Origin of the sequence: Nonomuraea antimicrobica (genome assembly GCF_039536965.1) — a bacterium.
GTDB classification, from domain to species: Bacteria; Actinomycetota; Actinomycetes; order Streptosporangiales; family Streptosporangiaceae; genus Nonomuraea; species Nonomuraea antimicrobica.
The window spans coordinates 112,609-169,375 of the sequence record NZ_BAAAZP010000049.1; the positions used below are offsets into that span (position 1 = coordinate 112,609).

50 protein-coding genes and 4 pseudogenes (1 of these 54 cut by a window edge) are annotated in these 56,767 nt (G+C 69.4%); 23 read left to right on the forward strand and 31 right to left on the reverse strand.

The window, feature by feature from the left end; translation table 11 throughout:
• Positions 1-196 precede the first annotated feature (196 nt).
• Positions 197-2,653 (forward strand): fibronectin type III domain-containing protein, encoded by a 2,457-nt coding sequence (locus ABD844_RS13735; RefSeq protein WP_344876721.1) that lies wholly within the window; start codon positions 197-199, stop codon positions 2,651-2,653.
• 330 nt (positions 2,654-2,983) lie between these two features.
• On the opposite strand, the gene ABD844_RS13740 is transcribed toward ABD844_RS13735, so the two are convergent.
• Positions 2,984-5,476 carry a DEAD/DEAH box helicase gene (locus ABD844_RS13740; RefSeq protein ID WP_344876724.1) on the reverse strand — a complete coding sequence of 831 codons (2,493 nt, stop codon included), beginning with the start codon at positions 5,474-5,476 and terminating at the stop codon, positions 2,984-2,986.
• Positions 5,477-5,885: 409 nt separating this feature from the next.
• Between ABD844_RS13740 and ABD844_RS13745 the strand changes: the two genes are divergently transcribed.
• The 3 genes from ABD844_RS13745 (at position 5,886) to ABD844_RS13755 (ending at position 8,000) form a co-directional block, all read left to right on the forward strand.
• A complete protein-coding gene (locus ABD844_RS13745) occupies positions 5,886-6,236 on the forward strand; it encodes an STAS domain-containing protein (protein ID WP_043629845.1) in 351 nt (116 codons plus the stop codon).
• Position 6,237: 1 nt separating this feature from the next.
• Positions 6,238-6,660 carry an ATP-binding protein gene (locus ABD844_RS13750; protein WP_344876726.1) on the forward strand — a complete coding sequence of 141 codons (423 nt, stop codon included), beginning with the start codon at positions 6,238-6,240 and terminating at the stop codon, positions 6,658-6,660.
• Between the two features lie 593 nt (positions 6,661-7,253).
• Positions 7,254-8,000, forward strand: a complete 747-nt coding sequence (locus ABD844_RS13755) for a YbaB/EbfC family nucleoid-associated protein (RefSeq protein ID WP_344876728.1) — start codon at positions 7,254-7,256, stop codon at positions 7,998-8,000.
• Positions 8,001-8,406: 406 nt separating this feature from the next.
• Here ABD844_RS13755 and ABD844_RS13760 read toward each other — a convergent pair whose 3' ends face one another.
• A complete protein-coding gene (locus ABD844_RS13760) occupies positions 8,407-10,260 on the reverse strand; it encodes a LysM peptidoglycan-binding domain-containing protein (protein ID WP_344876730.1) in 1,854 nt (617 codons plus the stop codon).
• Positions 10,261-11,400: 1,140 nt separating this feature from the next.
• Between ABD844_RS13760 and ABD844_RS13765 the strand changes: the two genes are divergently transcribed.
• On the forward strand, positions 11,401-13,716 hold the full coding sequence (locus ABD844_RS13765) for a sodium-translocating pyrophosphatase (protein WP_344876732.1): 2,316 nt from the start codon (positions 11,401-11,403) through the stop codon (positions 13,714-13,716).
• Positions 13,717-14,001: 285 nt separating this feature from the next.
• Positions 14,002-14,481 (forward strand): SixA phosphatase family protein, encoded by a 480-nt coding sequence (locus ABD844_RS13770; protein WP_344876734.1) that lies wholly within the window; start codon positions 14,002-14,004, stop codon positions 14,479-14,481.
• On the opposite strand, the gene serB is transcribed toward ABD844_RS13770, so the two are convergent.
• From serB to ABD844_RS13790, 4 genes are all read right to left on the reverse strand, one after another.
• Positions 14,482-15,702: a phosphoserine phosphatase SerB gene (serB, locus tag ABD844_RS13775; protein ID WP_344876736.1), complete on the reverse strand. Its 1,221-nt coding sequence runs from the start codon at positions 15,700-15,702 to the stop codon at positions 14,482-14,484. It lies immediately after the preceding gene.
• A gap of 78 nt (positions 15,703-15,780) precedes the next feature.
• Entirely contained in the window at positions 15,781-16,338 is a 558-nt protein-coding gene (locus ABD844_RS13780) for a hypothetical protein (protein ID WP_344876738.1), read from the reverse strand.
• 102 nt (positions 16,339-16,440) lie between these two features.
• The gene (locus tag ABD844_RS13785; protein ID WP_344876740.1) at positions 16,441-17,448 is read right to left on the reverse strand and encodes an S-adenosylmethionine:tRNA ribosyltransferase-isomerase; all 1,008 of its coding nucleotides are present in this window, start codon (positions 17,446-17,448) and stop codon (positions 16,441-16,443) included.
• A complete protein-coding gene (locus ABD844_RS13790; RefSeq protein ID WP_344876742.1) occupies positions 17,445-18,101 on the reverse strand; it encodes an SDR family oxidoreductase in 657 nt (218 codons plus the stop codon). Before ABD844_RS13790 ends, ABD844_RS13785 begins: the two co-directional genes overlap by 4 nt.
• Positions 18,102-18,194: 93 nt before the next feature.
• On the opposite strand from ABD844_RS13790, the gene ABD844_RS13795 reads away from it, so the two are divergent.
• Positions 18,195-19,322: a GAF domain-containing sensor histidine kinase gene (locus ABD844_RS13795; protein WP_344876744.1), complete on the forward strand. Its 1,128-nt coding sequence runs from the start codon at positions 18,195-18,197 to the stop codon at positions 19,320-19,322.
• On the forward strand, positions 19,319-19,939 hold the full coding sequence (locus ABD844_RS13800) for a response regulator (protein WP_344876746.1): 621 nt from the start codon (positions 19,319-19,321) through the stop codon (positions 19,937-19,939). Before ABD844_RS13795 ends, ABD844_RS13800 begins: the two co-directional genes overlap by 4 nt.
• A 16-nt stretch (positions 19,940-19,955) precedes the next feature.
• On the opposite strand, the gene ABD844_RS13805 is transcribed toward ABD844_RS13800, so the two are convergent.
• A complete protein-coding gene (locus tag ABD844_RS13805; RefSeq protein WP_344876748.1) occupies positions 19,956-20,366 on the reverse strand; it encodes a hypothetical protein in 411 nt (136 codons plus the stop codon).
• A 27-nt stretch (positions 20,367-20,393) separates the two neighbouring features.
• Here ABD844_RS13805 and ABD844_RS13810 point away from each other — a divergent pair, with 27 nt between their 5' ends.
• A complete protein-coding gene (locus ABD844_RS13810) occupies positions 20,394-21,635 on the forward strand; it encodes a WD40 repeat domain-containing protein (protein WP_344876750.1) in 1,242 nt (413 codons plus the stop codon).
• 9 nt (positions 21,636-21,644) lie between these two features.
• Here the strand turns inward: ABD844_RS13810 and ABD844_RS13815 are convergent, their stop codons facing one another.
• The gene (locus ABD844_RS13815) at positions 21,645-22,361 is read right to left on the reverse strand and encodes a hypothetical protein (protein WP_344876752.1); all 717 of its coding nucleotides are present in this window, start codon (positions 22,359-22,361) and stop codon (positions 21,645-21,647) included.
• Between the two features lie 68 nt (positions 22,362-22,429).
• Between ABD844_RS13815 and ABD844_RS13820 the strand changes: the two genes are divergently transcribed.
• The 4 genes from ABD844_RS13820 to ABD844_RS13835 all read left to right on the forward strand — a co-directional run bounded on the left by ABD844_RS13820 (position 22,430) and on the right by ABD844_RS13835 (position 25,344).
• Positions 22,430-23,218: an ABC transporter ATP-binding protein gene (locus ABD844_RS13820; RefSeq protein ID WP_344876754.1), complete on the forward strand. Its 789-nt coding sequence runs from the start codon at positions 22,430-22,432 to the stop codon at positions 23,216-23,218.
• Between the two features lie 106 nt (positions 23,219-23,324).
• A complete protein-coding gene (locus ABD844_RS13825) occupies positions 23,325-24,248 on the forward strand; it encodes an SPFH domain-containing protein (protein ID WP_344876756.1) in 924 nt (307 codons plus the stop codon).
• Positions 24,249-24,325: 77 nt separating this feature from the next.
• Entirely contained in the window at positions 24,326-25,081 is a 756-nt protein-coding gene (locus tag ABD844_RS13830) for a sulfite exporter TauE/SafE family protein (protein ID WP_344876758.1), read from the forward strand.
• A 23-nt stretch (positions 25,082-25,104) separates the two neighbouring features.
• A complete protein-coding gene (locus ABD844_RS13835) occupies positions 25,105-25,344 on the forward strand; it encodes a hypothetical protein (RefSeq protein WP_344876760.1) in 240 nt (79 codons plus the stop codon).
• Between the two features lie 36 nt (positions 25,345-25,380).
• Here ABD844_RS13835 and ABD844_RS13840 read toward each other — a convergent pair whose 3' ends face one another.
• The 5 genes from ABD844_RS13840 to ABD844_RS13860 form a co-directional block, all read right to left on the reverse strand.
• Positions 25,381-26,205 (reverse strand): NAD(P)H-binding protein, encoded by an 825-nt coding sequence (locus ABD844_RS13840; RefSeq protein ID WP_344876761.1) that lies wholly within the window; start codon positions 26,203-26,205, stop codon positions 25,381-25,383.
• A 29-nt stretch (positions 26,206-26,234) separates the two neighbouring features.
• The gene (locus ABD844_RS13845) at positions 26,235-27,113 is read right to left on the reverse strand and encodes a Rieske 2Fe-2S domain-containing protein (RefSeq protein WP_344876763.1); all 879 of its coding nucleotides are present in this window, start codon (positions 27,111-27,113) and stop codon (positions 26,235-26,237) included.
• A 63-nt stretch (positions 27,114-27,176) separates the two neighbouring features.
• Entirely contained in the window at positions 27,177-27,788 is a 612-nt protein-coding gene (locus ABD844_RS13850) for an HD domain-containing protein (RefSeq protein WP_344876765.1), read from the reverse strand.
• Positions 27,789-28,012: 224 nt separating this feature from the next.
• The gene (locus tag ABD844_RS13855; RefSeq protein WP_344876767.1) at positions 28,013-28,660 is read right to left on the reverse strand and encodes a hypothetical protein; all 648 of its coding nucleotides are present in this window, start codon (positions 28,658-28,660) and stop codon (positions 28,013-28,015) included.
• Between the two features lies 1 nt (position 28,661).
• Positions 28,662-28,793 (reverse strand): hypothetical protein, encoded by a 132-nt coding sequence (locus ABD844_RS13860; RefSeq protein WP_344876769.1) that lies wholly within the window; start codon positions 28,791-28,793, stop codon positions 28,662-28,664.
• Positions 28,794-29,520: 727 nt separating this feature from the next.
• Between ABD844_RS13860 and ABD844_RS13865 the strand changes: the two genes are divergently transcribed.
• Positions 29,521-30,384 (forward strand): helix-turn-helix domain-containing protein, encoded by an 864-nt coding sequence (locus ABD844_RS13865; RefSeq protein ID WP_344876771.1) that lies wholly within the window; start codon positions 29,521-29,523, stop codon positions 30,382-30,384.
• A 55-nt stretch (positions 30,385-30,439) separates the two neighbouring features.
• Positions 30,440-30,664, forward strand: coding sequence for a DUF397 domain-containing protein (locus tag ABD844_RS13870; protein ID WP_344876773.1), 225 nt, complete (start codon positions 30,440-30,442; stop codon positions 30,662-30,664).
• Positions 30,665-30,995: 331 nt separating this feature from the next.
• Here the strand turns inward: ABD844_RS13870 and ABD844_RS13875 are convergent, their stop codons facing one another.
• Together ABD844_RS13875 and ABD844_RS13880 are read right to left on the reverse strand one after the other, a co-directional pair.
• The gene (locus tag ABD844_RS13875; protein WP_344876775.1) at positions 30,996-32,444 is read right to left on the reverse strand and encodes a catalase; all 1,449 of its coding nucleotides are present in this window, start codon (positions 32,442-32,444) and stop codon (positions 30,996-30,998) included.
• 101 nt (positions 32,445-32,545) lie between these two features.
• Positions 32,546-33,961, reverse strand: coding sequence for an MFS transporter (locus tag ABD844_RS13880; protein ID WP_344876777.1), 1,416 nt, complete (start codon positions 33,959-33,961; stop codon positions 32,546-32,548).
• Between the two features lie 108 nt (positions 33,962-34,069).
• Between ABD844_RS13880 and ABD844_RS13885 the strand changes: the two genes are divergently transcribed.
• From ABD844_RS13885 to ABD844_RS13900, 4 genes are read left to right on the forward strand one after another with little or no spacing between them, the layout of a single operon-like run.
• Positions 34,070-34,891: a helix-turn-helix transcriptional regulator gene (locus ABD844_RS13885; RefSeq protein ID WP_344876779.1), complete on the forward strand. Its 822-nt coding sequence runs from the start codon at positions 34,070-34,072 to the stop codon at positions 34,889-34,891.
• Between the two features lie 58 nt (positions 34,892-34,949).
• Positions 34,950-36,041, forward strand: a complete 1,092-nt coding sequence (locus ABD844_RS13890; protein ID WP_344876780.1) for a CapA family protein — start codon at positions 34,950-34,952, stop codon at positions 36,039-36,041.
• Positions 36,042-36,083: 42 nt separating this feature from the next.
• Positions 36,084-37,610, forward strand: a complete 1,527-nt coding sequence (locus ABD844_RS13895; protein WP_344876782.1) for an SDR family NAD(P)-dependent oxidoreductase — start codon at positions 36,084-36,086, stop codon at positions 37,608-37,610.
• 29 nt (positions 37,611-37,639) lie between these two features.
• Positions 37,640-38,296: a TetR/AcrR family transcriptional regulator gene (locus ABD844_RS13900; protein WP_344876783.1), complete on the forward strand. Its 657-nt coding sequence runs from the start codon at positions 37,640-37,642 to the stop codon at positions 38,294-38,296.
• 169 nt (positions 38,297-38,465) lie between these two features.
• On the opposite strand, the gene ABD844_RS13905 is transcribed toward ABD844_RS13900, so the two are convergent.
• The 4 genes and pseudogenes from ABD844_RS13905 to ABD844_RS13920 all read right to left on the reverse strand — a co-directional run bounded on the left by ABD844_RS13905 (position 38,466) and on the right by ABD844_RS13920 (position 40,790).
• A complete protein-coding gene (locus ABD844_RS13905; protein ID WP_344876785.1) occupies positions 38,466-38,624 on the reverse strand; it encodes a hypothetical protein in 159 nt (52 codons plus the stop codon).
• Positions 38,625-38,909: 285 nt separating this feature from the next.
• Positions 38,910-39,716 (reverse strand): NmrA family NAD(P)-binding protein, encoded by an 807-nt coding sequence (locus ABD844_RS13910; protein WP_344876787.1) that lies wholly within the window; start codon positions 39,714-39,716, stop codon positions 38,910-38,912.
• 77 nt (positions 39,717-39,793) lie between these two features.
• Positions 39,794-40,110 (reverse strand): annotated as a pseudogene (locus ABD844_RS13915) (IS30 family transposase); the annotation flags it as partial.
• A 362-nt stretch (positions 40,111-40,472) separates the two neighbouring features.
• The gene (locus tag ABD844_RS13920) at positions 40,473-40,790 is read right to left on the reverse strand and encodes a hypothetical protein (protein ID WP_344876789.1); all 318 of its coding nucleotides are present in this window, start codon (positions 40,788-40,790) and stop codon (positions 40,473-40,475) included.
• 172 nt (positions 40,791-40,962) lie between these two features.
• Between ABD844_RS13920 and ABD844_RS13925 the strand changes: the two genes are divergently transcribed.
• Positions 40,963-41,493, forward strand: a complete 531-nt coding sequence (locus tag ABD844_RS13925; RefSeq protein WP_344876791.1) for a tetratricopeptide repeat protein — start codon at positions 40,963-40,965, stop codon at positions 41,491-41,493.
• 309 nt (positions 41,494-41,802) lie between these two features.
• On the opposite strand, the gene ABD844_RS13930 is transcribed toward ABD844_RS13925, so the two are convergent.
• The 8 genes and pseudogenes from ABD844_RS13930 to tnpA form a co-directional block, all read right to left on the reverse strand.
• Positions 41,803-42,501 (reverse strand): hypothetical protein, encoded by a 699-nt coding sequence (locus ABD844_RS13930; RefSeq protein WP_344876793.1) that lies wholly within the window; start codon positions 42,499-42,501, stop codon positions 41,803-41,805.
• Between the two features lie 256 nt (positions 42,502-42,757).
• Entirely contained in the window at positions 42,758-45,331 is a 2,574-nt protein-coding gene (gene clpB / locus ABD844_RS13935) for an ATP-dependent chaperone ClpB (RefSeq protein ID WP_344876795.1), read from the reverse strand.
• A 32-nt stretch (positions 45,332-45,363) separates the two neighbouring features.
• Positions 45,364-45,687: pseudogene (locus ABD844_RS13940) on the reverse strand (heat shock protein transcriptional repressor HspR); the annotation flags it as partial.
• Between the two features lie 4 nt (positions 45,688-45,691).
• Positions 45,692-46,870 carry a molecular chaperone DnaJ gene (dnaJ, locus tag ABD844_RS13945; RefSeq protein WP_344876797.1) on the reverse strand — a complete coding sequence of 393 codons (1,179 nt, stop codon included), beginning with the start codon at positions 46,868-46,870 and terminating at the stop codon, positions 45,692-45,694.
• A 21-nt stretch (positions 46,871-46,891) separates the two neighbouring features.
• Complete coding sequence (grpE, locus tag ABD844_RS13950) at positions 46,892-47,488, reverse strand: nucleotide exchange factor GrpE (protein ID WP_344876799.1); 597 nt, start codon at positions 47,486-47,488, stop codon at positions 46,892-46,894.
• Entirely contained in the window at positions 47,488-49,362 is a 1,875-nt protein-coding gene (dnaK, locus tag ABD844_RS13955; RefSeq protein WP_344876801.1) for a molecular chaperone DnaK, read from the reverse strand. The genes grpE and dnaK overlap by 1 nt, the downstream gene beginning before the upstream one ends.
• A gap of 427 nt (positions 49,363-49,789) precedes the next feature.
• Positions 49,790-50,236 carry a hypothetical protein gene (locus tag ABD844_RS13960; protein WP_344876803.1) on the reverse strand — a complete coding sequence of 149 codons (447 nt, stop codon included), beginning with the start codon at positions 50,234-50,236 and terminating at the stop codon, positions 49,790-49,792.
• A gap of 150 nt (positions 50,237-50,386) precedes the next feature.
• The gene (tnpA, locus tag ABD844_RS13965; RefSeq protein WP_344876805.1) at positions 50,387-50,815 is read right to left on the reverse strand and encodes an IS200/IS605 family transposase; all 429 of its coding nucleotides are present in this window, start codon (positions 50,813-50,815) and stop codon (positions 50,387-50,389) included.
• A 25-nt stretch (positions 50,816-50,840) separates the two neighbouring features.
• On the opposite strand from tnpA, the gene ABD844_RS13970 reads away from it, so the two are divergent.
• The 3 genes and pseudogenes from ABD844_RS13970 to proC all read left to right on the forward strand — a co-directional run.
• On the forward strand, positions 50,841-51,809 hold the full coding sequence (locus ABD844_RS13970; protein ID WP_425568554.1) for an RNA-guided endonuclease InsQ/TnpB family protein: 969 nt from the start codon (positions 50,841-50,843) through the stop codon (positions 51,807-51,809).
• Positions 51,810-51,899: 90 nt separating this feature from the next.
• Positions 51,900-52,781 (forward strand): proline dehydrogenase family protein, encoded by an 882-nt coding sequence (locus tag ABD844_RS13975; protein WP_344876809.1) that lies wholly within the window; start codon positions 51,900-51,902, stop codon positions 52,779-52,781.
• Positions 52,782-52,851: 70 nt separating this feature from the next.
• Positions 52,852-53,664 (forward strand): annotated as a pseudogene (gene proC, locus ABD844_RS13980) (pyrroline-5-carboxylate reductase); the annotation flags it as partial.
• Between the two features lie 63 nt (positions 53,665-53,727).
• Here proC and ABD844_RS13985 read toward each other — a convergent pair.
• The 4 genes and pseudogenes from ABD844_RS13985 to ABD844_RS14000 form a co-directional block, all read right to left on the reverse strand.
• Positions 53,728-54,468 carry an ABC transporter permease gene (locus ABD844_RS13985; RefSeq protein ID WP_344876811.1) on the reverse strand — a complete coding sequence of 247 codons (741 nt, stop codon included), beginning with the start codon at positions 54,466-54,468 and terminating at the stop codon, positions 53,728-53,730.
• Positions 54,465-55,355, reverse strand: coding sequence for an ABC transporter ATP-binding protein (locus ABD844_RS13990; protein WP_344876813.1), 891 nt, complete (start codon positions 55,353-55,355; stop codon positions 54,465-54,467). The genes ABD844_RS13985 and ABD844_RS13990 overlap by 4 nt, the downstream gene beginning before the upstream one ends.
• Positions 55,356-55,436: 81 nt before the next feature.
• A complete protein-coding gene (locus tag ABD844_RS13995; protein ID WP_344877066.1) occupies positions 55,437-56,087 on the reverse strand; it encodes a response regulator in 651 nt (216 codons plus the stop codon).
• Between the two features lie 51 nt (positions 56,088-56,138).
• Positions 56,139-56,767: pseudogene (locus ABD844_RS14000) on the reverse strand (sensor histidine kinase); its annotated part runs 457 nt beyond the window's last position; the annotation flags it as partial.

Consider the following 56,767-nt stretch of genomic DNA (forward strand, 5'->3'; position numbering starts at 1 on the left):
TCAGGCAAGAGGTGAGACTGGTCAGGCTGATCAGGCAGGCGGTGAGACTGGTCAGGTTGGTCAGGCAAGCTCTTCGGGGCAGAGCGGTGCTGGCGCCGCCTCCCTGGCCGGGTCTTGGTCTTCGTGGCAGGGCGGCGGCGACTTCGCCCAGATCGGGTCTCAGAGGCAGGTCGGCTATCTGGGGCGGGCGGAGGTCATGCGACTGGGCGAGTTCTCCGGCAGGACGGTCGTGCAGGGCAGTTCGGTGGGCTCCGCGACGGCGGTCGAGCTGGGCGGCTTAGATGGGCAGATCACCTCACCCTCCGACGGGGAAGTAGTTTCGAGCTCGTCCGTGACGGTTTCCGCGCGTTCGGAGCTGCTGCAGTTGAAAGCTGCCCTGTACGTCGATGGGCCCTCCACGTCCAGCCAGAAGGTCGCTGGGGGAGGGGCCGGCCAGACGCTCTCCGGTACGTTCTACGCTGACAGCGCCCCCAACGGCACCTTCACCGTGACCCTCAAGGGAGAGCTCACCGGCACCACGTACGCGAGCAGCACGTTCAAGCTGCGCCGCCCACCCGCAGCGCCGGGCAGCGTGAACGCGAGCAGGCAGGGCACCCAGAAGGTGCTCCTGACCTGGAACAAGGGGTCCGAGCCCGACCTGCAGTCGTACGAGGTCTCCAACGCCCAGACCGGCGTCGTCGGCAGGTTGCCCGCCGACAGCGCGTGCTCGGGCTCGTCGTGCAAGGCCGTGCTCGCTGTGCCGTCCAAGGTGGCGGGGCAGAAGGTGGGGTTCACGGTCAAGGCGTTCAGGGGTGACGGCGACGGGGGATCGATCGGTTCGGCCGATTCGGCTGCCGCGTCCATCACCTTCCCTGCCCCGCCCTCGGCCCAGCCCAAGAAGACCCCGACCGACAGCGAACGTACCTCCAAGGGCAGCGATCCCAAGCGCGTCGAGGCGCTCCCCACGCTGCCTGCCAAGAAGCAGAGCCAGTCTTCGAGCAAACCGACGACACGCAACCCGACGACCACGAAGCTCCCCGACCTGCCCGACGTCGAGCCGAGCGGCAACCTTCCGATTCCCACGGCAGACGCCCAGGGCGAGAACGGCGGCCTGGCCTCAGCAGATGCGAAGGACGGCGCGAACTCCACTCCCGTGCAGAGCGACGGGGTCAAGGCTCAATCGAACGAGTCCTTCATCGGAAACATCGGACAGTACGGTCTGTATGTCGCGGGTGGCATCCTCTTGCTGCTGCTCGGGGCACACGTAGGTGCCTGGGCCCGACGGCGTACCCTCTCCGCAGGCGGCGCAGGCGGCTCCATGGGCGTGGCCGCAAATTCGGGACCTGGCGGTGATGCCGGTACGCCGACCGCAGGTGTGCGGGACGGCACGACGACGCACGGCGTGCGGATCAGGCGCGGGGACGGCAGCATCGTGTCGGCGAATGCCGCGTCTCGACGGCCTGCAGTCATTCTGGCCGTCGCCAAGACTCGCATGCCTGAGCAGCCACCTGTGGCGCGGCAGGCGAGGGCTGAGTTGGGGGCGGACTTCGAGCCGCCGCTCGGCGATCGGCGGCAGTCGAGGCGGGAGGAAGAGGACCTGGGTTCGCTGGATCAGCGGCCAGGACGGGACGACGACTCGTCGACTCGTGAAGGGGGCCAGCGATCTGGCCGGGCAGCGGATTCGTCGCTCAGCGCTTGGAGCGAGCTTCCCAGCCCGGCGGCCAGTTCTTCGCACAGTGGTGCTTCTGGGCGGCAGTCGTCCTCGGATGCCGAGCCGCTGCCAGGCGCGGGAGAGGCGTCGGCACACCTGGTCGACCGGCTGTCGGGTGAGGGCTTGGGAGCCGAGGGTCCTGCGAAGGCGTCGGCTCGGGTGGAAGAGCTGCCGTTACGCGAGGACCGGCAAGCGGATGGGCGGCTGTCGCGTCGGGACCCTTGTTCGGACGAGGGGTTGCCGCGCGAGGTGTCCCAGGCGGAAGAGTGGTCGTTGCGCGAGGACTGGCATGTGGGTGAGCGGTCGTTGCGTGACGATCCGCGCATGGAGGAGCCCTTGTTGCGTCGGGACTCTTGCGTCGACGAGCACCAGTCGGGTGAGGACCCGCTGGTGGAAGAGCGGGTGTCGGGCCGCGAGCTTCAGATGGATGATCACTGGTCGAGTGATGAGTCGCACAGAGATGAGCGGCCATCGCCTCAGGGCTCTCACATGGACGAGCAGACTGACGAGGGACTGGCGCGTCCGGACTCGCGGGAGTGTGGCCCTAACGAGGTGCCGGGGTGGCGGGTGATCGCGGAGCTGCGGTCCGGTCCGTGGGAGCTGTCCGAAAGCGCGGGAGGGCGGGCGGGGGATTCGGCCCTCGGCGCGTCTGATGGGCGGGGTGCCTCGCAAGGCTCGGTTCATCTCGCTCTGCCGAGTTCGGCGACGATGGACGTCCCTGAGGGTCCTTCAACTTCTGCGGTCCCGCCCGCCATTCGTCTTGAGGAACGCTGGGACGACCGTTGTTGGTGTCGGGTCTCTATGTCGGACACGGCCTACGGGATTTATGCTGAGAGATTGTTAAATGGCGAGCTGGGTAAATCCGTGGCAACAGGTTCAAGCGTCGGCGATTCGGCAACTTGCGTCGTCGCGCAATGGACTTCAGGCTGGGCTCACCAGGTTTGGCCGGGGTGCAGGCCGTGAGGTGGGAGGGTAGAGCGAGGCTGGTCAAGGCGCAGGGCGAGGCTGGTCAAGGTGCAGGGCGGGGCTCGGTGAGCGTGGGGCAGGGCTCGGTGAGGTGCGGGCCACGGCTAAAGCGAGGTGCTGGTCGGGTGCTGGCCGGGCCAGGCGAGGTGTTGGCCAGGGCTGGGTAGGGCTGGGTAGGGCGCTGGTCGGGGCTGAGGGGCTATTGCCGATTATTCGCCACGCGGTATCGCGCAGGCTCGAAATCGCTGCCGTTGCTGCATTGTCTGCTTGTGGAAAGCTGGGTCGGTTGCTTTCCGGATTGAGAATGTGCTTGGGTTCGGGGGTTTATTAGGGGATCAGGAGTGTGCTGAGGAGGCGGATGGCGCCGCGTTTGTCCAAGGGCTCGTTGCCGTTGCCGCATTTCGGGGATTGGATGCAGGAAGGGCAGCCTCGTTCGCATTCACAGGACATGATCGCCTCGCGGGTGGCCGTCAGCCAGTCCGTGGCGCGGGCGTAGCCGCGTTCGGCGAAACCGGCTCCGCCCTCGTGACCGTCGTACACGAAGACGGTGAGCAGGCCCGTGTCGGCGTGCAGTTCCGTGGAGACACCGCCGATGTCCCAGCGGTCGCAGGTGGCGAAGAGGGGGAGCAGGCCGATGGAGGCGTGTTCGGCGGCGTGGGCGGCGCCGCCGAGGTCGATGCCCGCCTCGGCGAGCGGTGCGACGGCTGAGGCGGGCAGGGTCCACCAGACGGCACGGGTGCGGAGGGTGCGAGGCGGTAGCTCCAGGGGTTCGTCGCCAAGCATTTCGCCTGAGTGGAGGCGTCTCTTCAGGTAGGAGACGACTTGGCGGGTCACTTCCACTTCGCCGAAGTGCAGCGTGCCCGGGCCCAGAGGGTGGGAGCGCTCGGTGGCGAGGATGGAGATGTCGGTGATGTCCCGGGCGAACGTCGTGTAGTCCGGGTTGGCGCTCGATACCAGGGCGACTCCGGCATCCAGGTCGAGGAGGTCCACCAGGAAGGTCTCGCCCTGGTGGAGGTAGATCGCGCCGGTGTGGACGGTGGTGTGGGCCGAGGGCTCGTCCACGCTGCCCAGGAGGCGGCCCGTGGACGACTCCACGACCTGGATCGGGGTCCCCCCGCCGCCTCGGATGTCGGCGAGGTCGGTGGCGCGTTCGCGTCTGGTCCAGAACCAGCCCGCGGGGCGCTTTCTGAGCAGGCCCTGCGTCACGAGGTCCGCGAGGACGTTGGAGGTGGTGGGGCCGAAGATCGGCAGGTCGTCCTCGGTCAGCGGGATCTCGGCGGCGGCGGCGCAGAGGTGGGGGCCCAGGACGTACGGATTGTCGGGGTCGAGGACGATCGCCTCGACGGGCCGGCCGAACAGGGCGTCGGGGTGGTGCACGAGGTAGGTGTCCAATGGGTCGTCCCGGGCGATCAGGACGGCGAGCGCGTCCTGGCCGTCACGGCCCGCGCGGCCCGCCTGCTGCCAGAGGGAGGCGCGGGTGCCCGGCCAACCGGCGATCAGTACGGCGTCCAGACCCGAGACGTCGACTCCCAGTTCGAGGGCGTTCGTGGTGGCCAGGCCCATGATGGTGCCGGCGCGGAGTGCCTTCTCGAGGAGCCTGCGGTCTTCCGCGAGGTAGCCGGCCCGATAGGCGGCGATCTTGTTGGGGAGATCGGTCAGGTCGGGATCTGGGAGGTCCGGAAGCGCCCAGGTGAGGGAGGAGGAGATCGAGGAACTCGGAGTAGGAGTATCTGAGGACTTTGGGGTGCTTGGGGTGTTTGGGGGGCTTGGTGTGGCGGTGGAGGCGGCGATGGGAGTGGACGCGGGAGTGGATGGGGGCGTGGCTGGCCTGGGTGTGGGGTGGGGGCTGGGGGTTAGCCAAGGGCGCGGTGGAGTCGGAGCCGAGGCGGTGTGGGGTGTTGGAGTCGCCTCTGGGGTGGTGGCGTCCTGAGGTGGTGAGTTTGGGGTGTTCTGAGGGGCGGGAGTGTGGGCGCTCGGCGGTGGTGGGGTCGAGATGTCGTGGGGTGTGGCGGGGAGAGCGGTTGGAGGGGGTGAAGCCGGGGGGTTCCAGGGGGAGCCGGAGATGGGGAAGGGGGGTGTGATGGAGAAGGCGACGTCGGCGAGTTTGGCGCGGGCGGAGAGGGCGACCGTTTCGGCTCCCCGGCGGGAACGGACGAAGGCCAGCGTGCGTACGTCGGCCAGGACGAGGTCCGCGAGCAGGTCCGCCGCCTCCGCCGTGGCCGTACGCCGCACGGGAGCCCCTCCCTCGCCCCGTAGCTCCGTCAGAGGCGGCTCCCACAGCGCGATGGTGGTCGAACCCTTGGGCGACGCGTCCACGGTCACCTCGTCCATCTCAAGCCCCGTCAGCCTCATCGCGAACACGCCCGGCTCGCTGGCCGTCGCCGAGGCGAGCATGAACGTGGGGCTGGAGTTGTAGCGGGCGCAGGCGCGGCGCAGGCGGCGCAGGATCTGGGCCACGTGCGAGCCGAAGACGCCGCGGTAGCCGTGGCACTCGTCCACGACGACCAAGCGCAGCCGGCGGAAGAACGACGACCACTGCGCATGGCGGGGGAGGATGCCCCGGTGGAGCATGTCGGGATTCGTCAGGACGTAGTTGGCGTGCTGGCGTACCCAGGTGCGTTCCTCGAACGGGGTGTCGCCGTCGAAGCTGGCCGCGCGCACCTGCGTGATGCGGAGTTCGCGCAGGCCGCGGAGTTGGTCGGCGGCCAGGGCCTTGGTCGGTGTCAGGTACAGGACCGTGCCGCCGTCGAGACAGGAGGCGATCGCCGGGGTGAGGTACGCCAGCGACTTCCCCGAGGCCGTGCCCGTGGAGATGATCACGTTTCGGCCACGGAATGCCAGGTCGGCGGCTTCGTACTGGTGAGGCCAGAGCCCTGTCACCCCGCGGTTCGCCAAGCGCGTAACAAGCACGTCAGGGGTCCACTTGGGCCATTGGACTTGACCCGCCTGACGTGCTGGAACATGCTCCACATGGGTGACACGCTCGTGACGTGCGGGAACGCCAAGCAGGTGGCGGAGGAGTGGACCTGCCTGTTCTGGGGAGTATCCGGAGGAAGTCACTGTTTCCAGTCTTGCATCCGTGGGCAAAGTCGCCGGGAATCGTGATTTCGTATAGACACAAGCCAGGCGCGTGGTTGAATGCCGCGCGTCAGGGTCGGACAGTCTGGAGCCGCTCTCCAGATTGCCAGGCCCACAAGAGTACTTTCGCAGGCGAGGCGCTGGAGGATCTGTGGATCTGAAGTTGGATCACCGCACCGAAGACCGACTCACCATCGTGGAGGTCGAGGGTGAGATCGATGTCTACACGGCGCCGAGATTGCGTGAGCTCCTCATCGACCTGGTCAACAAGGGCAACTTCCACCTTCTTGTCAACATGGAGAAGGTCGACTTCCTCGACTCCACGGGCCTCGGTGTCCTGGTCGGGGGGCTCAAGCGGGTTCGCGCGCATGACGGGTCGTTGGAACTGGTCTGCACGCAGGAGCGCATCCTCAAGATCTTCCGGATCACCGGTCTGACCAAGGTCTTCGGGATCTACGCTTCGGTAGACGAGGCCAAGGAAGCTCACGGCAAAGACAAGTAGCATGGCTACCGTCGAGCTGACGTTCAGCGCACTCCCCGCGCACGTGCGGACCGCCCGGCTGGTTGCGACGGCGATCGCCCGGCGCACCGGCGTGGACGAGTCCTTGCTGGACGAAGTCAGGCTCGCCGTGGGTGAGGCGTGCTCCCGGGCAGTCGAGGCGCATCGAGCACACTGTCCGGGCGAGCCCATCCGCATCGAGCTGCGTGATGACTCCGGGCGTTTCGAGGTCACGGTCAGCGACCAGGCCCCCAGCGATGAGATCAAGCTGGAGCAGCCGCTTGACCTGGGCATGCTCTCTGACTCGTTCATGTCAGGCTTCGGCATCGCGGTGATCGAAGGTCTGGCCGATGACGTCGAGGTCCTGCCCAGCCCCAAGGGGACGAAGATCCGGATGAGCTGGCCCGCCACCGTCAACGTGGGCTGAGCCCGATTCATACCTCGCCCTCTGTGCTGGGTGCCGCGCCTTTCGGTGCCCAGCGAACGAGCCGGCCTTCCCTTCGGTACGGCTGAGTCGGCCTCTGGAAAGGCTGAGTCGGCCGTTCCCACCATGCCAGGCGCACGGGATGCGGTCGTGGCGGGCTGAGCTTGGTCCGCTTTGACGGACACCGTCGGTGTGGTGGTCAGGCGGGCGTCGCCTGTTCTGCCAGGGCTGAGGACTTCCCGGGGATACGCCCCGCTGCGCGACGCGTGGCGGGGTGCCGCCGTATCGGGCCCCGCCCGGGTGACACCTGATAGGGCATCGGCGTTAGGGTCCCGGGCGGCACTCCGGGCGGTGCGCAGGGGCGCTGTCGCGCTGGCGGGCGGTGGTTGTGCGGGCTTGGCTGCGGCCTGCCCGGTGAAGCCAACTGGTGGTGGCTCTTCCGGCTACTTCCCCGTCCTGGTGGGTGCGTTGGCGTGCCCGGGAAGTTCATGGCCGGGTAGCGGAGAGTTCAGTTTCCGGATGTCTGGGACGGGGTGTTACGGATGGTTCTAAACTTGAGGTGAACGGAACGTATACCGCTGGGGTGCCGAATGCCGATGTCCTTCGAGTCGGATGACGATCGCGAAATACTGGCCGCGATCCGAGGCGGGGTCGCCCGAATGGTGCAGAAGCCCTTAGCGGCACAGGCTCGGATGCGCGAGGTCGTCGGCGTCGGCCGGAGTGACGACGGGCTGGTGACGGCGAAGGCCGATCCCGACGGCGCGATCTTTTCGCTCGCCCTCGATCCGCGCGTGATGCGACACGACGCCGATCGCCTCTCGGGCGATGTGACCGCGGCGGTCAAAGCGGCACAACAGGACTCATGGCAACAGATCCAGCAGATCCTGAGCGGTGTCTCCCTGCCCGCGGTCACGTCGCAGTCGCTCGGTGAGAGCCTGGCGCACGACGGGGACGGACCGACGGTGAACGCGATTCTCCGCCGTGTCCAGGACATGTACAGCTCTGTCGACGGTGTGGACCGCGAAGAGCGGGGGATGCACGATTTCATCGAGAAGGAGTACGACGCGCTGGAGGGGGCGGTCGGCACCGGCGCGAGCGCGTCAGAGCGTGTCACGGCAACCACCGACGCGCAGGGACGGGTTACCGAGATAACCGTCGAGCCCCGTGCCATGCGGTTGGAGAGTCACGTGCTGGCGGATGAGGTGTTGGCGGCTGTCCGCGGCGCCCGGCGTGACGCCCTGTCGAAGGTGGAGGAGAAGGTGTTCGACGCCTTCCCCGATCTCGATCCGGCGGCCGACACCGACCTTCCATTTCAGGACAGCACTCGGGAAAAACGCCGCTGACCCGCTGGCCTGCCGGCTCGCTGGCCTGCTGACCCGGCTGGCCTGCTGACCCGCTGAACTGCTGGCCCGCTTTCGCCGGGTCGCGGTAGGTGCCTCGTCCGCGCTCCCGGGCCGCATTGGCCGCCGCGTTCGCGGCGCCGCTGGTGTCGTTGGGTCGTCGCTGGGGTTCGGAACTCGAAACCAGAACGTCTCTCGGACGGACCTCCGGTGGAAGGCGTCGGCGACGCGTTCGGCCCGTTGGCCGTGGGCGGTATCGGTGTCGAACGCCAGGTCACCCGCCCCGCCGACGCGCGGCTCCACCGCACGGAGCGTTCGGAATGGGCGTTCGGAATGGGTGCCAGGAATGAGGACGGCGCCTCACGCGTATTTCTTGGTGAGGCGCCGTTCCGCGTTCCCTGGCGGGGTTTCATCTGCTTTTCTCGAGCTGCGGGATCATCAGCCTCGCGCCGGGTGCCAGCTCGCCGCTGTCGATTCCGTCGAGTTGCCAGTTGGCCTGCCTGAGGAGCGACGCGTAACTTCCGTCGCCGTACTCCCGCTCGGCGATCTCCCACAGCGTTTCGCCGGATCGCACCGTGTGCGTGGTGGCGCCCACCGGCTCCGTGGCGTTGGAGTGCGGCTGCTGAGGCTCGGGACTCTGATCCCAGTTCTGGTAGTTGGGGATCGTGAGTTCGGGGGTCTCGCTCTGCCCACGTGGGACCAAGGTGTAGTTGATCGTCCCTGGGAGGAGACCGAGGATCCGGCCCTTCCAGAAGGGGTCCAGGTTCAGGAAGCCGTTGACCGGAGCGATCTGCCTTGCCCGGTAGGTGAGGCTGTTCTTCGGGGCCCAGATCTTCGTACCGTCCTTGAGCGTCATCTGAGCGAGGTTGGTCGCCTGGGGGGTTGTTGCGTAGCGGACGTTCGTCGCCGACATCTTTCGAGCCGGGTCGGCGGCCCCGAGCTTCTTCACGCCCCACTTCTCCGCCTTGCGCCAGGCAAGGTGCTTCAGGCCGGTCGAGTCACGGAGAAGTCCGTAGTATCCGGCGCCGAAAACCGCGCTGACGCCTCCGACGATGATGCCGTCCTTGACCGCGGCGCCGAAACTCTTCTTCTCGAACAACATGCTCAGGGCGGTCGCGGCCCCGGCGTTGATCCCCAGTTCCACCGCCATGTTGAACGCCAGGGGATGGGTCTGCGCCAATCTGGTGACCGCGCCGACGCCCTTCAGAAGCGAGAAGGCCCCGCCGAGTCCGAGCAGGAAGGCCAGGGTGCCGAGCATGCTCGGGGAGATCGACCAGGGATTTTCCACACCCCGGGCCGTGTTCGCCAGTGAGGAGTTGACGTAGTTGGCGCCGACGACGCCGACGCCGTTCTTCAGGAAGCCGCGCAACACCGGTCCCCGTGCGGTCGCGGATTTCGCGAACGCCTTGGCGAGATGCTTGAGCCTGGTGCGCAGGAGTTTGATCGCCTTGACGATGTTGGTCCGCAGCCTGTTGAACAGGTTCCGGAGGTAGAGCCGAACCGCCGGGTTCAGAACCACCGCGCCCATCATGAGGATGGTCACCACCGCGATCGTCTGCATGGTCGCCTTGACGACGCCCCTGGTCTTCCGGGTGTCCTGGACCGCGTTGCCCAGGATCTCGGCGGCCTGGTCCGCCCGCGCGGCCCACGTTTCCAAGGGCTGGGCCTGGTCCTTGCCTCCAGCTGGATTGACGTGTCGCGTCCAGGCCACGTGGTAGGCCTGGGCGGCGTCTCCGCCCCATTGCGCCTTCCTGACCTCGCCTTCGACCTTGTCGATGTCCGGCTGCAGCGTGCGGAGCCCTCTCGCCGTGGCCAGGCAGGCCTGCTGCATCTCGGCGAGTCGACGCTCGTAGTCGTCGCTGAGGCCCAGCAGGTCCAGAGTCGCGTTGAACGTCACGGAGCGGGTGTTCGGGTCCGGCAGCTCGCTGCTCGTCGGGGCAGGAGGGTTTCTGGGCGGTTGGAGCTCCTCGGCCCAGCCGTAGTTGTCCGCGGAGTACGTCAGGTTGCCTCCGCAGTTTCTCAGCGCGTCGGTCCGTGTGAACATGGAGCCGGACAGATCGTGGAAGAATTCGTTGTAACTGCTGGCGAGTTCCGCTGCGCCGTCTGCGACCAGGGCGTAGGTGTCGACGTCGCCCTTCGCCTGCTCCACGAACATCCTGCGGATCGCGGCGAGATCGTCGGCTGCGTCCTCACATCTCAGTCCCGCCTTCTTGAGATACTCAAGACCTTCGGGGCCGGCGTAGGTGAAACCACTACTGGCCATGCACTTCCTCTGTTACTTGACGACGTGGCCGCGCGACGAGATGCCCGTACTGGCGTCGTGCGGGGCACGCCCTTACCCGAAGAGCCGGATCCTTGTGAGATCAGTCGCTCGATGCGTGCGTGACATGCGAGCCTCCGACTCTTGATCACTGCGGCGAAACACGCCCAGGTCCGCAGAGGCGCCGGGAGGCGGCGTCCGCGAACGGCTCCGCTGAGCTGGAGCGGTTTGCTCGGCCCGTTAACTCGCTAGACATTAATCGATCAGTAAAGATATGGTCAAGATTCATTGTGTCGACGTATAGCGTCATTTACGGCACCGCTCGGTCACGGGAGCTTCAGGGTTTGAGCTGTCTGGTTCCGGTGGCGTTCGGGCTGGTGGGGCAGGGTGCCTGGAGATGGGGGAGTCCGGCGGGCATTCTCGGCGGGGGTCTGCGGGTGCGGGTGGCGGCTTGGGGCCAGATGCGGGGCGTGGCGCGGGGCCAGACGCGCGGCGGGGGCGTGGCGCGGGTTCGTGGGGTGAAGTGGGTGAAGTGGGTGAAGCTGATTCGGTCTGCCAGCGCGGAGGGGAGGGGCGCTCGGCGGTCTGTACGGGGGTGCGCGGCTATCCGGGATGGGGTGTGGTGGCGGTCTGGGGTGGGCGGCGCGGTTGGCTCGGAGTCGGGCCCTGCGGGCCTCCTGATGTCGGCCGATGGTCTTGCTCGGTGTCGGGTCTGGGGCTCCTCTGGGTGTCGGCCGGCGGGTCTGGCGGGCGTCGGCCGGCGGCCCTGGCGGGCGTTGGTGAGGGGGTTCCGCGCGCCGGTCAGGGGCTTTCGGGCGTTGGTCCGGCGTGTCATCTTGGCGGCCAGATTTCGGGCCGACCGTATACTGTCCTTGCCGCGACCGTAAACCGAGGAAAATTTCTCTTGTCAGACCCCAAATCGGGCCACTGGCAGGGGGTTACTAGACACTCGCACAATTTACGACCGCAAGAGCCTTCATATCCGCTGACTGCCTGCGTAGACTCCCCGCACCGGCCAAGGTGATCCGGCGGAACGCGGATTCAACCGGAAGCGGCACCCACAACCCGGATGGTGCCGCAACACCCGCCGAGGAAAACTGCAGCACCGCCCGGGCAGGACGACCGGTCTTGCCGAGGAGAACGATGAGCAGGCACTTGCTGGCAGCGGAGCCAGCGTCCAATCTGGTTCTGAGCGGAAACAATCTCACCATCGTGATCGTGGTCGCCGCGGTCGCACTGATCGCACTAGCCGTCGCCGGCGGCCTGGTGCGCGAAGTGCTGTCCGCCGGCCAGGGCACCGAACGAATGCAGAACATCGCGCGCGCCGTGCAAGAAGGCGCCGCGGCCTATCTGACGCGCCAGTTCCGCACGTTGGCGATCTTCGTCGTCGTGATTCCCTTTCTGTTGCTTCTGCTACCTGGAGAAACCGATGTCCGCATAGGGCGTTCGATCTTCTTCGTCGTCGGGGCGGTCTTCTCCGCGCTGACCGGGTTCATGGGCATGTGGCTGGCCGTGCGCGGGAACGTACGCGTCGCCGCCGCCGCCAACGAGTCCGGTGAGAAGCGGGCGATGCGCATCGCGTTCCGCACCGGCGGTGTGGCCGGGATGTTCACCGTGGGCCTCGGCCTGCTCGGCGCGGCCGTGGTCGTGCTCCTGTACCAGGGCAACGCGCCCGGCGTGCTCGAAGGGTTCGGCTTCGGGGCGGCGCTGCTGGCGATGTTCATGCGAGTCGGCGGCGGTATCTTCACCAAGGCCGCCGACGTGGGCGCCGACCTGGTCGGCAAGGTCGAGCAGGGCATCCCCGAGGACGACCCGCGCAACGCCGCCACCATCGCCGACAACGTGGGCGACAACGTCGGTGACTGCGCCGGTATGGCGGCCGACCTGTTCGAGTCGTACGCGGTCATGCTGGTCGCCAGCCTCATCCTGGGCAAAGTGGCCTTCGGCGAGCAGGGGCTGGTCTTTCCCCTGATCGTCCCGATGATCGGTGTGATCACCGCGATCATCGGCATCTTCGTCACCGGTATGCGCAGCGGCGACCGCAACGGCATGGCGGCGATCAACCGCAGCTTCTTCATCTCCGCCGGGATCTCGGCGGTGCTGGTGGCGGCGGCCACGTACTGGTACCTGCCCAGCAGCTTCTCCGGGCTGACCGGCTCCGGCGTGCAGTCGGACGCCGACCCGCGGCTCATCGCCATCGGCGCGGTGCTGATCGGCCTGGTGCTGGCCAGCGCGATCCAGCTCCTCACCGGCTACTTCACCGAGACCACCCGCCGGCCCGTACGCGAGATCGGCGAGAGCTCGGCCACCGGCCCGGCGACCGTCATCCTGGCGGGCATCAGCGTCGGCCTGGAGTCTGCCGTCTACTCCGCCTTGATCATCGGCGGCGCGGTCTACGGCGCGTTCCTGCTCGGGTTCGGGAACGTGACGATCGCGCTGTTCGCGGTGGCCCTGGCGGGTACCGGCCTGCTGACCACGGTCGGCGTCATCGTCTCGATGGACACCTTCGGCCCCGTCTCCGACAACGCCCAGGGCATCGCCGAGATGTCCGGCGACGTCGAGGGCGAGGGTGCCCGGGTGCTGACCAGCCTGGACGCCGTGGGCAACACCACGAAGGCCATCACCAAGGGCATCGCCATCGCCACGGCCGTGCTGGCGGCCACCGCGCTGTTCGGCGCGTTCCGTACAGCCGTGGAGACCGAGCTGGCCAGGGCCGATCAGGCGATCAAGGAGGCGTTGGGGTCCTTCTCCACCTTCAGCCTGAGCATCGACCAGCCGAACGTCCTGGTCGGCCTGATCATCGGGGCCGCGGTCGTGTTCCTGTTCGCGGGGCTGGCGATCATGGCGGTCGGCCGGGCCGCGATGCGCGTGGTCTTCGAGGTACGCAACCAGTTCCGCACCAAGCCCGGCATCATGGACGGCTCCGAGACCCCCGACTACGGCCGCGTGGTGGACATCTGCACCCGCGACTCGCTGCGCGAGCTGGCCACGCCCGGCCTGCTGGCGGTCATGACGCCGATCGCGGTCGGGTTCGCGCTCGGGTACGCGCCGCTGGGCGCGTTCCTGGCCGGGGCCATCGCCTGCGGCACCCTGATGGCCGTCTTCCTGTCCAACTCCGGCGGTGCCTGGGACAACGCCAAGAAGCTCGTGGAGGACGGTCACCACGGCGGCAAGGGCTCCGAGGCGCACGCGGCCACGGTCATCGGCGACACGGTCGGCGACCCGTTCAAGGACACGGCGGGCCCGGCCATCAACCCGCTGATCAAGGTGATGAACCTGGTGGCGCTGCTGGTGGCGCCCGCCGTGGTTCTGTACGCGGGCAACCCGGCCCTGCGCATCGGCGTCACGGTGGTGGCGGTGGCCGTGGTGGTCGGCGCCATCGTGGTGTCCAAGCGGCGGTCGGTGAGCAACGAACCGGCCAGCGACAACAACCGCGCGCACGAGCCCGTGGCGTCGTAGCCCGCTGAGCAGTGCGGGTCGTGGCCCGCTGACGAGGCGCCCGTTCCCCGGTCCTGCCAAAGGACCGAAGGGGGACGGGCGCTTCTGCGTGCGGCCGCCCATCGGTCCCAGCGGACGCGGAGGGCGGGCGGCGTACCTGGGTGTCCCGGTGGGAAACTGGGCGCGTGAACGATGACAAGCGGCCCAGCGGCGGAAAGACCCTGGGCCTGATCCTCTTGGCCATGATCGCCGTCCTGGCCGTGATAGTCGGCCTGTCCGTCTGGGCGTCGAGGACGGGATGAGCTCGTGCGTACCTTGATCGTGCTGCGTCATGCGAAAGCCGCCCACATTCCCGGGCTGGCCGACCGCGAGCGGCCCCTGACGGATCGGGGCGAGCGGGACGCCAGGCGGGCCGGAGACGAGATCAGGGCGGCGGGGCTCGGCCCCGACGCGGTGCTCTGTTCGCCCGCCCTCAGGACGAAACGCACCGCCGAGCTGGCCTTCCCCGACCTGGACATCAGCTACGAGCGCGACATCTACGAGGCGTACCCGGAGGAGCTGCTGGAGCTGGTCCGCCGCGCCGCCCCCGACCTGGGCACGATCGTGTTGTGCGGGCACAACCCGGGCGTGCACGAGCTGGCCCTGGGGCTGGCCGGGGGCGACTACGGCTTCCGGCCGGGGGCGTTCGCGGTGATCGGCGTGGAGTCGGCGTGGGCGGACCTGCAGCCGGGCGAGGGCCGCCTCCTCTCCCGCTGGGACCCCAAGGAGGGCCCCAGTGAGGACTAGTTAGGAGGCGGTCAGCGCGCCGTCCTCGGCGTCCGCCGCCTCCACCTCGTCGCGCGAGATGCCCAGCAGGTACAGGATCGCGTCGAGGTACGGCGTGTTGACCGCGGTGTCGGCCGCCTGCCGGACGACGGGCTTGGCGTTGAACGCGATGCCCAGCCCGGCGGCGGCGATCATGTCGAGGTCGTTGGCCCCGTCGCCGATGGCCACCGTCTGGGAGATCGGCAAGCGGGCCTCGCGGGCGAACCGCTCCAGCGCCCGCGCCTTGCCCGGCCGGTCGATGATCTCGCCCGTGACGCGCCCGGTCAGCCGGCCGTCGATGACTTCGAGGACGTTGGCGGCGGAGTAGTCGATGCCCAGCTCGTCGACCAGCCCGTCGGTGATCTGGGTGAACCCGCCGCTGACGATGGCGAAGCGGTAGTCGAGCCGCTTGAGCGTGCGCACCAGCGTACGGGCGCCGGGCGTGAGCACGACCTGCTTGCGTACCTGCTCGAACACGTCGGCCGGCAGCCCTTCGAGCAGCGCCACCCGGCGCTTGAGCGACTCGGCGAAGTCGAGTTCGCCGCGCATGGCCTCCTCGGTGACCCGGGCGACCTCCTCCAGGCAGCCGGCGTGGGCCGCCAGCAGCTCGATGACCTCGCCCTGGATGAGGGTCGAGTCGACGTCCATGACGATCAGCCGCTTGGCCCGGCGCGACAGGCCGGTGCGCTGGACGGCGACGTCGACCTCCTGCTCGGCGGCCTCCGCGGCCAGCTCAACGCGCAGTGCGTCGGGGTCGGCGCCGGACACCGACAGCTCGATGCAGGTGACGGGCCACTGGGCGAGGCGTTCGATGCGGTCGATGTTCGCGCCGGCGGCGGCGATGCGGCCGGCGATGCCCGCGATGGCGGCCGGCTGGAGCGTGGCGCCGAGCACGCTGACCGACAGGCGGCCGCGGCGGCGCTGCTCCTTGGCCTGCGACCCGGTGGACAGCTCGACCTCCATGCCGAGGTCCTCGGCGATCCGCTCGACGGCGGTCCACATGGCGCCGAGAGTGGTGCCGGTGCCGGTCGAGGGCCCGCCCGCGTACGCGACGAGCACGCCGAGTGTGAGCCGGCCTCGGATGACGACCTGTTCGATATCCGAGACTGTCACCGGAAATCTCGACAGAACGGAGAAAAGCCGCGAGGTGACGCCCGGGCGGTCAGGGCCGGTCAGTGTGATCAGGAGGGTGCGCTGGTCCACATCCAGCCACGGTACTGCGCCCGGTCCGATGCTCGCGCAGCAGGTTGGGCATTCGGGTACGGGCGCAGCGTGTCCGGACTAACGAACGATCTTGGTCTTGACCGTCTTGGCGTAGCCGTGCTCGGGGATGCCGAGCCGCTCCAGCTCTTCCCTGCTCATGTTCTCCATGCCCGTCTGCACGTCATACGAGATGACGCCGAGCGTGGCCTGCTGCGTGCCCTTGGCCGACTTCTTGAGCCTGACCTCGAAGGTCATGGTCACCGAGTCCCCCTTCTCGAGGATCTGCGGCAGCCAGCAGTAGAGCGCGCGGCCTTCCAGACCGCACTCGGTGCCCTTGACGCTCGTGGTGTACTCGACCCGCCTGAGGTCGGCGCCCTTCGGGAGCGCGCCGCCGACGAACCACGCGTCCGCGTAGTGCGGGCCCTTGTTGGTGGCGACGATCTTGTACGTGATCTTGCCGCCGGACTTGACCGTCTTGGGCGCCTTCACCTGAACATCGAAGACCGAGAACGGCTCGTCCAGGACGGTCGCGGTCGAGCCGGTCGCGACGGTCGTGGCGGAGGCGGGAACGGCCGGTACGAGCAGGGCGCCCGCCGCTAAGGCGAGCGCGGCGACCTTGGTCAAAGAGTTACGCATTCAACGTCTCCGGTGAGGAAGGAACACGGGGTCGCGACAGTGACTAAGCCCCCGCAAATGTCGGCTTTTCCTATCACGAATGCAAAATCTATGTAAAGCCGATTACTTGAGTATCAAGTGTGTGTCGCCGAACTCGTGCCACAGATATCCCTCCCGCAGCGCCGCCTCGTACGCGCGGGCCAGCGCCCGCTCGCCCGCGATCGCGGTCAGCATGAGCAGGTGGCTGGACCTGGGCTCGTGCAGGCCCGTGATCAACCCGGTGACGGCCCGTACGCCGTTCTCCGGGGTCACGACACGCTCGGTCCAGCCCTCCGACGCCGAGACGAGCCCGTCGGCGTGCGTGGCCGTCTCCAGGGCCCGTACGACCGTCGTGCCCGCCGCCACCACCCGGCTCCCGTTGCGCCTGGCCAGGTTCACCAGCCGCGCGGTGGCCGCGGGCACCTCGTAGCGCTCGGCGTAGGGCGGCTCGTCCTTCTCCGGCGAGGCCACCCCCGTGTGCAGGGTGATCGGTGCGATCCCGACCCCACGCGACACCAGCGCTGTGACCAGCTCGGGAGTGAACGGCCGCGCCGCGCTCGGCATCTCCGCGCTGCCCGGCACGGTCGCGAACACCGTCTGGTACGCCTCGATCGGCCAGTCCCGCGTCACGTACGAGTAGCGGATCGGCATCCCGTGCACCCGCAGGTACGCCTCCACGTCCCAGTCGAGCGCGGCCCGCCACAGCCGCGGCGTCGCCCGTTCGATCAGCCGCAACGTGGCCCGTCCCGGCATCGGCAGCCACTCGCCCGGCTCGCCCCCGCCGTACGGCTCGGACGCCTTCGCGGTACGGCGGCGCAGCTCCACCAGCCACGTGCCGTCCTGCCTGGCGGTCGAGAAGTGCACGGCCAGCCGGTCCAGCCGGACGGCCGCGGGCAGCGTCGCCGAGTTGTTCACCACGATCAGGTCGCCCGGGTCCAGCAGCCCGGGAAGGTCGCGGAAGTGATGGTGGCTCGGCTCCAGGTCGCCGCGCGAGACCATCAGCCGTACCGCGTCCCTCGCCATGCCCCTCGCCTCGGGCGGTTCGTGGGCGGCCAGGCCGGGCGGCAGCGAGAAGTCCAGCTCGGCGGTCATTGCAGGCTCACCTTGCCGCCGGCCGGGCGGGAGCTGACGAGGTCGTACAGCGCGGCGGCCACCTTGGCCGGGTCCGTCGCGGCGGCGGCCTCCTCGGCGCCCACGGCGTCGGCGAGCATGCGGGTGTTCATCTCGCCCGGGTCCACCCACCAGACGCGCAGGGCGGGCTCCTCGGCGGACAGCACGTTGGAGAGCTGTTCGAGTGCGGCCTTGGTGGCGCCGTAGCCGCCCCAGCCCTCGTACGCGCCCGTGGCGGCGTCGGAGGTGATGTTCACGATCGCGCCCCCTGCCGCGCGGAGTGCGGGCAGCGTGGCCTGGATGAGGGCGAGCGGAGCGGTCACGTTCGTCTCCAGCACCACCCTGAACGCCTCCAGCGGGTAGCCCGCCAGCGGCGGCAGCGGCGTGACGCCCAGGTCGCTCGCGTTGTTGACCAGCAGGTCCAGCTCGGGTACGGCCTCGGCGAGCCGCCGTACGTGCTCTGGGTCGGTCACGTCGCCGGGGATCGCGGTGGCGCCCAGCTCGGCGGCGGCCCGCTCCAGGCCGGCCGCGCCGCGCGCGGTGAGCACGAGGTCCCAGCCGCCGGCCGCCAGTGTCCTGGCCAGGGCCAGGCCGAGTCCGCGGGACGCGCCGGTGATGAGTGCGGTGTTCGTCATGTCACCGACGGTAGGAACGCGGCGCGTCGCGGACATCGGGCTGCGGGCCCCTTCGGCCTGGGCACATCGTCCTAGGACCTTAGAGTGGGGCCCGTGGCCTCCGACCGAGACGAGATCCTGCAGGCGGTGAGCTCCGCGGTGCTCGCGGTCACCCGCCACCTGTCCGTGCGCGAGGTGCTGCAGGTCATCGTACGCTCGGCGCAGCGGCTGCTCGACGCCCGCTACGCGGCGCTCGGCGTGCCCGACGACGACGGTTCGTTCGCCGAGTTCGTCGCCGAGGGCCTCACCGACAAGCAGTGGGACGCGATCGGGCCGCTGCCCAGGCAGCACGGCATGCTCGGCGCGATGCTCCGCGACGGCACCCCGGTCCGGCTGCCCGACCTGCGCGACGACCCCAGGTTCGAGTGGTGGCCGAAGGCGCACCCGGTGATGCGCGACTTCCTCGGCGTGCCGATCCGCGACGGCGAACGGGTGCTGGGCATCATCTTCCTGGCCAACAAGCGCGCCGGCGGCGGTTTCACACAGGCCGACCAGGAGCTGCTCACGCTGTTCGCCGCGCACGCCGCCATCGCGCTGATCAACGCCAGGCTGTACGAGCGCGGGCGCGAGCTGGCCATGCTGGAGGAGCGCAACCGGGTGGCCAGAGAGCTGCATGACGCGGTCACCCAGAAGCTGTTCTCGCTCAGGCTCTCCGCGCAGGCCGCCGCCACCATGCTGGACCAGGCCCCCGGCAAGGTCCCCGACCAGGCCGTCGCGGAGCTCGAACGCGTCCAGCGGCTGGCCGGGGAGGCCCTGGCGGAGCTGCGGGCGGTGATCGTCGAGCTGCGCCCGGCCGAGCTCGACCGCCACGGGCTGGCCGAGACGCTGCGCAAGCACGTACGCATGCTCGACCGGCTGCATCCGGCCCTGGTGGCGTTCGAGTGCGGCGAGTTGCCGCCGCTCGACGCGGCGGTGGAGGTGGCGGTGCTGCGGGTGGCTCAGGAGGCGCTGCACAACGCGTTGCGGCACTCGGGCGCGGTCGCCGTCTCGGTGCGTCTGGCCTACGAGACGGGCACGTTGGAGCTGACCGTGCGCGACGACGGCAGCGGGTTCGAGCAGGCCGACTCGCGCGGGCTCGGGCTGGTGTCGATGCGTGACAGGGTGGAGTCCGTCGGGGGTGTCATGAGCGTGGAGTCCGTGCGCGGCGGCGGGACCACCGTGCGCGTGGAGGTGGGCGTGTGATCCGGGTGCTGATCGCCGACGATCATCCGGTGGTGCGGCAGGGGCTGCGTACGTTCCTCGACCTGCAGGACGACATCACCGTCGTCGGCGAGGCGGGCGACGGGGCGCAGGCCGTGGAGCTGGTCGCGGAGCTGGAGCCCGACGTGCTGCTGCTCGACCTGAAGATGCCGGTGCTCGACGGGCTCGGCGCGCTGGAGCGGTTGTCCGGCTCGGCGGCCAAGGTGGTCGTGCTGACCTCGGTGAGCGACCCGTCCGACGTGGCTCCCGCGATGCGGGCCGGGGCCGCCGGGTTCCTCTACAAGGACGTCGATCCGCCCGCGCTCGTCCAGGCCGTACGCGCCGTGCACGGCGGGCAGGTGCTGCTGGCCCCCGAGGCGGCGGGGGCGATGATGGCCACCTCGGCGAGCGGCGCCGCCCCCGCCCCGGTGCCGTTGACCGAGCGGGAGCGGGAGGTGCTCGCGCTGATCGCGTCGGGCCGGTCGAACAGGGAGATCGCGAGGAGCCTGGCCGTCGCGGAGAAGACGGTCAAGACCCACGTCTCCAACGTGCTGATGAAGCTGGGCGTGCAGGACCGTACCCAGGCCGCGCTGTACGCCGTACGTCACGGCCTGGGCTGACCTCCTCCGGCTGCGCTCAGGTGTCCTTCTTCTTGTTGGACTCCTCGCGGCTGGCGGGCGGGTCGTAGGTCTTCACCGGTGGCGGCGGCGTCCAGCTCCTGCCGGGGTTGCGGGGCGGGGTGACGATCGTCGTCCTGGCCGTCTTGAGCCAGTTGTAGCCCTTGATGCCCAGGCGTTCGAGCTCTTCCTCGTCCATGTTCTCCATGCCCTGGTCGACGTCGAACGACATCACGCCGACCTTGGCCGTGGCCGTGCCCTTGGTGCCCGGCTTTAGCGTGACCTGGAAGTTCAGCCAGTCGGTGTCGCCCTTCTCCAGCCGCAGCGGGCCCCAGCACCAGAACCAGCGGTCCTCCCAGGTGCACTTGGTGCCCTTGGGGCCGCCCCATCGCAGGGGGCGGCGGAGGGGAACGACGCGTTCTTCAGGCACGACCCCGTCCGGGAGCGGCCCGGCGAGGTGAAGGCCAGGCGCAGGCGGGCGGTCCTGGTCGCCGCCAGCCTCGTCGTCGCGCTGGTCCTGGCGGGCGGCGTCCTGTATCTGGGCCCCAGGGCGCTCGGCGACCGATCCTCGGGCAATGAGACGGCGGCCCAGGCGACCACCTCACTCACCCCCACGGCGACTGCCACGCCGCCCTCGACTCCGACTCCGACGCTCGCCCCGACGTCGAATCCGGGCCCGGCCTCGGCCGTCCCCACCGCCGTGCCGCCTCCCGCGCAGGTGCAGCAGGCGACGGTGCCGGTGCTGGGCAAGCAGGACGGTTCGTCGCTCAAGGGCCACACCAAGGGCGTCCAGACGCTGTCGGCCGTCCCGATGGGCGCCAAGACGTGGCTGGTCACCGGCGGCCAGGACGGCCGGGTACGCCTATGGGACCTGGCCGGGCACAAGTCACTGGCCACGATGAAGGGCCACAGCGAGGAGGTCTACGCCGTCGCCTCCATGATGAAGGGCAAGACCCCCGTGGCCGTCTCCGGCGGCTACGACGGCAGCGTCCGCCTGTGGAACCTCAAGACCCGCAAGGGCAAGGTGCTCGGCCGGCACGGCGACGCCGTCTACGCGGTCGCCCTCACGAAGGTCAAGGACAGGTACGTCGCGGTCACCGGCGACGCCGACGGCTACCTGAAGTTCTGGGACCTGGACAGGCGCAGGGCCACCGGCAGGACCATCCGCGCCCACCGCAAGCCGGTGAACTGGCTGCAGGCCACCCACCTCGGCGATCGCGCGGTGGCGGTCTCGGCGAGCGAGGACGAGACCCTGCGGCTGTGGGACATCTCCAAGCGCAAGCAGTACGGCAAGACGTACAAGGGGCACACGAAGGGCGTCTACTCGGTCGCCGTGTCGAAGGTGGCCGGGAAGACGGTCGTGGCCTCGGGCGGCAAAGACGGAAAGATCAGGATCTGGGATCCGAAGAACGGCAAGACCCTCGGCACCATGTCCGGCCACAAGAAGATCGTCTACTCGCTGTCCTTCGGCAGGATGAGCGACCGTAGCGTCCTGCTGTCGGGCGGCACCGACGGCACGGTACGGCTCTGGGACCCCGAGACCCGCAAGGCCCTCGGCAAGCCGGTCAAGGCCCACAAGAGCGGCGTGTACGCGGTCGGCATCGTCCCCGTGGACAAGGGCGTGGCTGTCGTCTCGGCGGGCAAGGACAAGCTGGTCAGACTGTGGAAGGCCGAGGACGCGGCCGCCACGGGCCCGTGAGGCTTCCTGCTAGGAGTTCCTGACCGGCTCGAAGATGGCGTGGTGGGCCGCCACGAGCGCGCGGCGTACCGCACGGTCCAGCTCGCGCAGCGCGGCGCCGCGGGCGGCGGCCTGGCCCGAGGTGAGGCCGCGCTCGTCGGCCAGGCGCAGGACCGCCGCCAGCCGCGTGGCCAGCGCGGAGACCCGGTGGGCGCGGCCGGGATAGCCGGGCGCCAGCTCCCCGCCGCGCTCCATCCGTTCTGGGCGGGTCTGCGCGGGGCCGTCGACGGACGCCAGGGTCTCGGTGGCCGAGCGCATCGCGTCGGACAGCTCACGTTCGGCCTCGGACAACGACGGCAGGTCATGGCGTACGGGCCCGGAGTCGTGCACGTCCAGGCGTACCCCGACATAGGACGACCCACGCCGGTCCGGCTGCGGCACCAGCCCGAGGTTGCGCTCGGCGAGCACGGCGATCGCGGCCTGACCGGCGTCGACCGCGGCCGAGTTGAACGACGGCGGCCCCGACAACCCCAGCGGGTCTCCGGGCGCGGGCAGGGCCAGTCGCAGCTCGCGCAGACCGTCGGAGCGGAGGTTTGCGAGGTATTTACGCAAGGGGACCTCGCCCGCGACGGCGGGTCCGCCGATGGCTTCCACGTGGTCAGCCGCCTCGTCGAGCCCCACGTGGCCGGACAGCCACGCGTTGCCCCAGGCGACCAGGGACGGACAGACAGGCGATTCAGGGCGCACCGATCCACGATAAGCGCTCGCCCTGCAATAGGTTTGTCCCGAGGGTGACTCCTAAGGAGGTATCGGGGATGGGTGGTCAGGTGCTGCGGCTCCAGGACGTCGCCGTCAGGCGCGACGGAGCGGCCCTGCTGCGCGGCATCGACTGGACGGTCAACGAGGACGAGCGGTGGGTCGTCATCGGTCCCAACGGTGCGGGCAAGACCACGTTGCTGCAGGTCGCGGCCACGTTGCTGTACCCGAGTGAGGGTCTGGTCGAGGTGCTGGGTGAGCGGCTGGGGCAGGCCGACGTGTTCGACCTGCGCCCCAGGATCGGGCTGGCGAGCGCCGCGCTGGCCGAGCGCATCCCGCCGGACGAGAAGGTCATCGACCTCGTCCTGACCGCCTCGTACGCGATCATGGGCCGCTGGACGGAGGAGTACGACTCCAACGACGTGACCAGGGCTGTCGAGCTGATCGACATGATGGGCGCGGCCCACCTGATCAGGCGGCGCTTCGGCACGCTGTCGGAGGGCGAGCGCAAACGCGTACAGATCGCCCGCGCGCTCATGCCCGACCCCGAGATGCTGCTGCTCGACGAGCCGGCGGCCGGGCTCGACCTGGGCGGCAGGGAAGACCTCGTGCGCCGGTTGTCGGTGCTGGCCGGCGACTACCGTGCGCCGACGCTGGTGCTGGTCACGCACCACGTGGAGGAGGTGCCCAGCGGGTTCACGCACGGGCTGCTGCTGCGGCACGGCTCGGCCGTGGCCCAGGGGCCGCTCGAACACGTCATGACCTCCGACAACCTCTCCCAGACGTTCGGCGTGCCGCTCTCGCTGGAACGCGGCGCGCAGGGCCGCTGGTACGCGCGCGCTCACTGATCGGCCCGCGCGCTCATTGGATCGCCATTTATGCCGTTAAAAGACGCCCAAAGGTAAAAGCAAATAGGATCCACGGAGTCGGTTCCCTCGGCTTCGGAGCGTCGCCATGTCCGTCGAGCAGCTCATCGTCGCCCTCGTCGTGGTCGCGGCGGTCGGCTTCGGGGTGGCCCGGACGATCCGCATCATCCCGCAGGCCACGGCCGCCATCATCGAACGCCTGGGCCGCTACCACCGCACGCTGACCCCCGGGCTGAACCTGGTGGTGCCCTTCATCGACCGCATCAAGGACCTGATCGACCTGCGCGAGCAGGTGGTGTCTTTCCCGCCGCAGCCGGTGATCACCTCCGACAACCTGGTGGTGTCCATCGACACCGTCATCTACTTCCAGGTCACCAACGCGAAGGCGGCCACGTACGAGATCGCGAACTTCCTCGTCGGCGTCGAGCAGCTCACCGTCACCACGCTGCGTAACGTGGTCGGCGGCATGGACCTGGAGCGCACGCTGACCTCCCGCGAGGACATCAACACCGCGCTGCGCGGCGTGCTGGACGAGGCGACCGGCAAGTGGGGCATCCGGGTCAACCGGGTCGAGCTGAAGGCCATCGACCCGCCCGCGTCCATCCAGGACTCGATGGAGAAGCAGATGCGCGCCGACCGTGACAAGCGCGCCGCCGTACTGGCCGCCGAGGGGCAGCGTCAGGCGTCGATCCTGGCCGCCGAGGGCGACAAGCAGGCGGCGGTGCTGCGGGCGCGCGGCGAGGCGGAGGCGGCCGTGCTGCGCGCCCAGGCGGACGCGGAGGCGCAGGCCATGCGGGCCAAGGGCCAGGCGGACGCGATCGGCATGGTGTTCAAGGCCATCCACGAAGGGCGGCCGGACCAGCAGCTTCTGGCCTACCAGTACCTGCAGACCCTGCCCGAGATCGCAAAAGGGGACGCCAATAAGATCTGGATCGTCCCATCCGAAATGGGCAAGGTCCTGGAAAGCCTGGGCGGCCTCTTCACACCCCCCAAGGACCGGGACACCCGGTGAGAAACCTGCTGAACGGACTGCCGCCGAAGCCTTGACCGGGCACGACAGCGGCGCGGCGGTCCGATCGGGAGGGGTTCGTGACGGGGTGGGAACTGGCCGTGGTCTGCGCCGCCGGGCTGGTGGCGGGCGCCATCAACGCGGTGGTGGGGTCGGGCTCGCTGATCACGTTCCCCACGCTGGTGGCGCTCGGCGTCGATCCCGTCACGGCGAACGTCTCCAACACGGTCGGCCTCGTACCGGGGTCCTTCACCGCCGCGTACGGCTACCGCGTCGAGCTTGCGGGCCAGCGTGAGCGCCTGATCCGGCTGGGTGCCGCCTCCGCGCTCGGGGCGCTGGCCGGCGGGATCCTGCTGCTGTTCCTGGACCCCGCCGTGTTCGAGGTGGTGGTCGTGGCGCTGATCGCGGTGGCCTGCGTCCTGGTGCTGGCGCAGCCCAGGCTCAACGGGTGGATGGCGGCGTTGCGCGAGGAGCCCCGTCAGAACGGGGGCGTGGCCCTGTGGCTGGGAGTGCTGGCCTCGGGCGTCTACGGCGGGTACTTCGGGGCCGCCCAGGGGGTGTTGCTGATCGGATTGCTCGGCATCTTCCTCGACGACGGCCTGCAACGGGTGAACGCGGCCAAGAACGTGCTCGCGCTGACCGTCAACGGGGTGGCGGCGGTGCTGTTCGCGCTGGTCGCGGACGTGGACTGGGCGGCCGTCGCGGGGGTGGCACTGGGGGCGATCGCCGGCGGGTTCGCGGGGGCCAGGCTGGGCAGGCGGATCCCGGCTCCCGTGCTGCGGGCGGTCATCGTGTGTGTGGGGATCACGGCGATTATCGCACTGGTGTACGGATAAGTCCTGATGGGTATAACCCTGGCATGAAAGGTGACCGGGTGGAGATCGTCATCGACGCGGGCGGCACGTCGCCCCGCACCTACGAGATCACGGCCACTCGCGCCGGCCGGCGGGTCGAGGTGGACACCCGCCGAGGGCTCGTGGAGGTGAGTGAGGTCACCCGCAGCGGCACGCCGGTGCGTACGGCCCGCTTCATGTCCAGCCGCATCCTCGCCCTGGTCGAGCACCCCGCAGACGAGGCGCCGCCCGCCCCTTCAGGGTGAGGTGCGGCAACTCCCCTCAGCGGAGATCAGCGGAAATCAGCGGAAGTCGGCCGCGTGGTCGAGCGCCCATTGGCGGAAGGTCAGCGCCGGGCGGCCGAGGAGGCGCTCGACGGTGTCCGTGGCCCGCTCCGGGTTCGTCACGAAGCTCTCCCAGGTCTTCAGCGCGGCGTCCACGAACGCCGGGTCTCCCCAGGCCGCCATGAGCTGCTCGCGGGCCTCCTCCGGCGGCTGGTCCTCCCAGCGCACCTCGCGTCCCGTGGCCTGGCCGATCACGCGGGCCTGCTCGGCCTGGGTCAGCTCGTCGGGGCCGGTGAGCGCGTACGCGGCTCCGTTGTGCCCCGCCGAGGTGAGGACGTGCACGGCCACCGCCGCGAGGTCCCTCTCGTGGATCAGCGCCCGCGACGCCGCCCCGTACGGCCACCGCACCACGCCCCGCCTGACCTGCTCCGCCCACCCCAGCGTGTTGGCCGCGAAGCCACCGGGCCGCAGGAACGTCCAGCCGAGCCCGGAGCGCCGGATGAGCCGCTCGATCTCCTGGTAGTGGGACGGCGCCCCGTCACCCTCGCCCACCGCCGCCGACAGGTACACCACCCGCCGCGCGTGCGCCGCGATCGCCGAGACGACCTCTCCGGCGTTCCCGGCGGAGAAGCCCGGCCACAGGAGGAACACGCTCTCCACATCCCTCAGCGCGGGCTCCAGAGTCTCGGGGACGTTCAGATCGCCTCGTACGGCCTCCACCCCCGCCTGGACCTGCTCGGGACGCCTGGCGAACGCCCGCACCGCCAGCCCCGCCCCGGCGAGCTGGGACACCACATGCCTGCCCACGTTGCCGGTCGCGCCGGTCACGAGAATGCTTCCCATGGCGTCGACCGTAGGACCTCAATCGAACTTCAGGTCAACCCCGGCCGCACCTGGATCGTGCCGTCCCGCCGGATCCGCGTCTCGAACACCGGCGCGGGAGCGGTCGCGGGCCCGTGCTTGACCGAGCCGTCGGCCAGCCGGAACGTACTGCTGTGCCACGGGCACACCACGCACGCCTCGCCGTCCTCCATGACGAGCCTGCCCTGGTGCAGCGGGCCCGCCAGGTGGGGGCACCGGTCGGCCAGCACGGTCACGCCGTCGCCCTGGCGCAGCACGAAGAGCTGGATGTAGCCGAGCCGCCGCGACACCGGCCGGCCCTCTGGCAGGTCCTTGAGCGCGCACAGGTCGTGCCAGCCCAGCGGCACCAGATGCGTGACCTGCGGCGCGTGGTTGGCTCCCGCGGCCTGCCGGTAGGCCAGGTGACCGCCGAGGTAAGCGCCCATCCCGCCGACGGCCAGGCCCGCGAACGACAACATCCGGCCGGGCCGCTCGTGCCCGCGTACGCGCGCCAGCAGGGAGGCGGCGAACAGGCCGAGCGCGGTCGTGTTCGCCAGCATGTGGACGAACCCCACCCGCTGCTGCTCGCGGTGCAGCGAGGACCAGTCGGTCAGCCCGGCCGCGGCCGTGGGCAGCGCGTTGACCAGGCCCGTGGCCAGCAGGAGGCGTGCGGCCCGCGGGTCGGCGTCGGCCAGGTCCAGCACGGCGGTGGACAACCAGCAACCCAGGCTGACCGTGGCCAGCGGCGGATGCATGGGCTCACCCAGGGGGACACCGTGCAGCAGGTCGCGGAGCCTGCCCCGGGGCAACCGCCGGCGTACGACCTTGGCCAGCTCTCTGATCGGCCGATCCATGGCCTTGGACTTCTCGAGCCGGTCGGCGATCGCGACCGGCCCGCCAAATCCCCTCAATTGCCGACGTCTCGCTCGTACTGTCTCTTTCACGACAAGTCACCTACCCCGGCCTAGAGGGGATCACTCGGACAGATGACCCCTGGCCACGGAGAGGTCCACCAGCTCCAGAGCGTACGCGCCGAGCGACGGCGAGCCCTCCTCGATGATCCGTACCTTCTCCCTGACCTGCGCGGCCGTCACCTTGAACAGCGGCCACGTGCCGCCCTCGGTGTGGTGGTTGGCCAGGATCGGCGCGAAGCGGTCGAGCGCCTTGGCGAACTGGGCCTCCGGCGTCTGCCTGGCCTCGAACTCGTCCCACAGCTCCCGCAGCCACGCCCCCTGCTCCGCGGGCAGCAGGCCGAAGATGCGATCGGCGGCGGCCCGCTCGGCGTCGGCCTGGCGCGCCACCTCCACCGGGTCGTAGATGAACGTGTCACCCGCGTCGATCTCCACCAGGTCGTGCACCAAGAGCATGGCCACCACCCGTTGGAGGTCGGTTCCGGGTGGGGCATGCTCTCCGAGGACCATCGCCAACATGCCGACGTACCAGGAGTGCTCAGCGGTGTTCTCCCGCCGTGAGCCGTCGATGAGATGGTTGCGGCGGATGATCCGCTTCAACTTGTCGATCTCGATGGCGAAGGCGATCTGGGCGTTCAGGCGGTCCTCTTCTGGCGCGATAGTCACGCGCGACACCCTAATGTGCGGTGATCACCCCGGTTGGTGAAATCGTGACCGGAACTCCGTTGAACACTGCGTTACCAGTTGGGGTTTCAACGGTGCCGTCGCCGCTCCCGGGGCCGCGAGGGGAGCGGGTCCCGGTGCGGGCCGTGGGCATGGGGAAGCCCCGGAGCCCCCGCGGTCTCCGGGGCTTGCACCCCAGGGAATGGCGTGAATTCCCTGGCTCGGTGGGTGGGCCGTCAGCCCATCTGGGGCAGTGCCACCTTCCTGCGAAGATCGGGCGGCTCCTCGAGGTCGGGTCTCAGCGGGACCCAGGATCGGCGGCCGTACAGGCGGTCGAGGCCGGGGGAGGTCGTCCCGGGGGCCTCGTCGCGCCTGACGATCTCCACGATCAGGAACTGGGCCCGGCGGTGGTGCCGGTAGACGTTCACGTTCCTGGCCCAGCAGGCGGCCGCGATCTCCTCCGCGTACGCCTCGAACTCCTCGGCGCTGATGCCGGCCCTGGCCAGGATCAGCGCCTTCTCGCCGGTGACCGTCGGCGTGATCCACAAGATCAGCGGGATGCGTCCTGACCTGGTGTGCATGGTGGTCTCCAGGCAGACCCGCTGCAGGCGGTGCCGGGAGACCACGCACCAGAAGTGGGCGGCGATCCAGTTGCGGCCGACCCTGGTGGCGGCGGGCACCGAGACGGCGCTGGTCAGCAGGACGAACGGGAGCCACCGACCTTCGTGCGCACCGCTCAGCAGGGCCAGCGTGAACCCGGCGGGCACGGCGAGCAGGAGCAGTTCGGTACGCGCCCGCCAGAGCCTGACCAGCGCCCCGCCACCGCGGACGGCGGGCAGGTCCTCGTTGGCCGGGTAGATCTGGTTGCGTGGGTTCCTCGGCACGTCAGGACACCTCCTCGCTCACCCTGCGTGGCGCGCGGAGCTGGTCGAACCGCGGGTCTCGGTAGCGACGGGAGCCGAAGCCCGTCTTCGTCACCGTCCAGCCCACGCGGTAGGCGAACTCGTCCGGTTCCACGCAGATTTCGTAATCGGCGGAGGCGATGAGTTCCTGGATCCAGGACTTGATTCGGCTGAGTCCCTTGGTACCTTGTGTGTACACAGAAGACCCCTTTCGCGGCAATTTAGAGGTGGCTTCTTTGGCCGGTCCGACGGCTGATGGCCGGTCTCGCCGCAGGGTGGCAGCCCATATGCGGCGAACTGGCGGTCAGCCTCGGTCCGGCTTTTCACGCGCTCGAATGAGCGGATTCGCGCTGTTTTCCTCAGGCGATGACGGTGTCCTTCCGGCAAGTGGCCTCCCTGGGTTGGATGTTCGTTTCCGGGACGGCGACGTTGCCGGGGACGCGCTCTTCGACTGGGCGCGCGATCATGGGCGGAAGGCCCGAAGTGTACGGCCGTGTCGTCATCTCCGGCCTCCTCACCTCTCGGTAACCCTCCTGCTTCCGATCGTGCCCCTTGGCGATCCATGCTGCAATACTTCAAGCAAGGGAAGATTTAAGTTTCTTCGCCGGTTGCCATGCAACTTGCACGAAAACTGTCGGCGCGTGATGGGGAGCCTGTCCGGTTCCGAGACTCTTCGCGTAGGTCGTCCTTGCTCCTGCGCTCTTCGCGTGAAAGCCTTCGAGCAAGGCTGTGCGGCACAACGCATGCAACTTGCAGTGTAAGATTGGACGAACGGCCCAGAAAGCTGGGGTCCAAACGAACCCTTACGGCTACACCTTCATTCCCGAGAAGGAGAGTGGACGGTGCCAACGCAGCAGGGCAGTCCAACAGTACGGCGGCTTCGGCTGGGTCAGGAGCTGCGTTTCCTCCGGGAGCGGCGCAAGCTCACGGGGGCCAAGGCGGCCACGGCGCTCGGCTGGTCCCCGAGCAAGGTCAGCCGGATCGAGGCGGCCAAGACCATGCCCAGCACCGATGACATCAAGGCGCTGGCCAAGCTCTACCGCGTCGACGGGGAGAAGCTTGACGAGCTCTTCGGTTTCCTGCGGGATGCGGCGCAGCGGGGGTGGTGGGAGGATTATGAGGACTCCCTGCCCGAGGAGTACACAAGATTCCTCGGGCTGGAGGCTGAGGCGACATTCCAGCGCAACTGGGAACCCCAGGTGGTGCCTGGCCTGCTACAGACCGAGGATTACGCCAGAGAGGTGATCCTGGCCACTCGGGGCATCGCGCGCATCACGCACAGCGGTGTCAGGAGCCGGGTCGAGGCCCGGCTCGACCGGCAGGAGCGTGTGCTGCACAGGGCCGAGCCCTGCGCTCTCACCGTGGTGCTCGACGAGTCGGCCCTGATGCGCCGCTTCGGTGAGCCGTCGGTGATGCGGGAGCAGATGGAGCATCTCCTGGAGATCTCCGATCTGCCGCACGTGAGTGTCCGGGTTCTCACTCTAGAGTCACTTCATCCGGTTAACACCGGTGCGTTTATTCACCTGAAGTTCTCCGCCTTTGATGATGTTGTGTACCTAGAACAGTTGTATACTGCTCACTTCGTCGAAGATCTCGAACGGGTGGCCGGATACGAAACGGCCTTCGATCACATCCGGTCGGAGGCTCTGGACGAGGACGAGTCGCGTGTTCTCATCCAGCGAAAAGCCATGCTGTGGCGACGCTGAGCGACGAAAACCTCAGAAAGGGGCAATGGTGCCCCTTTACGCTTTTGGGGAGAAAATGTACAACCACACCAAGACGGCAGCCTGGCGGAAGAGCACCTTCTGCAACGGCGCGGCGACATGCGTCGAGGTTGCCCCCCTGGCCGACGGCAACGTCGCCTTGCGGGACAGTAAGGTGCAGGACGGTCCCGTCCTCGTCTTCACGCCGGAGGAGTGGGCCGCCTTCACGGCCGGGGTCCGTAGTGGCGAGTTCGATCAGGCCGCGCTCGTGGCCGGAGCATAGATGAACGGCCCTGGCGAGTTGCTGGCACAACCTTTCAGGGCCGTTCGCATGGAGGCATGGCGAACCTCCGGATTTTCCAGCTCTCCCCGCAGGATCGAGCACGGAATACCCGCACATCATGGCACACTCGCCACCATGTTGATCAACGTGTCGGCGGCCTTTCGCGTGCGCATTCGACCGGTTTTCGCGAAGGATTTTCTATTCACGGCCGCATGAGCTGAAAACGTTGTATGTCATCTCCCCAGATCGTAGGAAGAATCACGGCCCGCGCCCTTCGTGAGAGGCGCGGGCCGTCTCTCGTGTCCCGGCGGTCGACGGGACAGGGGCCGGGTCAGGTCAGGCCCAGGCCGCGGGCCACGCCCTGGCCGAGGTCCTTGTGGATGTTGTCCCAGTACTCCACGACCCTCTTCTTCATGTCCGCCGTGACCTCGGGAGCCGAGGCGTGGCCGACGATGTTGCCCACCAGGTGCTCGCGGTCGGTCTCGGACAGCACGTTCTCCCAGAGGGCGCGCGGCTGGCCGTAGTCGTCGTCCTCGGCGTGCAGGACGTACGCCGAGCGGATGATCTCGCCCGTGACGTCGTAGTTCTCACCCTCGTACAGAGAGGGAGCGGCGACAGGACCACCGGCGGAGTTGGGGGCGTACACCGGGTCCTGCGGGTTGCGGTAGGCCATCGGGCCGTCGGCGTTGTAGGAGTGGACCGCGTTGCGCGGCTGGTTGATCGGGAGCTGCAGGTAGTTGGGCCCGATCCGGTAGCGGTGGGCGTCGGGGTAGGAGAACAGGCGGCCCTGGAGCATCTTGTCGGGGGAGGCGCCGATGCCGGGCACCAGGTTCGACGGCTCGAAGCCCGCCTGCTCCACCTCGGCGAAATAGTTGTCGGGGTTCCGGTCGAGGGTGAACCTGCCGATCGTGATCTCCGGGTAGTCGCTGTGCGGCCACACCTTGGTCAGGTCGAACGGGTTGAACCGGTAGCCTGCCGCGGCCTCGAACGGCATGATCTGCACGTTGACCGTCCACGATGGGTGGTCGCCGCGCCTGATCGCGTCGTACAGGTCGCGGGTGTGGTGGTCGGGGTCGGCCGACTGCAGGGCGGCGGCTTCGGCGGTGGTCAGGTTGCGGATGCCCTGCTCGGTCTTGAAGTGGTACTTGACCCAGTACCTTTCGCCCGCCGCGTTGTACCAGAGGAACGTGTGCGAGCCGAACCCGTGCATGTGCCGCCACGTGGCCGGGGTGCCCCGGTCGGTCATCAGGAACGTGACCTGGTGCGCGGACTCGGGCGACAGCGTCCAGAAGTCCCACTGCATGTTGTGGTCGCGCAGATGGTTGTCGGCGCGGCGCTTCTGGCTGTGGATGAAGTCGGAGAACTTCTGCGGGTCGCGGATGAAGAAGATCGGCGTGTTGTTGCCGACGATGTCGTAGTTGCCGTCCTCGGTGTAGAACCTGATCGCGAAGCCGCGCGGGTCGCGGGCGGTGTCGGCGCTGCCCAGCTCGCCGGCGACGGTCGAGAAGCGCAGGAAGAGCGGCGTCTCCGTGCCCTTCCGGAACAGCTTGGCCTTGGTGAACTGGCTGACGTCCTCGGTGATCCGCAGTACGCCGTGGGCGCCCCCGCCCTTGGCGTGCACCACCCGCTCCGGCACCCGTTCCCTGTTGAAGTGGGCCATCTTCTGGATCAGGTAGTGGTCCTGCAGGAGCAGCGGGCCATTCGGGCCGACGGAGAGCGAGTGGTCGTCGCTCGGAGCGGGGATGCCCGCGTCGTCGGTCGTTACGGGCCTGGTCGTCATGGCACGGTCCTCCGAATGATCATTTGTGGTGCGGGCAGGCGCCCATGACGACCAACTTACGTCCTTAACTTGAATGACTCAAGTTAAGGAGTCACTCAGGTTTAGAGGGCAGCGGGTGCGCGGCGGACCAGGAAGATCGAGCAGAGGCCCGCGACCACCGCCAGGCCCGCCATCGCGATCGACGTCGTCAGCGGGGCCGACGCCGAGGAGGCGGCGCTCTGGTCGAGGGTGATGAACAGCGTGCCCACCGTGGAGACGCCGATGACCTGACCGAGCTGCATCACGGTGAGCAGCGCGCCGCTGGCGTCGGCCGCGTACGCGCCGTCCACCCGCTCGGTCGCCAGGTTGGTCACCGCGACCTGCACGCCCAGGCCCGCGCCGACGAGGGCGCTCATGACCGCGTACGGCACCCCGCCGCCGGCGGCCAGCCCGAGGCCGAGGTAGGCCGGTGCCGCCACCACGTAGCCGAAGGGCACCAGCGAGCGCTGCAACCGCGGCGGCAGGCGCGGCCAGGCGAGCCCGACCACGCCGAAGGCGAGCGCGCACGGCACCATCATCAGGCCGGAGGCCAGCGGCGTCAGGTGCAGGTCGCCCTGTAGGTGCAGGGCCGAGGTGAACAGGAACGCGCCCCACGTGGCCGGGCCGAACAGCAGGATCGCCAGCCCCGGCCGCATGCCGGGCGCGCGCAGCACCTGGGCGTCGACCAGCGGACGCCCGCCCCGGGAGGTCACCCACCGCTCGACGCGGACGAACGTGACGAACATCACCACGCTCAGCCCCATCGAGACCCAGCCCCACAGCGGCCAGCCCAGCTCGCGCCCGAGCACCAGCGGCACCACGAAGAGCAGCACGGCCGCCGACAGGGTCACCAGACCCCACGGGTCGAGCCCGGTACGCCCGCCGCCCGAGTCGGCGGGCAGCACCCGGAGCCCGGCCACCAGCAGCAGCGCCCCGATCGGCACCAGCACCAGGAACACGATCCGCCAGCCCAGCCCCAGGCCCAGCAGGATCCCGCCGAGCGCCTGGCCGACCACGATGCCTCCACTGATCATCAACGACCACAGCCCGATCGCCCGCCCGCGGGCCGCGCCCTGGTAGTTGCGCTGGATCAGCGTCAGCACCTGGGGCATCATCATGGCGGCCCCGGCGCCCTGCAACAGCCTGGCGGCCACCAGCCAGCCGGTCGTGGGCGCCAGCCCCGCGGCGAGCGTGGTGACGGTGAAGACCGCCAGGCCGCCCAGAAACGCGGTGCGATAGCCGAACAGGTCGCCGACCCTGGCTCCAGTGATCAGAAGCACGGCGTAGACAATGGTGTAGCCCGCCACGATCATCTGCAGCCCGGCGCCGGAGGAGCCCAGGTCGGACTCGATGGTCGGGGTGGCCACGTTGACGATGTTGACGTTCAGGATCGCCAGGAACTGCCCGATGAGGATGATCGCCAGGAGCAGGCCGCTGGACTTGGGGGTTTCCCGCGGCTGGGTGCCCGCGGGAGGGATGAAGGCGGCGGTTTGCGACATGCTCAGCAGTCTGCCGGGCCTCCAGTACCAGTAACGAGAGCCCCTTTATACTGGTATTGACGGTAACTGACTAAATTCAGTTACTTCCCCCATAGTGGAGTTGTGAGGGTGGCTGAGGAAAGACGTACGGATCTGTCGGCCTTCCTGCGCTCCCGTCGCGAGCGGATCACGCCGGAGATGGTCGACCTCGCGCCGGGGCCGCGCAGGCGTACCCCGGGGCTGCGCCGCGAGGAGGTGGCCCAGCTCGCCGGCGTGGGCGTGACCTGGTACACGTGGCTGGAGCAGGGGCGCCCGATCAACGCCAGCTCGCAGGTGCTCGACGCGATCGCGCGCACGCTCAGGCTCGACAGCGCCGAACGCCACCACCTCTACCGGCTGGCCGGGCAGGTGGCCGACCCCATGCCGGTCGACTCGGGCCAGGTGACGCCCGAGATGCAGGAGATCCTCGACCGGCTCGGCGACATACCCGCCTGCGTCACCAACAGCCGGTCCGACACCCTGGCCTGGAACGACGCGTACGCCACCCTGTTCCCCGAACTGGTCGCCGCCGCCGAGGGGGAGCGCAACTCCCTCTGGCAGGCGTGCGTCAATCCCGCGCCCACGACGCTGCTGCTCGACCGCGAGGGGGAGCTGGCGCGGGCCGTGGCGGTGTTCAGGGGCGCCTACACCCGGCACGCCGACGACCCCTGCTGGCAGGACTTCGTCCGCCGGCTCTGCGCCGAGAGCGCCGAGTTCGCCCGGCTGTGGGCGCGGCAGGACGTGGCGGAGCCGGGGCCGCGGGTCAAGGAGTACAAGCACGTCAAGCACGGGATTCTGCGCTTCAGCACGACCAGCCTCACGGCGCTGCCCGAGCTCCGGATGATCGTCTACACGCCGATGGACGACGAGACCCGTAGGGCTATGTCCAAACTCAGGGGAACTGCACGGTAATACGCCTCCATGGCATGCTCGATCCTTGAAAGTCAGGTTCGAGCAGAAGTGGCGGTAGATGAGACTCCCCCGTGCCCTCCCGGTGGTCGCTGTGGTCGCGTCGCTGGCGGCGTGCTCCCCTGCGCCGGAGCGGGAGCCGCTGCGCCGGCCGGTCGCGTCCTCGACGGCCGACGCGCGTACCGAGCAGCCGACCCCGGAGCCGTCGCCGACTCCGGAGCGCAAGCCGTTCACCATCGCCTTCGGCGGTGACGTGCACTTCGAGGGGATCCTGCGCCCGCGGCTGGCCGATCCGCGCACGGCGCTGGGACCGATCGCGAGCGTGCTGCGCAAGGCCGACTTATCGATGGTGAACCTGGAGACCGCGATCACCACCGCGGGGACGCCGGCGCCGGGCAAGCAGTACACGTTCAGGGCGCCGGCCAGCGCGCTCACCGCGCTGAAGGGCGCGGGGGTGGACGTCGCCTCCATGGCCAACAACCACGGCATGGACTACATGGAGAGCGGGCTGGCCGACTCGCTGGCGGCGGTCAAGCGCAGCAAGTTCCCCGTGGTGGGGATCGGGGAGGACGCGGCGCAGGCGTACCGGCCCTTCCGCAGGACGGTGAACGGCAACCGGGTGGCGATCATCGGGGCCACCCAGGTGCTGGACGCCGAGTTCATCCAGTCGTGGACGGCCACGGCGGACCAGGGCGGCCTGGCCTCGGCCAAGAACGAGGCGGCGCTGCTGCGGGCCGTACGGCAGGCGCGCAAGAACTCCGACACCGTCATCGTCCACCTCCACTGGGGCACCGAGATGCAGAAGTGCCCTAACGAGGCGCAGCGCTCGCTGGCCCCCAAGCTGGTCGAGGCGGGCGCCGACGTCGTGGTCGGCGGGCACGCGCACATCCTGCTCGGCTCGGGCTACCTGGACGACGCCTACGTCAACTACGGCCTGGGCAACTTCGTCTTCTACAACTCCAACCCGGCCACCACCGGCAGGACCGGCGTCCTGACGCTGACCATCAACGGGCGGAAGGTTCTCAAGGACACCTGGACTCCGGCCACCATCCAAGGGGGTATCCCGATACCGATGACGGGGTCGGCCAAGACCAGCGCCGTGACGGACTGGAAGGCACTGCGCTCCTGCACGGGGCTGGCCGCGCGACCCTGATCGATCCAGTCTACTGGACAGATCGTCCAATAGGAGGTCGTGATGCGGTGGGTCGAGTCCGGTGACGTGCGGCTGGCGGTCTTCGAGGAGGGGGAGCCGGGCAGGCCGGTCGTGCTGCTCCTGCCCGGCCACCCGGACACCCGCCGTGCCTGGGACGAGGTCGCGGCGCTCCTGCGTGACCGTTTCCGCGTCGTGCGTTACGACGTACGCGGGGCGGGGGCGTCGACGGCCCCGCGCGACCGGCGCGACCACGGCTTCGACCGGCTGGTCGCCGACCTCGGCGCGGTGATCGACGCGAGCGGCGCTGCCCGTGTCCACCTGGTCGGGCGCGGCTGGGGCTCGCCGCAGGGGTGGGAGGCGCTGGCACGGGCGGGGATCCGGGACCGGCTTGCCTCGTTCACCGGTCTGGGCGGGCCGGGGCTGCGGCAGGCGGGCGGCTTCACGCGGCACGGGCGGTGGCGCGACCTGTGGCTCAACCGGCGGAACACACTCGGCACGCTCGGCGACCCGGGCCTCGATCCGCGCGTGCCCGACGTGCCCGTGCAACTCGTCGCGGCCACCCGCACCCCTGCGCTGCTGGAGGTCGTGGGACGCTGGATTCCCAGGCTCCGGCGGCGCACGATCGCGGCCGGGCACTGGGCGCACCGCAGCTACCCCGAGGCCGTGGCCGGCGTGATCGCCGAGTTCGTGGACCACGTGGAGGGCGCGGCGGCGTGCCGGGCGCGGGCCGAGGGCGCGTTCGGCGGCCGGCTGGTGGTGGTCACCGGCGCGGGGTCCGGGATCGGGCTGGCGACGGCGCGGGCGTTCGCGGCGCACGGGGCGGAAGTGGTCTGCGCGGACATCGACGGGGACGCGGCGAGTCGGGCGGCCGACGCCATTGGCAAAGATCTTCACGGTACGGCCCACGCGGCGCGGGTCGATGTGGCGAACGCCGATCAGATGGAGGACTTCGCGCGAAATATCATCTCCGAATATGGCGTGCCGGACATTGTGGTGAACAATGCCGGGATAGCGATCGTTGGAGCGTTCTTCGGTCACACGCTCGACGACTGGCGCAGGACCATCGACGTCAATCTGTGGGGCGTCGTCCACGGGTGCCGTCTGTTCGGTGCGGCCATGGTCGAGCGCGGGGAGGGCGGGCACATCGTCAACGTCGCCTCCGTGGCCGCGTTCGTGCCGTCCCGGCCGTTGCCGGCGTACTCGACCGCCAAGGCCGCCGTGAAGATGCTCAGCGACTGTCTCAGGGCCGAGCTGGCCGGTCAGGGCATCGGGGTCACCGTGGTCTGCCCGGGGTTCGTCTCCACGGGGATCGCGCGCAACGCCACGTACATTGGTGATGGCGCGGGTGGCGGTATGCGTGAGGGGGCCGTACGCGGGCTCGCGCGGCGCGGTTACCCGCCCGAGCGGGTGGCCGCGCACATTCTTCGCGCGGTGTGGAGAAATCAGCCGGTCGTTCCGGTGAACTTGGAGGGGAAAATCGGGTATGCCCTGTCGCGGATTTCGCCCCGAGCGATGCGCGGGCTGGCCCGATTGAGCGCGCTCGCGGGAAATCCGAGAAGTGGAGGGTAATGAACGCCCAAACGGGAGAAGATGAATCCGTGTCCACGCCGCAAATCGACGACGAGTGCGTCCACCCCAAAGCCCTCAGGCGGCAGCCCGCACAACGCCGCAGCGCCAGGCGCGTCGAGCGGATGCTCGACGCGTGCGCCGAACTGCTCGACGAGAGCGGATACGAGACCCTGTCCACCACGCGCATAGCCGAGCGGGCGGACGTCGCGATCGGCTCGGTCTACCAGTTCTTCCCCGACAAGCGGGCCATCACGCAGGAGCTCACCCGGCGCAACGTCGAGGAGTTCGTCCGCAGGGTCGACCGCCGGTTCCTGGAGGAGGACTACCGCGGCTGGTGGGAGGCCGTCGACGCGATCATCGACATCTACGTCGACATGCACAGGACCGTCGCCGGCTTCAAGAGCCTGCACTTCGGCGACGTCGTCGACCTCAACCTCCTCGACTCCGACTCCGACAACAACACGGTGATCGCGGGTCGGCTGCGCGGGCTGTTCCTGACGGAGTTCGGGCTGGCCGACAGCTCCACGCTCGACCTCGCCGTGCTGGTGGCCGTGGAGGCGGGCGACGCGGTGCTGAAGCTGGCCTTTCGCCGCGACCCCGGCGGCGAGCCCGAGATCATCGACGCGGCCAAACACCTGATCAGGGGCTTCCTGTCCCGCCAGCTCAAGTCGTGGTCGCCGAGGTGAGCCTCATTCGTAGAGTGCCACGGTCGGGGTGCCGGGGCGGCGGTCGTACTCGGGGGCGTCGGCCCACACCCTGACCCGTACGGTCAGCATGCCGTCGGCGGCCGGCGGGTGTGCGGAACCGTGAGGGTGACCTTCTTGGCCTCCGGCCAGGCGACGCTCTTCGAGGTGATCAGCCGGCGCTCAGCGTCGTTCGTGAGAGCGCGACGGACGTCGGTGCGGGCCCCACGAACGTGGGCGGAGTCCACGCGTAGACCTCGAACCGCCACGTCTGCGAGGTCTCCTGACCCGCGTCGGCGGGCGCGTCCGGCCGTTTGACGGTGAATATCACGCGCTCGGTGTCCGCGGGCAGGGTACGGCGTGCCGCACATGCCGAGTTCCCGCGCCGAGAAGGCGTCTACGACAGACACCCCTCAGCATGAAGCCGCCCCTCCCGAGTCGGGGCGCTTTCTAGGGGTCGTTGCAACACGGTGATCAGCCACTGGCTGCAGTCAGCATAACGAGCGCCTGGGTTTCCGAGTTACCTCCTGTTGCGGAACGCGGAAACCCAGCGCCCTGCACCAGGGAGATCGGCCGGCGTGGGCAGCACCAAGTCAACAGGGATATCATCCCCGGCCTAGAAGCGTTCTGCGTGCTCGCCCACCCACTGAGTGAACGTACGCGCTGGATGGCCGGTCACCCGTTCGACAGTGTCGTCTACAGTCGTGGAGGAGTCGCTGGGCGCGGCATACCAGCCGACGACATACTCGGCGTCTGCCTGAGACACACCGGTGGCCATCAGCCTGTCGACGGCCTGTTCGTGCGTGATCGGCTCGAAGGCGATGTCGCGGCGGATCGCCCGGGACAAAATCGCGATCCGCTCACGCGGGGTCAGCGATTCGGGTCCGGTGAGGTTGTAGGAACGCCCCGCATGGCCATCGTCGAGCAGCGCGACGGCCGCCACGGCCGCGATGTCGGCCTCATGCACCAGCGCACTGGGAAGGTTGTACGGCTCCCGGACCACCCCCTCAGCTCGAATCGATTCGGCCCAGGCCAACGTGTTGCACATGAACTCTTGTGCTTCCAGACGTGTCCATTCCACGCCCGAGTCCGCAACGGCCTGCTCGACCGGCCCCACCCAGCCACCCCATAGCACGGTGATGCGCCGAACACCTGCGGCGACCGCCCGCTGGACCAACTCGGGCCCGACCTCTGCGAGCCCTGCCGTCACCGTGATATGCAGCCGGTTGACGTCATCGAGTGCGGCGTCCAACCTCTCCGGTGCCGTGTGCGTGCCGGTCACCAATTCCACCTCGGCCGGAAACCTTCCCGCAGCCGCAGCCGGATCCCGCGTCAGCGCCCGAACGCGCTCTCCTCGGCGGACAAGCTCTGCCACAACGTGCCGGCCGGTGTTCCCGGTGGCACCCGTCACCAATGTCGTCACAATCGAGCTCCTTTCGTCACGGATGACCCTAGAAACTCAACTGCGCTTGAGGTCAACAAACCCGCCCAACTCCCTGGTCAGGCGCAGGCCGCCAGGAGTCCCGCGAGGCGCTCGACCGGAGTATCCCAACCGAGCGCCTTCCGAGGCATGGTGTTCAACTCGGCGGCGACGGCGTCGAGGTCCTTGCGCGTGTGAACCGACAAATCGGTGCCCTTTGGGGAAGTACTGGCGCAGCAGGCCGTTGGTGTTCTCGTTGGAGCCTCGCTGCCATGGGCTGGCCGGATCGCAGAAAGTAGAGGGGTACGTCAGCGGCGACGGAGAACTCGTGGTGGCGTTCCATCTCGCTACCCTTATCCCAGGTCAGGGAGCGCTTGAGATGGGCTGGCAGCGTGGCCAAGATGACGCCGTAGTCGCCGGAGACCCACACGCCCTCGAACAGGAACGGGCGCGGGCGGTCGGGCATCTACCTCTGCCGCGACGTCGGCCAAGGATCGGATGGCCAGTTGCGGCGCGCGCTCTACTCTGCCGTCGTCTCGTCGGCGGCCTGGTCGCGCTCCTCGTCGGCGCCGCCGGCGGGCTTGCCGTACGTCTCAGCCCAGCTCACAGCGTCACCTCCGGCACGGTGTCGGGGTTGACGAATCGCGCCTCGAGAGAGAGCCCACCATCTCCGTGGACGGAACCACCCGCCCCGCCTCTCTCTCCGGTGACCTTCACCCGTACGACGCGGGCGGGAGGAGAGAAGGTTGCTCGGCGGGGTCAGTTCTCGCTCTGCGGGTCGCCGGGCCAGGCCGGGACCTCACGGGACAGACGCTTGGTGTACTCGCGCTCTCCGAGCGCGGTCGCGGGCCCCTGCTGCAGACCTGGCGTGGCGGGCGTGCGGAAGCACGGGGCCGGGAACGAGACCGGACGCGCGTCCCTGGCCTCGCGTACGTCGAGGCGGGCCTCCAGCGCCCGCAGATTGCGCTCGGCCACGTCGATGGCCTCCAGACGGGCCGACATGTAACCGGCCACCCCGGGAATGACGGCCGACAACACCACAGCACAGGCCAGCGTGAAGGTCAGCTGCTTGGACATGCCCATCACAGTCCCTTCGCTCGCGTGGCGGCAAAGCGACTGATATATGCCCGCCGACCTGCACGGACACGCGCAGCGTGAGCAGGATTGGACAAGACGTTACCGAATTTGCACGGGACCGGCGATGCGGATTGACCGGGCAAACGGCCGGGTGGCTCGGTAGTCTCGCGGTGTGGCGCATGTGACCCGTGAGCACCTTGATCGTCTGCTTGAGCAGGCACTGCTGGCCGACGACCACAGTTCCCTGGCCAGTCGGCTGTACGACGTCGCGCTCGACTATTCGTCCGGCGACGTCTCCAGGGCATCCATCCTGGTCCTCGCCGCCGAGGAATGGCGAGCGGCCGGACAGCCCGCGCGCGCGATGGAGTGTTTCCAGCGCGCGGTCGAGGACGGCGGCGACGCGGGCTTCGATCCGCGTGCCGGCATCGCCGACACGCTCTTCGAGCTCGACCGGCCGGACGAGGCGAGGGAGGTCATCGAGACCATACGCGCGGAGGGCAACGTCTCCACGGCGACGGCTCACACGATCGCCGAGACGCTGGTGGCCTACGGCGATCTCCAAGGGGGGCTCGAATGGGCCACCCAGGCCGTCCTCAGGTGTGACGAGAACGACCCGGAGCAGGTGGCGCTGTTGCGTACCCGCTATCGCATCAGGGTCGATCTCGGGCTCCCCGAGGACGAGCTCGACGAGCTCGTCCCCTGAGACCGCGCGTACGGACGCCCGCCGGTGTGGTCACCGGCACGGCTCGCTGTGGCGTGCCCGAAATCGGGCGGGCTCCGAGCGGGCCGGTCTGGGCGGGCAGGTACGCGCGGGCGGGTCCGGAGGGGCCGCGGCCGGGCGACCGCGACCCCTCCGGCTATGGGACGCCGGGCGCGGCAGGCACGACCCGCGCCCGGACGAGGTGGCTCATCTCACAACCCGACGACTCCGGAGAGAGCGGGCCCGCCGGGAACGGCTCCGCTCGCGCGGAGCGGTCGGCTCACCGCGGCTCGCTCGTCAGGAGCGGGTGGGTCACTTCAGGCCGAGCTGCTGCGCCAGGCCGGTGAAGCCGGACACCACGAGCTCGCCACCCGGCAGCATCGAGGTGCCCTCGACGCTCTCCACGGCCTTCGGCAGCAGCTCGCCGATGACGTCCGCGCCGACCTCGCGCACCGGCTGCTTCAGGTCCAGCGGCGACTGGATCCCGGTGCCCGCGATGCGGTTCTGATGGGTGGCCTGGCCGAGCGACAGCTCGGCGGGCAGATTGGCGAGCTGCGGCTCCTGGGGCAGTGCGGGCAGTGCGGGCAGCTCGGGCAGCGACGGCAGCGCGGGCACGCCGGCCATCGTCGACAGGTCCTTCATCCCGAGAGGTCCCGGCACCATGGGGAACAGCGCCGGCGACGCCGAGGTCAGCGAGGGCATGCCCCACGTGGCCGCGACGCCGCCCAGGTCCGCCACGCCCAGCACCTCCTTGCCCGTGGCCAGGCCGGTCAGGCCGAGATGCCTGGCCAGGTCTCCGGCGGCCATGGCCAGCTTGTTGCTCTCCTTGGTGACCATCCGGCCGCTGCCGGGGCCTCCATCGTTCACGCGCAGCTTCGCGTGCTCGTCGCAGTACGAGGCGATGGCGGTGGGCGACAGCAGCGAGGGTTCGGTGCCGGGGCAGGACTGGGCCGTTGTGGGACCTGTGGACAGCCAGCAAACACCCGCGGTCAGAGCGGCCACCGCGATCATGCTTCGGATCTTCTGGAATGACACCGCACGTTCCCCTGATCGATTTCGGTGATCTGACGAACGCCGAACGTAGTCATAGTTCCGGGCAGGGGAAGGCGGCTTGTCCGAAGAGTGGGGCGAACCTTACCGAACGCGCGGCCCGATGACCCTGCCATGACACGCCGCCGTCGCACACCGCCGCCATGTTCCCTCCCGAGACACGGGAGCCCGGAGATCGTGGTGATCTCCGGGCTCTGCGGTCGAGGGCGCGGGCGGGTCAGGCCCCGCGTTGGACGAGCAACTCGTCGTCGCCCAGCTCGACCTTGACCTTGTCGCCGTCGACGACCTCGCCCGACAACACCGCCTTGGCCAGCTTGTCGCCGATGGCCGACTGGACCAGGCGGCGCAGCGGGCGGGCGCCGTAGAGCGGGTCGTAGCCGGTCAGGGCCAGCCACTCGCGGGCCGCCGGCGTGACCTCCAGCGTCAGCCTGCGGTCGGCCAGGCGCCGCGCCAGGCGTTCGACCTGGAGGTCGACGATCTGGGCCAGCTCCTCGGAGCCGAGCGCGTCGAAGAGGATCACGTCGTCGAGCCGGTTGAGGAACTCCGGCTTGAACGAGCTCCGCACCGCCCCCATGACCGCCTCGCGTTTGGCGCCGTTCTCCAGCTTGGGATCGACGAGGAACTGCGAGCCGATGTTGGAGGTGAGGATCAGGATCGTGTTGCGGAAGTCGACCGTGCGGCCCTGGCCGTCGGTCAGCCGCCCGTCGTCGAGCACCTGCAGCAGGATGTCGAACACCTCGGGATGGGCCTTCTCGACCTCGTCGAGCAGCACCACGGTGTACGGGCGCCGCCGCACGGCCTCGGTGAGCTGGCCGCCCTCCTCGTAGCCGACGTAGCCGGGAGGCGCGCCCACGAGCCTGGCCACGCTGTGCTTCTCGGAGTATTCGCTCATGTCGATGCGGGTCATCGCCCGCTCGTCGTCGAACAGGAACTCCGCCAGCGCCTTGGCCAGCTCGGTCTTGCCCACCCCCGTCGGCCCGAGGAACAGGAACGAGCCCGTCGGCCGGTCGGGGTCGGCGATGCCCGCGCGGCTGCGGCGTACGGCGTCGGAGACCGCCTGGACGGCCTGCCGCTGCCCGATGAGACGCCGGCCCAGCTCTCCCTCCATGCGCAGCAGCTTGACCGTCTCGGCCTCCAGCAGCCGCCCGGCCGGGATGCCGGTCCACGAGGAGATCACCTCGGCGATGTCGTCGGCGCCGACCTCCTCCTTGACCATCGCGTTGTCGGGCGGCGCGGCGTCGGAGGCGGACTTGAGCGCCTGCTCCAGCCGGGGCACCTCGGCGTACATCAGCCGGGAGGCCGCCTCGAAGTCGCCGTCGCGCTGGGCGCGTTCGGCCGCGCCGCGGGCCTCGTCGAGCTGCTTCTTCAGCTCGCCGACCTTGTTCAGCCCGGCCTTCTCGTGCTCCCAGCGGCCGACGAGGGCGTTGAGCTCCTCCTGGCGGTCGGCCAGCTCCTGGCGCAGGCGCTCGAGCCGCTGGACGGAGGCGTCGTCGGTCTCCTTCGACAGCGCCAGCTCCTCCATCTTCATCCGGTCGACGTTGCGCTGGAGCTGGTCGATCTCCACGGGACGGGAGTCGATCTCCATGCGCAGCCGCGAGGCGGCCTCGTCGACCAGGTCGATCGCCTTGTCGGGGAGGAAGCGGTTGGTGATGTAGCGGTCGGACAGCGCGGCGGCGGCCACCAGCGCGCCGTCGGCGATCTGCACCTGGTGGTGGGCCTCGTAGCGGCCCTTGAGCCCGCGCAGGATCGCGATGGTGTCCTCGACCGTGGGCTCGCCCACGTAGACCTGCTGGAAGCGGCGCTCCAGGGCCGGGTCCTTCTCGATGCGCTCGCGGTACTCGTCGAGCGTGGTCGCCCCGATCATGCGCAGCTCGCCGCGGGCCAGCATCGGCTTGAGCATGTTGCCGGCGTCCATCGCGCCCTCGGCGGCGCCCGCGCCGACGACGGTGTGCAGCTCGTCGATGAACGTCACGATCTGCCCGTCGCTCTCCTTGATCTCGGAGAGCACGGCCTTGAGCCGCTCCTCGAACTCGCCGCGGTATTTCGCGCCGGCCACCATCGCGCTCAGGTCGAGCGAGATGAGCCGCTTGTTGCGCAGCGACTCCGGCACGTCGCCGGCCACGATGCGCTGGGCCAGGCCCTCGACGACCGCGGTCTTGCCGACGCCGGGCTCGCCGATGAGCACCGGGTTGTTCTTGGTGCGGCGGCTGAGGACCTGGACCACGCGGCGGATCTCGCCGTCACGGCCGATGACCGGGTCGAGCTTGCCGCCGCGGGCGCGCTCGGTCAGGTCGACGCCGTACTTCTCCAGGGCCTGGTAGGTGTCTTCCGGGGTCTCGCTGGTGACCCGGGCGTGGCCGCGTACTTTCTCGAACGCGTCGAGCAGCGCCTGCGGCGCGGCGCCCTGCGACCTGAGCAGCTCGGCCGCCTGGCCCCCGTCGGCCGCCAGGCCGACCAGCAGGTGCTCGGTCGAGACGTAGAGGTCTTCGAGCCGCTTGGCGTGCTGGGCGGCGGTGTTGAGCACGGTCAGGAGCTGGCGGGAGCTCGACGGCGCCCCCACCGTCGCGCCCTGCGCCTTGGGCAGCGTGGCGAGCTGCTCCTCCGTACGGGCCCGCAGCGTGCGCCAGTCGGCGCCGACGGCCTCCAGCAGCGGCACGGCGGTGCCGCCGGTCTGCGAGAGCAGCGTGGTCAGCAGGTGAGCCGGGGCGATCTCCGGGTTGCCCTCCGCGGCGGCGCGGCGCATGGCACCCGAGAGCGCTTCCTGGCTCTTCTGGGTGAGCTTGTAGTCCATTCCTTCTAGGCCCCCGGTGGCAGCTCGTAACGGATCAGCGCTCTGACCATCCGCATCTCGGCGCGCAGGCGGTGAACCTCCTCACGCAGCCGCAGAGCTTCGTTCTCGAGCTCGAGAATCCGCTTGATCCCCGCGAGGTTGATGCCCTCTTCCTGGGAGAGCCGCTGCACCTCGCGGAGCTGGATGATGTCTCTCGTGGAGTAGAGGCGGCCGCGCCCCGCGGTGCGGCCAGGGCTGACCAGCCCGAGCCGGTCGTACTGGCGCAGCGTCTGCGGGTGGAGCCCAGAGAGCTGCGCGGCCACCGAGATCACATAGACAGGGGTGTCGTCTGACAGGTCGAAATAGTTGGCGTCCATCGGCTTACTCGCTTCTGGCTCGCTGAATCAGCTCGGCCCGCGGGTCGTCGCCCGCGGTCGCGGTGTTGAACTCGGTGAGGAGCTCGCGCGACTTGTCATCGAGTGTCTTCGGCACGAGCACCTCGACGGTGGCGAGCAGGTCGCCCTTGGCGCCGTCTTTTCTGGTGACGCCCCTGCCCCGCACCCGGAACGTGCGCCCGTTGGGCGTGCCCGTGGGAATGCGCAGCGTGACCGGCATGCCCTTGAGGGTCGGGACCTTGATCTCGGCCCCCAGAGCGGCCTCCGTGAACGTCACCGGCACGGTGATCGTCAGGTTGTCGCCCGCCCTGCCGAACACGGCGTGCGGCTTGACGTGGGTCTGGATGTAGAGGTCGCCCGCCGGGCCGCCGTTCTCGCCGGGCGCGCCCTTGGCCTTGAGCTTGACGCGCTGGCCGTCGGCCACACCCGCCGGGATGCGGGCCTGGATGGTACGGGTGCTCTTGGCCCGGCCGTTGCCCTCGCACACGGGGCAGGGGTCGTCCACGAGCAGCCCGCGGCCCTTGCAGTCGCGGCAGGGCTCGGAGAAGGCGAAGTTGCCCAGGTTGCGGCTGGCCGCGCCGGTGCCCTCACAGGTGGGGCAGACCCTGGGGGTCGTGCCCGCCTTGGCCCCGGTGCCGCTGCACGCGGTGCAGGCGGCCGAACTGGTCAGCCGGAGAGACACGGTGGTGCCCTCGACCGCTTCGGTGAACGTCAGCGTGACCTCGGACTCGATGTCCTGGCCACGCCGCGGCCGGGTCGTGCTGGTGGTGCGGCCGGTGGTGCCGCCCCGGTTGAACAGCCCGCCGAACAGGTCGCCGAGCCGCTCACCCGCACTGTGGCCGGAGCTCTGCTGGCTGGTGCCGCCGAACAGGTCACCGAAGTCGAACGGGAAACCGCCACCGCCCGCCCGCTGGCCGCCCACCCCCGACCCGAACAGCGTGCGCGCCTCGTCGTACTCCTTGCGGCGCTTGCCGTCGGACAGGACGTCGTAAGCCTCCGAGACCTCCTTGAACTTGGTCTCCTTGGTCGCGTCGCCCTGGTTGGTGTCGGGGTGGTATTGCCTGGCCAGCTTCCGGTAGGCCTTCTTGATCTCCTCGGCGGTGGCGGTCTTGGGCACACCAAGGACGGCGTAGTAGTCCTTTTCCAGGTAGTCCTTGGTGCTCATCACGGCCCTTCGTCCTTGTGATCAGTTTTCTTCGTCGTCATTGGACGCCACGGGAGCGTCCTCGGGTTCGGCGACGGCCACTCGCGCGGGGCGGAGCACCCTGTCACCCATCCGGTATCCAGGCTGCAACACTTCCACGGCGGTGGGCTCGGTCACGTCGGGCGAATAGCTGTGCATCAGCGCCTCGTGCACGGTCGGGTCGAACGGGTCGCCCTTCTGCCCGAAAGCGCTGAGGCCGAGCTTGGTGAGCGTCGACTCCAGCGACTCGGCCACCTTCGCGAAGCCGCCGTTCAGCTCGCCGTGGTCGCGCGCCCTGCCGATGTCGTCGAGCATGGGCAGCAGCTCGGCGAGCACTCCCGCGACCGCCTGCTCGCGGACCGCCACGCGGTCGCGCTCGACCCTCCTGCGGTAGTTGGTGTACTCCGCCTGAAGGCGCTGCAGGTCAGCGGTCCGCTCGGCGAGCTGGGCCGCCAGCTCGCCGTCCAGCGGCTCGAGAGCCTCGGCCGCCTCCTCCTGCGGTGGGGCCGGGGGCTGCTCTCTGACCTGGCCCGTCTCCGGGTCGATCTTCCGGTTGTCGCGGATCACCGGCTCCTCGTGCCCGTTTTCGCGCGCCGGCATCACTGGTCCTTCTTCGGCTGGTCGTCGTCCACGATCTCGGCCTCGACCACGTCGTCATCGGCCTTCTGGCCCTGACCGGCGGTGGCGTCCTGAGGGGCGCCCTCGGGGGTGCCGCCCTGCTGGGCCTGGCTCGCGGCGTAGATGGCCGAGCCCATCTTCTGGCTGACCGTGGCGAGCTTTTCCGCCGAGGTGCGGATGACGTCGGTGTCGGTGCCCTCCAGAGCCTTCTTCAGCTCGGTCAGGGCGTCGTTGACCTCGGTCTTGATGTCGCCGGGGACCTTGTCGTCGTTCTCGCGGAGGAACTTCTCCGTCTGGTAGGCGAGCCCGTCGGCGTTGTTGCGGACCTCGGCCTCCTCGCGGCGCTTCTTGTCCTCCTCGGCGTACGACTCGGCCTCGCGCATCATCCGCTCGATGTCGTCCTTCGGCAGCGCGGAGCCGCCGGTGATCGTCATCGTCTGCTCCTTGCCCGTGCCCAGGTCCTTGGCGGAGACGTTGACGATGCCGTTGGCGTCGATGTCGAAGGTGACCTCGATCTGCGGGATGCCGCGCGGCGCCGGCGCGATGCCGGTCAGCTCGAACGTGGCCAGCTTCTTGTTGTACGAAGCGATCTCGCGCTCGCCCTGGTAGACCTGGATCTGCACCGACGGCTGGTTGTCCTCGGCCGTGGTGAAGACCTCGGAGCGCTTGGTCGGGATCGTGGTGTTGCGCTCGATGATCTTGGTGAAGATGCCGCCCTTGGTCTCGATGCCCAGCGACAGCGGGGTCACGTCGAGCAGCAGGACGTCCTTGACCTCGCCCTTGAGCACACCGGCCTGCAGCGCCGCGCCGATGGCGACGACCTCGTCGGGGTTGACGCCCTTGTTGGGCTCCTTGCCGCCGGTCAGCTCCTTCACCAGCTCGGAGACGGCGGGCATGCGGGTCGAGCCACCGACGAGCACCACGTGGGCGATGTCGGCGACCTTGATGCCGGCGTCCTTGATGACCTGGTGGAACGGGCCCTTGGTGCGCTCGAGCAGGTCGGCCGTCAGCCGCTGGAACTCGCTGCGCGTGAGCTTCTCGTCGAGGTGCAGCGGGCCCTCGGAGGAGGCCGTGATGTAGGGCAGGTTTATGTTGGTCTCGGACTGGCTGGACAGCTCGATCTTGGCCTTCTCGGCCGCCTCGCGCAGACGCTGGAGCGCCATCTTGTCCTTGGCCAGGTCGACGCCGTGCGCGTTCTGGAAGCGCTTGACCAGCTCGTCGACGACGCGCTGGTCCCAGTCGTCACCGCCGAGGTGGTTGTCGCCGGAGGTGGCCTTGACCTCGACGAAGCCGTGGCCGTCTTCCTGGCCGACGTCGAGCAGCGACACGTCGAAGGTGCCGCCACCGAGGTCGAAGACCAGGATCGTCTGGTCCTGCTCCTTGTCGAGCCCGTAGGCGAGGGCCGCCGCGGTCGGCTCGTTGATGATGCGGAGCACGTTGAGGCCCGCCACCGTGCCGGCCTCCTTGGTGGCCTGGCGCTGGGCGTCGTTGAAGTAGGCGGGAACCGTGACCACCGCGTCGGTGATCTTCTCGCCCAGGTACGCCTCCGCGTCCTGCTTGAGCTTCTGCAGCACGAACGCGCTGATCTGCTGGGGCGAGAACTTCTTCCCGTCGATCTCCTGGGACCAGCTCGTGCCCATCTCCCGCTTGACCGAGCGGATCGTCCGGTCCACATTGGTGACGGCCTGCCGCTTGGCGACCTCACCGACCAGAACCTCGCCGTTCTTCGCGAAGGCGACCACGGACGGCGTGGTCCGCGAGCCCTGCGCGTTGGCGATGACGGTGGGCTCACCGCCCTCGAGGATCGAGACGACGGAGTTGGTCGTCCCAAGGTCGATACCTACCGCACGTGCCATGAGTACGTCCTTGTAGTCAAAGTTGAGTCGATTGGACTCAACCTATGGATGCGTGTCGTCTTTGTCAAACGACTTGAGCCTACTCGACTCAACCTGGGTGAGCGCGAAAGCATTCCCGCTCGGACGGGGGAACAGGAGTGATTCCGCGCACCACGGGTCGCGAGGACGGGGTGCCGGTGGCTCATGGCGGCCCGGGCCGGACCGGGCGGCATGGGCGGACCCCCGGCGCGGTGGGTGTGCGGCCGGGGGTCCGCGTGGGTGGTGGCTCAGGCGGCGAGGTCGGAGGAGCGGGAACCGGGCAGGCGGGAGCCGCCGACGGGTTCCACTCGGAGCGGGACCTCACGGTGCCGTGGGCGCCGCGGTGTCCTGATCGATGTATCGCAACAAATCGATCATTTGTCACTGGGGATGTCCGGATACGGACAGGTCACGCTTTGGCGCCGTCGACCACCTTGCGCTTGCCCAGGGCCTTCTTGAGCGTGACCGTGGTGGTCTTCTCGATCGCGATCATGATGCACGAGACGTTCCTGGCCTTGGGCGAGGTGCCCTCGTACAGGGTGATCGTGACCTTCTTGCTCGTCTCCGTCACCTTGACGCGGTCCAGCACCGTGCACGGCGCCACCCCGGACCACCAGGTGAGCTGGATCTTCTTGCCCTTCGAGACCGGCTTGGCCTTGGTCCAGCGGACCTTGTGGACGTTGATGGCGTCGCCCGTCGGCTTGACCGGCTCGGGAGCCTTCGTGGGGGTGGTGGTGACCGGCTTCGACACGACCGGGGGCTTCGCCGGGGCCGAGGAGGCGGCCCGCTCGACCGGCGGGGCCGTGCCGCAGCTCGTGGCGAGCACCAGAGATCCGGCCAGGAGAGTCGCTGTCATAGTCCGCATACCCCTACGACGGATCACGCCCGCCGCCGGTTCAGCGTGATCTGGCGTGGAACCGCGGGCGTTTACGCCCGGGAGGAAACGACAGCGCGGGAGGGCTCCCAGGCTCGGGCGGTGCTCTGACAGTCGGTCTGTGTGGGTAGCTCAGCCTGGCCGCTTCTGGTTCTCGATGTACTCCTTGATGATTGACAGGGGTGCCCCGCCGCAGGACGCGGCGAAATACGAGGGGGACCAGAAATGGCCGCCCCACAGATACCGGCGGAGGTGGACGGGAAACTCCTTGCGCAGCAGCCGCGCCGAGACGCCCTTGAGAGAGTTGACCAGTGTCGAGAGCGCCGCCTTGGGTGGATGGTGCGCAAGCAGGTGGGCATGGTCGTGCTCGCCGTTGAACTCCACCAGCGTGGCATCGAAGCTGTCGCACACCTCGATCATGATGTCTTCGCAGCGGCGCAGGATCTCGTCGGTGAACACCTTGCGCCGGTATTTGGGCGTGAAGACCACATGAGCATGCAGGCTGTAGATCACGCTACGGCCGCGCCGGACATCGGGGTTGGGTTCCCAGCGCGGTGACATGGACCTGACGATAGTGTGTTCGATTGTGAAACTGGTGGTGCAGGTGAAGCTCCTGCCGACGTCGCAGCAGGCGGCGGCGCTGGAAGCCACCCTGGACGCCAACCTGGCCGCCGGGAACCTGGGCAAGCCCGGATCGCCGCGCCGGGTCAAAATCGAAGCCCAGCCGATCTCCTTCCGATCGCTGGCGGCCCAGCCGTATGACGACCGGTGCCTGTCCTGGCAGCACGATGCGCGGACGGTGTCGATCTGGACAACCGCCGGGCGGCTGAAAGGGGTGGCCTTCACCGGCTCGGCGCAGCAACTGGCGCTGCTGGCCGTCCATCGACGCGGTGAGTCGGATCTGATCTGCCGGGACGGGATGTGGTTCCTGTATGCCACGGTCGAGGTGGCCGACCAGCCGCTGTCGCAACCGGACGGCTTCGTCGGGGTGGATCTGGGTATCGCCAACATCGCTACCACCTCCGATGGGGCCCGTCATTGCGGCAAGGGCCTGAACGCGGTCCGCCACCGTCATCGCCGACTCTGCCGCCGCCTGCAGACCAAGCAGACCAAGTCCGCCAAACGGCTGCTGAAACGACGGCGTCGTAGCGAGGCGCGGTTCGCCGCGAATGTCAACCACATCATCGCCAAAAGCATCGTGACCGAGGCAGAACGCACCGGGCGCGGGATCGCTCTGGAGGATCTCCAGGGCATCCGCGAACGGGTACGGCTTCGCACGCCCCAGCGGGTCACGCTGCACTCCTGGAGTTTCCACCAGCTCGGAGCTTTCATCGCCTACAAAGCGGTCCGGGCAGGAGTGGCGGTGATTCTCGTGGATGCGGCCTACACCTCACAGCAGTGCTCGCACTGTGGGCATGTGGACAAGCGTAACCGGCCTGACCAGGCCACCTTCTCGTGTACGTCGTGCGGTTTCGCTGAGCACGCCGACGTCAACGCAGCCCGGAACATCGCCTCACGCGGTGAGACGGGCTGGGCAGTGAGTCACGCTGCCTGACGCGGACCGGACCGTCGAAGCCATCGACGGCGAGGAGCTGCAAGCTCGGCCGTTTTACGGCCGAGAAGCTGACAGATTAGGGTGGTTCGCGTGCTGCGACAGGCCATGCTCGCCCTCTCCAGGAGTCGTCGTGCCGAGCGGCTCGTCACCACCTCGCCGCTGACCGCCGACGTGGTCAGGCGCTACGTGGCCGACGACGTCGGCGCCGCGGTCGGCGAGCTGACCCGCAGGGGCCTGCTGGTGACCGTCGACCGCCTCGGCGAGGACGCGACCGACGAGGCGCAGGCCGAGGCCGCCGTCGCCGCCTACCTGTCGCTGCTGCGCCTGCTGCCCGCCGGCGCCGACGTGTCGGTCAAGCTGACGGCCCTGGGGCTGCGGCTGTCGCAGCGGCTCGCGACCGCCAACGCCGCCGCCATCTGCGCCGCCGCGGCCGGCGACGGCGTGACCGTGACCCTCGACGCCGAGGAGCACGACACCGTCGCCGGGCTGCACGCCGTGCACGCCGCGCTGCGCAAGGACCACGCCGACGTGGGCGTGGTGGTGCAGGCGTACCTGCCCGACTCGCTCGACCGGTGCGAGCGGCTCGACGGGGCCCGCGTACGCCTGTGCAAGGGGGCCTACACCGCGCCCGGCGGCCACACCAGGCCGATCGACATCGACCGCTCCTTCGTACGGTGCCTGAAGGTCCTCATGGCCGGCACCGGCTACCCCATGGTCGCCACGCACGACCCCAGGCTGCTGCGGATCGCCTCCACGCTCGCCGTCCTGCACGGCCGCGACGCGACCGGCTTCGAATACCAGATGCTGTACGGCGTCCGCCCCGACGAGCAGCTCCGCCTGACGGGGCTCGGGGCCCGGATGCGCGTCTACGTCCCGTACGGGTCCGACTGGTACGCCTACCTCATGCGCCGCCTGGCCGAACGCCCCCGCAACCTGACCTTCTTCCTGCGCTCGCTCGTGTCGCGGCACTGACGGGAGCCCCTCTCCGCCCGGAGCGTCCGAGGTCAGGGGCGTCAGCGGATAGGCTGCCAGATCAGCGTCTAGTTCATCGAGGGGCGAAATGATCGCGATTCTGGGCACGGGCAAGATGGGCGAGGCCCTGCTGTCCGGGCTGTTGCGGGCCGGGTTCAAGCCCGGCGACCTCATGGTGACCACCCGCAGGGCCGAGCGGGCCCAGGCGCTGCGCGAGACGTACGGCGTGCGCGCCGTGTCGAACGCCGAGGCCGCCAAGGCCGCCGACACCCTCATCCTGGCCGTCAAGCCCCAGGACATGGGGACACTGCTGGCCGAGATCGCCCCCTTCGTCGGCGCCGAGCGCCTGGTGATCAGCGCGGCGGCCGGCATCACGACGGCCTTCGTCGAGCAGCGGCTCGGCGTCGAGGTGCCCGTGGTGCGGGTCATGTCCAACACGCCGATCAGGTTCGACGAGGCGATGAGCGTCATCTCGGCGGGCGCGCACGCGGGCGAGGAGCACCTGAGGCTCGCCGAGGGGCTGCTGGAGCCGGTGGGCAAGGTGCTGCGCATCCCCGAGTCGCAGCAGGACGCCGCCACCGCGCTCTCCGGCAGCGGCCCCGCCTACTTCTTCTACCTGGTCGAGGCCATGGTCGACGCGGGCATCCTGCTCGGCATGCCGCGGGCGGCGGCGCTCGACATGGTCACGCAGTCGATCGTGGGGGCCGCGGTGATGTTGCGCGACTCCGGCGAGCATCCGGTGATTCTGCGCGAGGCGGTCACCTCGCCGGGCGGCACGACGATCGCGGCCATCGCGGAGCTGGAGCGGCACAGTGTGCGCGCCGCGTTCCTGGCCGCCATCGAGGCCGCCCGCGACCGCGGCCGTGAACTCGCCGCCGGCTGAGCGGACTCGCTGCCGGTTGAGCGGTCTCGCGGCCGGTTGAGCGCGTCCGGCGGCTGGAGCGGCTCACGCGTCGCGGCGCTGGAGCAGGACGGCCCCCACGATCAGGGCCACCGCTATCCAGGCGAGGTAGACCGCGTACCCGCTCCACGGCCCCAGCGAGCCGTTGCTCCCGCCGGAGACGATGAGCTGGCCGGCGTTGGTGGTGAAGTGTTCGGACACCGTCCTGCCCCACGTGCCGGGGAGCTGGGTCGACACCGTGGGCAGCACCATGATCAGCGCGATGGCCGACACGATCGCGCCCGGCGTGTGCCTGATCAGCGTGCCGAGCCCCAGCCCGAACAGCCCGCAGGCGGCCAGGTAGAGGCCCGATCCGAGCGCGGCGCGCACCACCTCGGACGCCTCCACCGACGGCGGCTGGAGGATCACCAGACCGGCGGCGATCGCGCCGGCGGACGCGACCACGCAGACGACCAGCGAGATCGCCACGAACACCACGATCTTGCCGGTCAGCAGGCTCAGCCGCTTCGGCACGGCCATGAGCGAGGTGCGGATGCCTCCGGTGCGGTACTCGCTGGAGATCACCAGGACGCCCAGGGTGGCCATGGACAGCGAGGCGAAGATGCCGCCGTTGAGGCTCGACATGATCGCGTCACCTCCCGGGACCGGCCCCTGGGCCGAGCTCTTGAGCGAGAAGCCGATGAGGACCGCGAAGCCCAGCATCAGCAGGGCGGTGACCACCAGGGTCCACACCGTCGAACGCACCGAGCGGATCTTGGTCCATTCGGACCTGAGAATGTTGATCATGAGGAGAACTCCAGGCTGTCCTTGGTCAGCTCCATGTACGCCGCCTCGAGCGAGGGCGGCACGAACGTCAGCTCCTCCAGCGGCAGCCCGGCCCGTGCCGTGAGGGTGCCGATCTCGAGGGTGTTCATCGCGGTCACCCGCAGGTGGTCGGGGTGCAGCTCGCCCACCTTGACCAGCTCGGCGACCTCGGCCAGGCGGGGCGAGCGGACGCGTACGTAGCCCTGGGAGCTGCGCCCGATGAACTCCCGCACGCTCGTGTCGGCGATGAGCCGGCCTCGGCCGATCACGATCAGGTGGTCGGCCGTCTGCGCCATCTCGCTCATCAGGTGACTGGAGACGAAGACGGTCCGCCCTTCGGCCGCCAGTTTGCGCATGAGCGTGCGGATCCAGAGGATGCCGTCGGGGTCGAGCCCGTTGACGGGCTCGTCGAACAGCAGGATCTCGGGGTCACCGAGCAGCGCCGCGGCGATGCCCAGCCGCTGCGACATGCCCAGCGAGAACCCGCCCACCCGCCGCTTGGCCACCTCGCGCAGGCCGACGATGTCCAGCACCTCGCCCACGCGCCGGTCCGGGATGCCGTTGCTCTGCGCGATGGCCAGCAGGTGGTTGCGGGCGCTGCGCCCGCCGTGCACGGCCTTGGCGTCGAGCAGCGCGCCCACCTTGCGCAGCGGGTGCCGCAGCTCCGCGTACGGCCGTCCGCCCACGAGCACCGAGCCGCCCGAGGGACGGTCGAGCCCGAGGATCATGCGCATGGTGGTCGACTTGCCCGCGCCGTTGGGGCCGAGGAAGCCGGTCACCTGACCGGGCTCGACGTCGAACGACAGGTCCGCCACGGCGACGGTGGCGCCGTAACGCTTGCTCAGGCTCGTTGCCCGTATCGCGGTCATGGCACCCAGCGTGCCGTCGCGGGTGTCGCTTTTCTTCCTGCCGGGGAACCGTTTCCGCGGCGGCGGGGTAGGACCCTGGTCCTACTCTCCTGGGTGGATCAGCCCGGCCTCGTAGGCCACGATCACGGCCTGCGCCCGGTCCCTGACGCCGATCTTGGCGAACAGGTTCGTCACGTGGTTCTTGACGGTCGAGGGGGAGACGGCCAGGTCTTCCGCGATCTCCGCGTTCGACCTGCCGCGGGCGATGAGCACGAGGATCTCCCGCTCGCGCTCGGTGAGCCCGGCCAGCGCGACAGGCGTCTGACGGGGCGGCGGGGTGCGGACGAACGTGCCGATGAGCCGGGTCAGCAGCCGCGGCGCGACGGCCGACTCGCCGCGGTGCACCACGCGTACGCCCTCGATCAGCTCCTCGGGGGAGACGTCTTTGGGCAGGAACCCGTCGGCGCCCGCGCGCAGCGCCGCGACCACGTTCTCGTCCAGGTCGAACGTGCTCAGGGCGAGCACCCGCACCCCCGGCAGCTCGGCGGTGATCTGCTCGGTCGCGCGCACGCCGTCGAGGCCCGGCATGTGCAGGTCCATCAGCACCACGTCGGGACGCAGCCGCCTGCTCAGCTCCACCGCCTGCTCGCCGTCCGCCGCCTCGCCGACCACGTCGAGGTCGGGCTGCGCGTCGAGCATGAGCCTGAAGCCCATGCGCACGAGCGCGTGGTCGTCGGCCAGCAGGATCCTGATCCCCGCTCCGGGGAGCTTCTCCGTGGCGGTCAATGTCGTCTCCAGCGGGATGTGGGCGTGCACGCGGAATCCTCCCTCGGGACGAGGGCCCGTGGTGAGCCGGCCGCCGCACAGGGCCACCCGCTCGGCCATGCCGCCGAGCCCGAACCCCGGCGTGCCGTGGCCCAGGGCGAGGCCGTCGTCGAGCACCTCGACCTCCACGGCGGCGGGCTCGTAGACCAGGCGGACGCTGGCCCTGGCGCCGGTCGCGTGCTTGCGGGTGTTGGTCAGCGCCTCCTGGACGATCCGGTAGACCGCGTGGTCGACGGCGGCGGGCAGCTCGACCGGCTCGCCTGTCACGGTCAGGCTCGCGGGCAGGCCCGCAGAACCGGCCTCCTTGATCAGTGCGGGCAGTCGTTCCGCGCCGACCCCGGTCGCGGCGTCCGGGCCCTCGTTGCCGTCGGCCCTGAGCACGTCGAGCAGGCGGCGCATCTCCGACATCGCCTGGCGGGCGGTCTGCTCGGCGCTCTCCAGCGCGCCCCTGGTGACGTCGTGACCGGGCGGGAGCGTGGCCCGCGCGCCGCCGACCAGCGCGTTGATCACGGTGATGTGGTGCGCAACCACGTCGTGCAGCTCCCTGGCGATGCGCCGCCGCTCGGCGCGTACCGCCGCCTCGGCGACCTCGTGCCTGCCGCGCTCGT

What these genes read in the sequence shown, in the direction of transcription:
- ABD844_RS13735 (WP_344876721.1), top strand. Translation starts at nt 197, where the DNA reads ATGCGACTGGGCGAGTTCTCCGGCAGGACGGTCGTGCAGGGCAGTTCG.
- ABD844_RS13750 (WP_344876726.1), top strand. Translation starts at nt 6,238, where the DNA reads ATGGCTACCGTCGAGCTGACGTTCAGCGCACTCCCCGCGCACGTGCGG.
- ABD844_RS13755 (WP_344876728.1), top strand. Translation starts at nt 7,254, where the DNA reads ATGTCCTTCGAGTCGGATGACGATCGCGAAATACTGGCCGCGATCCGA.
- ABD844_RS13760 (WP_344876730.1), bottom strand. Translation starts at nt 10,260, where the DNA reads ATGGCCAGTAGTGGTTTCACCTACGCCGGCCCCGAAGGTCTTGAGTAT.
- ABD844_RS13765 (WP_344876732.1), top strand. Translation starts at nt 11,401, where the DNA reads ATGAGCAGGCACTTGCTGGCAGCGGAGCCAGCGTCCAATCTGGTTCTG.
- ABD844_RS13780 (WP_344876738.1), bottom strand. Translation starts at nt 16,338, where the DNA reads ATGCGTAACTCTTTGACCAAGGTCGCCGCGCTCGCCTTAGCGGCGGGC.
- ABD844_RS13785 (WP_344876740.1), bottom strand. Translation starts at nt 17,448, where the DNA reads ATGACCGCCGAGCTGGACTTCTCGCTGCCGCCCGGCCTGGCCGCCCAC.
- ABD844_RS13790 (WP_344876742.1), bottom strand. Translation starts at nt 18,101, where the DNA reads ATGACGAACACCGCACTCATCACCGGCGCGTCCCGCGGACTCGGCCTG.
- ABD844_RS13820 (WP_344876754.1), top strand. Translation starts at nt 22,430, where the DNA reads ATGGGTGGTCAGGTGCTGCGGCTCCAGGACGTCGCCGTCAGGCGCGAC.
- ABD844_RS13825 (WP_344876756.1), top strand. Translation starts at nt 23,325, where the DNA reads ATGTCCGTCGAGCAGCTCATCGTCGCCCTCGTCGTGGTCGCGGCGGTC.
- ABD844_RS13835 (WP_344876760.1), top strand. Translation starts at nt 25,105, where the DNA reads ATGAAAGGTGACCGGGTGGAGATCGTCATCGACGCGGGCGGCACGTCG.
- ABD844_RS13840 (WP_344876761.1), bottom strand. Translation starts at nt 26,205, where the DNA reads ATGGGAAGCATTCTCGTGACCGGCGCGACCGGCAACGTGGGCAGGCAT.
- ABD844_RS13870 (WP_344876773.1), top strand. Translation starts at nt 30,440, where the DNA reads ATGTACAACCACACCAAGACGGCAGCCTGGCGGAAGAGCACCTTCTGC.
- ABD844_RS13875 (WP_344876775.1), bottom strand. Translation starts at nt 32,444, where the DNA reads ATGACGACCAGGCCCGTAACGACCGACGACGCGGGCATCCCCGCTCCG.
- ABD844_RS13880 (WP_344876777.1), bottom strand. Translation starts at nt 33,961, where the DNA reads ATGTCGCAAACCGCCGCCTTCATCCCTCCCGCGGGCACCCAGCCGCGG.
- ABD844_RS13890 (WP_344876780.1), top strand. Translation starts at nt 34,950, where the DNA reads ATGAGACTCCCCCGTGCCCTCCCGGTGGTCGCTGTGGTCGCGTCGCTG.
- ABD844_RS13895 (WP_344876782.1), top strand. Translation starts at nt 36,084, where the DNA reads ATGCGGTGGGTCGAGTCCGGTGACGTGCGGCTGGCGGTCTTCGAGGAG.
- ABD844_RS13920 (WP_344876789.1), bottom strand. Translation starts at nt 40,790, where the DNA reads ATGTCCAAGCAGCTGACCTTCACGCTGGCCTGTGCTGTGGTGTTGTCG.
- ABD844_RS13930 (WP_344876793.1), bottom strand. Translation starts at nt 42,501, where the DNA reads ATGATCGCGGTGGCCGCTCTGACCGCGGGTGTTTGCTGGCTGTCCACA.
- clpB (WP_344876795.1), bottom strand. Translation starts at nt 45,331, where the DNA reads ATGGACTACAAGCTCACCCAGAAGAGCCAGGAAGCGCTCTCGGGTGCC.
- dnaJ (WP_344876797.1), bottom strand. Translation starts at nt 46,870, where the DNA reads ATGAGCACCAAGGACTACCTGGAAAAGGACTACTACGCCGTCCTTGGT.
- grpE (WP_344876799.1), bottom strand. Translation starts at nt 47,488, where the DNA reads ATGCCGGCGCGCGAAAACGGGCACGAGGAGCCGGTGATCCGCGACAAC.
- dnaK (WP_344876801.1), bottom strand. Translation starts at nt 49,362, where the DNA reads ATGGCACGTGCGGTAGGTATCGACCTTGGGACGACCAACTCCGTCGTC.
- ABD844_RS13960 (WP_344876803.1), bottom strand. Translation starts at nt 50,236, where the DNA reads ATGACAGCGACTCTCCTGGCCGGATCTCTGGTGCTCGCCACGAGCTGC.
- tnpA (WP_344876805.1), bottom strand. Translation starts at nt 50,815, where the DNA reads ATGTCACCGCGCTGGGAACCCAACCCCGATGTCCGGCGCGGCCGTAGC.
- ABD844_RS13985 (WP_344876811.1), bottom strand. Translation starts at nt 54,468, where the DNA reads ATGATCAACATTCTCAGGTCCGAATGGACCAAGATCCGCTCGGTGCGT.
- ABD844_RS13990 (WP_344876813.1), bottom strand. Translation starts at nt 55,355, where the DNA reads ATGACCGCGATACGGGCAACGAGCCTGAGCAAGCGTTACGGCGCCACC.